This window comes from Clostridium sp. CTA-6 (assembly GCF_054768115.1).
On record NZ_BAAAAU010000005.1, the window covers coordinates 115,343 to 173,013 of the forward strand.

Sequence of the window (57,671 nt, forward strand, 5' to 3'; positions counted from 1 at the left end):
CAAATATAATGAATTATTAACTAAACTTAATACAGAAGACAAAAAACAGTTTGAAGACAATTCTTCAAGCCAATATACTTATAAAAATTCAAATCCTACAATAGGAGAAAGTCATGTAAATAGTCTAGGCGATGTTTATTATAAGAATCATAATGAATATAATAATCTTCAAGGATATATTGTCCCTCAAAGTAATCAAAGATACTTAACAGAGGATGAATTAAAAAATTATGATAAATATACATTGGATCTAATTAGAAATGAAATATATGCAAGATACGGATATGCCTTTAAGGAAGAACCTTTTAAAAGCTATTTTAGTAATAAAAATTGGTATGTTAAAGATGAAAGCTTTAAAGGTGCAGATTCAGAATTAAATAATTATGAGTTGAAAAATATTAAACTTTTACTAGAGTTGTCTAGTAAAAAATAATATAAGTATTATAATCATTTAAATATAAAAGATTTAGTGAAATAATTAAAAGTATAGTCATTTTATTTATTAATTTGACTATACTTTTTTATTTTAGATAAAAATCACATATAATTTTTACCCATAAGGAAGATTATATCACTTTAAGATTTAATGTGTTGAAGAAAGATGAAGGAACTTGGTTAAGGAATGATTTAAATGATTATAAAGAGAGGTAATATTGGTATAAGAGCTTTAATTATTGTATAGAACTAGATTATTTAATTATTTACTAAAATGTACGTTTAAAGCATATACTATTTTTATATATGTATATGCTTTAAATTATGGTAAAATTATATTAATTGTATTAGTATAAAAAGAAAAGTAAGGGGTTGTTTTTTTATGTCAGAAGAAATAACAATGAAGGATATGATGGAAGAAATAAATTCTTCAATGAAAAGAATTCATAAAGGAGAACTATTAAAAGGAAAAGTAATTTCAGTTTCAGATAAAGAAGCCGTATTAAATATAGGATACATATCTGATGGAATATTGCCTAAAAAAGAAGTTGTAGATAATGAAGATGTAAATCTTAAAGACATAATAAGTAAAGATGATATAATTTCTATTTGTGTATTAGAAGTAAATGATGGTGAAGGAAATGTACTTTTATCTAAGAAAAAAGCAGAAATTATAGAAGCATGGTCAAATTTAGAAAAAGCCTTTAAAAAGGAAGAAATACTAGAAATCAAAATAGAAGAGATAATAAAAGGTGGAGCTATAGGACATATAGAAAGTATAAGAGTATTTGTACCGGCTTCTCAAATAGATAATAAATATGTTAAAGATTTAAACGTATTTAAAGATGAAACAGTAAAGGGAAGATTAATAGAATTAGATAAACAAAAGGGAAAAGTAGTTTTATCTAGTAGGATAGTAAAAGAAGAAGAAGATGCCAAAAGAAAAGAAGAATTATGGAATAGTTTAGAAAAGGGACAAAAGATAGATGGGGTTGTAAGAAGACTAGAAAAATTTGGAGCCTTTGTAGATATAGGTGGAATGGATGGATTAGTTCATAATTCTCAGCTATCCTGGGGAAGAGTAAACCATCCTTCAGAAGTAGTATCTATAGGAGACAAAGTAGAGGTTTATGTTTTAGATTTTGATAAGGATACTAAAAAAATAGCTCTATCTTTAAAAGATGTTAAAAATGATCCATGGAATACAGCAAAGGATAAATATGCTGTGGGTAGTGTAGTAGAAGGAACAGTAATTAAATTATTGAACTTTGGAGCCTTTGTAGAAGTGGAAAAGGGTATAGAAGGGTTAGTTCATATATCAGAAATAACTGACGAAAATATAGCTAAACCATCAGAAAATTTAAATATAGGTGATAGAGTTAAAGTAAAAGTATTAGAATTAAACTCAGATGAAAAGAGAATGTCACTAAGTATAAAAGAAGCAATAGACAAACCAAAGGAAGATTTTTCAAAGTATGATGATTCTAGAGAAGATGATGTAACTTTAGGAGATTTATTTGGAGATAAGTTTAAAGATTTATTTTAATATATAAATAAATTATCACTTCAACTTAAGAAATACGCATTACTAGAACATCTACATGATAGGTTTTAGTAATGCTATTTATATAATGAATTACTAAAGGAGAATAATATGTATATTAATAGAACAGAAACAACAGTTAGATATGTAGAAACAGATCAAATGCGGGTAGTACATCATTCTAATTATTATCCATGGTTTGAAATAGGAAGAACAGAATTTACAAAGGCTACAGGTATGAAATATACAGACATAGAAAACATAGGAGTTATGATGCCTTTAACAGAGAGTTATTGTAAATATATGAAACCAGCAAAATATGAGGATGAGATTATTATAGAAACTTCTATAGAAAAATTAACCCCAGTAAAGATCATATTTAGTTATAAAATTATAAAAAAAGAAAACAATGAATTATTAGCGAAGGGTAGCACTACTCAAGCTTTTGTAGATAAGAATAATTTTAGAGTAATAAATTTAAAACAATGTAATGAAGAATTATGGAATAAATTTATGGAACTATATAAATAAATTATCATTAAAAAATGATCTATGATAAATTTTATTTTGAAAATGTATTGATAATGGTATAATTTATGTACATAATATAGTTAAATTACAATTTTATATTCTTATAGAAATTATCTAAAAATTTACCTAATTAATATAATAAAAACTAAAATTTATATAAAAATCCTATAATAGGGGGTATTATTTTGAAAATACAAAGTGAAAAAGTAGCTAAGGCTTCAGTTAAAATGGCAATTTCTTCAAGAGAGGAAGAAAAGATATTAATAGAAAAATTTAAGGCAAAAGATATCTTAGCTACAGCAGTGGATGTAGGTGGTAATATAAATTCATCTATGACCAAAATAATAGAAAGAGCATTAGTAGCATCCAAGAGATGTGGACTTATAAAAGATTGTCATGTAGATGATGGAGCCGTAGTTGGAGCTACAAGAGAAGCTTTACTTCAAATTATGGAAAAGGCTAATGGATTAAATGTAGGTGGCAAAATAGGAATAGCAAGGTCAGAAGAACATATAAGTGTATGTATATTTATGAGCATAGGTCTTTTACATTTAAATGAGGTAGTTATAGGATTAGGGCATAGATCAATTCCTAACATTTAATATGACTTCAAATGTTTTTTAGATAATTTATGAATAAATATATAACTATAATAGTATAAAATAATTAAATAATTTTACAGTTTAATAAAAATAATTCATATCTATAGACTTATTTTAAAAATTTGGGATAGTATATTTTAAAATATAAATAAGTGCACTATTAGAGGTTTTTATCTATTGGAAAAATTGTTTGATTAAAAATACACTATTATGGTTTATATATAAATATTGACAAGTGTATATTATTTATGTTATTATTCTTAACTATAAGATTAAAGCACCATAAATCTTTAATCTATAATATTTAAATTGGTAAACAATAAAAATTAAAAAATATGATTATATTATTAAATATATTATATTTTAAAACTTAAAAGTATATAGACTAATATTATAAAGAGTTATAAGGTTAGTCATAGTTAAGTAGTATGGTAGAAGTAGGATTATTAAATATAAGATTTATTAAAATAAGCTTATATTTCTAGGAAGTATTAGTAGAGTAGTGTAGTATGTTAGATTAAAAATAATATATAGATTTTTAACTTAATAAGTAGATTATAGAAATAAATTAAGTGAATTTTAATATGACAATATAAAAATTAATATAGAAAATGGCATTTAATTAATAAAAAAATAATATATAAAGTAGTATGGAAGTAATAAAAAGTATTGTTATGTAACAATATAATTTAAAAACAGTAGTATGGTAGTTTACGGTAGGAGATATTGTAGTCTTTAAATTAAAGGCTTTATTTGAGTACTCTTCTGCTGGAAGGGTTTTTTTATTTATGCAAATAAAATCTTTGCTCCTTATTGTTTTTCATTATATTTTGCAAAATAAAAATATATAAATTAAAATTTTGGAGGATGGTAGTATGGTAGTAAAAAGAAAAATTTCAATTCTATTGGCACTGATTCTTTCAGTTGCTATCTTTGGAGGTTGCTCAAAAATCTCCAGTTCAAAAACACTAAAGGATAAAAAGGTTATAAACATAGGTATAGCTCAAATTATAGAGCATCCAGCTTTGGATTTAACTAAAAAAGGATTTGTAGATAGGTTAGCAGAAAAAGGATTTAAAGATGGAGAAAATATAAAAATAGATTTTCAAAATGCTCAGGGGGATATGGCTACAATTCAAACTATAACTCAAAATTTTGTAGCTCAAAAAAATGACATTATATATGCAATAGCAACTCCTTCAGTACAGGCAGCCTTTAATGCCACTAAAAAAATACCTATAGTTATGACAGCTATTACAGATCCTGTAGAATCAGGAGTTGTAAAATCCTTAGACAAATCAGGTACTAATGTGGCTGGAACTTCAGATAAAATATCCATAGAGGAAAATTTTAAGTTAATAAAAGATATATTACCTGGGAAAAAGACCATAGGAATATTATATAATACTAGCGAAAAAAATTCTGAAATACAGGTTAAAGAGGCAGAAGAAAAGGCTAAAAAATTTGGATTTAAAATTGTTAAAAAAGGTATAACCAATGTTAATGATATTCATCAATCCTTAGCTTCTATATTAAATGAAATTGATATTATGTTCATTCCTACAGATAATACAGTGGCTTCCTCTATGCCATTTATAAGTAATGAATGCGATAAGAAGAATATCCCAATAATAGGATCAGAAAAAGCCCATGTAGAAGGGGGTGCATTAGCTACATCAGGTATAGATTACTACAAATTAGGAAAAGAATCCGCAGATGTGGCTATAGAAATTATAAATGGAAAAAATCCTAAAGATATGAAAGTGAAATTTATGAAAGAAACTAAATTGTCAATAAACCCAGATGTGGCTAAAAAGTTAAATATAAAAATACCAAAGGATATAGAAGATAAAGCTGAGAAGGTCAAAGGAGGGAAAAAATAATGGATATTTTATTAGCAGTATTAGAGCAAGGATTTATATTTTCCATTGTTTGTTTTGGAGTATATATAACATATAAAATATTAGATTTCCCAGACCTTTCTGTAGACGGAACCTTTCCTTTAGGAGCAGCTGTTGCAGCAGCTTTTCTAGTAAAGGGATATAGTCCAGTTTTAAGTTCTTTAATAGCTTTAATAGCAGGGGCTATAGCAGGGGGAATAACAGGTATATTACATGTTAAGTTAAAAATAACTAATTTACTTTCAGGAATTTTAGTTATGGTTGGATTATATTCTGTTAATTTAAGAATAATGGGAAAATCAAATATACCTTTATTTAATCAAACACACTTATTTTCAGATACTATGAACCCTATAATTATAATTACAGTGTTTCTTTTAATATGTAAAATCGCTTTAGATTTATTTTTAAAAACAAAGACAGGATTTATATTAAAGGCTACAGGAGATAATGAACAGTTAGTACTTTCTCTTGGTGTAAATAAGGATTTAATAAAAATAATGGGGTTAATGATATCTAATGCATTAGTGGCATTAGGAGGAGCTTTAATGGCTCAATATCAAGGATTTTCAGATGTAGGAATGGGTACAGGTATAGTAGTTATGGGCCTTGCATCTGTAATAATAGGGGAATCTTTATTTGGAAGAATAAAAGCTTTAAATGCCACTACAAGAGTATTATTGGGGGCTTTAGTATATAAGTTAGCGGTGTCAATGGCATTAACTGTAGGGTTAGCTCCTACAGATTTAAAACTTGTAACAGCAGTAATTGTGGTAATAGCTTTAAGTTTAAACAAGAATCCTTTCAAAACAATAAAAAAACAAAAAACTAAAGAGGGAGGGATTTTAAATGCTTCAAATACAAAATCTGCACAAAGTGTTCAATAAAAACACTGTAAATGAAAATAATTTATTTAATGATCTAAATTTAGATGTAAAAGAAGGAGATTTTATAACTATAATAGGAAGTAATGGAGCAGGAAAATCTACTCTTTTAAATATGATATCAGGAAGTATAAAACCAGATCAGGGCAAAATAAACTTAGAAGATAAAGATATAACTTTTAGTAAGGAATATGAAGTTTCAAAATATATAGGTAGAGTATTTCAAGATCCATCTAAAGGAACGGCACCTTCTATGACCATATTAGAAAATATGTCTATGGCAGAAAACAAAGGAAAAAGATTTGGTCTTACCTTAGGGATAAATAAAAAGAAAACCTCTAATTTTATAGATATGTTAAAGGAACTAAATTTAGGATTAGAGGATAAATTAAATGTGACTGTAGGATCATTATCAGGAGGTCAAAGGCAGGCACTATCATTAATTATGACAGCTATGAATAAACCTAAAGTGTTGCTTTTAGATGAACATACAGCAGCACTAGATCCTAAAACTTCTAAAAGAATAATAGAAATAACAGAAAAAATAATAGAAGAAGAAAAAATTACAGCTTTAATGGTAACTCATGATTTAAATCAAGCTATAAATGTAGGAAATAGATTAATAATGATGCATAAAGGTAAGGTAGTTCTGGATATAAAAGGGGAAGAAAAAAAATCTTTAACTAAAGAAAAATTGCTAAAATGCTTTGAAAATCTTAATATAGAAGATGGATTAAGTGATAGGACTTTATTTTCATAGTTATAACTTTAATGTAATACTGAATAAAATAAAAATGAGAATTTAATACACCAATTTATTAATTTATAATATGCAGCTCTTAGGGGCTGCTTTATTATTACTAAATTTAAAAAGCTTTTATATAAGTTTTGCAACCCATGATTTTTACTTTTGAGATATAAAAGTACTATTAGTTTATGAAATAATCATATAAATCTTTTATATATGAATACCTAGTATATAATTTTAATAAAAGTGAAAAATCATTTTAAAGATTATACTTATGTTTCCAATTTGATGATATAATTAATGTAGCTAATAATCTAATTATCGTTAGGGAGGATTGGCATGCTTAGATTAATATACATAACTGTTTATGGGGGAATGTGCTTATTTATGCTATATTGTGCATATAGTTCTATAGTAAAAAAGAAAATAAAAATTTATGTTGGAGAACATAGGAAGATAACAGATAAAGAGAAGCTTTCTAAGGCTTTAGGAATAAATTATTTATTTCTTTCTATATGCTTTTTTATTTATGCTGTACTATTATTTTTAAATAAAACACCTAAATATCCTATATTCACCATGGCGTTTATAGTTCTTTTTATGACACCTTTTATATTAGTAAACAAATATACTAAAAATTAAAAATATAATTTATATTAAAAGTGCTGATTTATGTAAATAAACCAGCACTTTTAAGTTTTTACAAATTTACCACATTAATAAGACATTTCAATAATTTCTTTATTAAATAACATAATTAACCTATAAAGTTTGTTTTTCTATAACATTAAATTAATTTATTTTTATAATTTAATAATTAATAATAATTTACATGCTTTGACATAGAAATTTGCCATAATTATAATTATATGTAATGAAGTTATAATTTCTTTGTAGATATTTCATTGCAATAAATAATTTATATAACAGATAATTTATACAATAATCTTTATTACAATATATTACTAGTATATGTTTTTCATAAGAATAGTTTTTATAACATTGGATAACATAATTTAATAAAAGACTTTTATTGTAATTGGCAGTTGTATTTGTAGAGGGAGGAATTTTTTAATGGATAATCCTAATATTCAACGTATAGAATTAGAACATATTTATGGTAAAATTAGCCCTTTTGAGCTTAAAGATAGATTAATTAGTCTTGCTAAAGAAAGTCAGATAGAAAAAAGTGCCCATGCTCTTTTAGATGCAGGAAGAGGAAATCCAAATTGGACAGCAGCAGCTCCTAGAGAGGCATTTTTTGCTTTTGGTCAATTTGCAGTAGAAGAAACCCGTAGAGTATGGAGCGATGGTGCTTTAGCAGGCATGCCAAAAAAAGAAGGCATTTATAAAAGATTTAAAGAATACATAGAGAAACATAAAGGGGAGCCAGGAATAGAACTTTTAAATAATATAATTCATTATGGTATAGATTTTAAAGGATTTGATAAAGATTGTTTTGTATATGAACTAGCGGATGGAATTATTGGAGACAACTATCCAGTTCCAGATAGAATGTTAATTCATATTGAAAAATTAGTACAGGACTATCTTATGCAAGAAATGTGTTATAATAAACCCTTAAAAGGTAAATTTAATTTGTTTGCAGTAGAAGGAGCTACTGCGGCTATGTGTTATATATTCGATTCTTTAATTGCTAATGAGTTGTTACAAAGAGGAGATAGAATAGCTCTTATGACACCAATATTTACTCCTTATCTTGAAATACCACTAATACCTCGTTATAATTTTGAAGTAGTTAAAATTAGTGCAACAGAGACAAAGGAAGATGGAACCCATACTTGGCAATATCCTGATGAGGAATTAGAAAAATTAAGAGATTCAAGTATTAAGGCACTATTTGTAGTTAATCCTAGCAATCCACCTTCTGTAGCCATAGAATCAGATTCTATAAATAAAATAATTCAAATCGTTAATGAGAGCAATCCAAATTTAATGATAATTTCTGATGATGTATATGGAACTTTTGTAGACGAATTTCGTTCTTTAGTAGCGGATTTAGCTTTTAATACTATAGGCGTTTATTCTTTTTCAAAATATTTTGGAGTAACAGGATGGAGACTTGGAACCATTGCGCTTTATGAAGAAAATGTATTTGATAAATTAATAAGAGAATTACCAGAGGATAAAAAAGAAGCCTTGAGAAAGAGATATGGAGCTCTTTCTACTAACCCAGAAGAAATTCTTTTTATTGATAGGATAGTGGCAGACAGTCGTCAAGTAGCTCTTAATCATACAGCAGGATTATCTACTCCACAACAAGTTCAAATGGCCTTTTTTTCCGTGTTTGCAATATTAGATAAGGAAAGTAAATATAAACAATTGACACAGCAAATATGTAGACATCGTCAAAAATTATTATACGAGGGCTTAGGCATAAAATTTGAGAGAGAAGAAAATGATGCTTCTTATTACACAGAGTTTGATTTGCTTCAGTGGGCACACTGCAATTATGGAGAGGATTTTAGTGCTTATTTAGAAAAAAATTATAAACCTGTAGACATACTATTACGCTTAGCAGAAAAATCTTCTATAGTATTATTAGGTGGAGGAGGATTTCACGGACCAGAGTGGTCCATTAGAATATCCCTTGCCAATTTAAATGATGAGGCTTACTCTAAAATAGGTAAAGTTCTTCATAATGTATTAGATGAGTATGTTAAGGAATGGAAATGTTATAGAGATTTACAAAAATAAATTATTATTTTAAATATAAATCTTAGTATAAAAGATATCAAAATAGATTTAATTTTAAGAACCCAAATTACTGAACACTAGTGATTTGCCATATTAAAATTAAATCTATTTTATTTTAATAGGCCTTTTACTAATATATGATTTTGTTTTGTTAATTAGATTTTTGACATATATAAACTCCTGCAACTATTAAAGCTGTTGATAAAATTGTTATTATAGTTATTTTTTCACCTAATATTATAGCTGATAGAACTATAGAAGATATAGGGACTAAATTTACAAAAATAGAGGTTTTGGAAGGCCCTATTTGTTTTATGGATATTTGTTGAACTAAATAGCCTATAACAGAAGCAAAGATGCTCATGTATAAAATTGCTATATATGAATAATAGGGAACCTTATTTATTAAAGATAAAGGTTTCTCATATATGACAAAAGGAATTAAAAATAAAGTACAAAATAAAAAACTGTAAAAGGTTAAAGTCATTGGAGAATATTTTGGCATTACCTTTTTGCTAAAAACCCCATAAGAAGCCCAACATAATACAGCTATTATCATTAAAATGTCACCCTTATTAAAATTAATATTAAAAATATTAGCTATAGCACCATTAGTTATGGTTAAGAGAACTCCAGTAAAGGAAAGAATAATTCCTATAATTCCTTTTGAACTTAGTTTATCTTTAAGAAATATAACACTTAATATGCAGGTTATAATAGGGTTAGATGCAGCTATTAAAGATGAATTTGTAGCTGTAGTGTATGTAGAAGCCTTAAAAAAGAAAATATGATAGCCAACCATTCCTACTATTCCTGTAAATAAAAATACTGGAATATCTTTTTTCTTTAGTTTATATATGTTTTTTTCTTTAATAATAATTATGAAAAAGAGCACTAATGTAGCTATTAAAAATCTTAAAAAGGTCAATGTGAAAGGTGGAATAAAAGGTGCAGAAAGTTTTGCAGCAATAAAAGCTCCACCCCAAAATAAAGTAGATAAAATCATTAAAAAATATACTTTAGAATCCTTCATAAGTAATCCCCCTTATTATAAAATACTATGATAGTTTTTATTAAAAATTATTTTTTAATTATAAGGTAAATTTATAGTTATTTAGTATTAGTATAAATATTATAGTGTTGATATCCAATACTAATAAATATTATATAAATATGAATTTTTAAGCACATAGTTTAAATTATACTAAAAAATATGGTAATTATATAGTCTATAAATCTATTTTAAAGTTTAATATAGGTTTTTTAGTGGATTCTTAGAAATATTTATTTGGTATAAAAGTATTTAATAATAAAATATAAGTGAGAAAAAATAAATATTGAAAAGATAAAAAAGATATGATATCATTTACTTAAACAAATGCTTATCTTATAAGCTTTTGTTTAAGTAAACGGTTTTTGAGGGGATAAATATGACAAATAGAGAAAAAGAAATTTTAGAATTAATAAAGGAAAATCCAATGATATCCCAAAAGGACTTAGCAGAGAAACTAGGCATAACAAGATCTTCTACAGCAGTGCATATAACTAATCTTTTGAAAAAAGGATATCTTTTAGGGAAAGGTTATATAGTTTCAAAGGATGAAGAGTATGTTTCTATAATTGGTGGAGCAAATATGGATATACAAGGTTTCCCTAATGATAAATTAATATACAAAGATTCTAATCCAGGGAAGAGTAAAATATCCTTAGGGGGAGTAGGTAGAAACATAGGAGAGAATTTAACTAAATTAGGTATAAATACAAAACTTATAACTGCTTTAGGAGAAGATATATATGGAAACAAAATATTAGAAGAAGCAAAAACTATAGGTATGGATATGGAACATTCTATAATAATGCGGGAAAATACAACTTCTACCTATCTTTCAATTTTAGATGAAACAGGGGATATGATGGTTGCTATAGCTCACATGGATATATTTGATAAAATGCCTCTAGATTTTATTAAAAGTAAAAAAACTGTTATAGAAAACTCAGGTGTATGTATAATTGATACTAATATACCACAGGAGATTATAGAATATATAGTTAACGATCATCAAAATGTAAAATTCTTTTTAGATACAGTATCTACTACTAAGGCTAAAAAGATAAAAAATATTATAGGAAAGTTCCATACTATTAAATTAAATAGGATTGAGGCAGAGATATTGTCTGGAATTCCTATAAAAAAGGAAGATGATTTAGAAAAATCAGCTGAGTTTTTCTTAGAAAAGGGAGTTAAAAGAGTGTTTATAACTTTAGGTGAAGAAGGGGTTTATTACAATGATGGAAAAAACAAAGGTAAAATACCTACTCCTAAAGTTAGAGTTATAAATGCAACAGGAGCAGGGGATGCTTTTATGGCAGCTATGGTCTATTGTTATTTAAAAGATTTTTCTGTAGAAGAAACTATTAAGTTTTCAATGACAGCTTCCATACTAGCCTTATCCCATGAAGATACTATAAATCCAAATATGTCAGTTTGGAGTATAAATAATAAGATGAAGGAGATAGGAATATGTTAGAGAAATATTTAGAAATTAGTAAAGAAGTATCAGAAGCTTTAAAGGAAAATAAACCTGTAGTAGCTTTAGAATCTACTATAATATCTCATGGGATGCCATATCCTAAAAATGCAGAGACTGCATTAAATGTAGAAAAAATAATAAGAGATAAAGGGGCAATACCTGCTACTATAGCCATATTAAATGGTAAATTAAAAGTTGGTTTAACAAAGGATGAAATAGAATACTTAGGTAAAAAAGGAAAAGAAGTAGTTAAAACTAGTAGAAGGGACATACCATTTATATTGGCCAAAAAACTCGATGGAGCAACTACAGTAGCATCTACTATGATTGTAGCTAACTTGGCAGGAATAAAAGTCTTTGGAACTGGTGGAATAGGTGGAGTTCATAGAGGAGCACAAGAAAGCTTTGATATATCAGCAGACCTTCAAGAATTAGCTAATACTAATGTAGCAGTAGTTTGTGCTGGAGCTAAATCTATATTAGATATAGGCTTAACATTAGAATATTTAGAAACTCAAGGGGTACCAGTAGTAGGATTTGGTACAGAAGAGCTACCAGCATTTTATACAAGAAAAAGTGGATTTAAAGTAGATTATAGAGTAGATACAGCAAAAGAGTTAGCAGAAGCTCTAAAAGCTAAGTGGGATTTAGGATTAAAAGGTGGAATGGTAGTAGGAAATCCAATACCAGAAGAATACCAAATGGATTACGATACCATAACAAAGGCTATAAATGATGCAGTTAAAGAGGCAGAAGAAAAAGGCATAAAAGGAAAAGAAAGCACACCATTTTTATTAGCTAAGGTAAAGGATATAACTAAAGGTAAAAGTTTAGAAGCTAATATACAATTAGTTTATAATAATGTAGCTGTAGCTTCAGATTTAGCTATAGAACTAAGTAAGCTTAATAAATAAATTTAAATAGTTTTTGGATAGTATTTCAAAATAAGATAGATTTAATTTTAATACCTTAAATATAAAAATATACTTATAAACTAATTTATTTACTTAAGAAGTTTTAAACTTTCTTCATTAAAAATTTTTAATTTCGTAAGATTAAGAACTTCTAGAGTTTATTTATATGTTTATTACGTGTATTTTTACATTTGCTAATTAAAATTAAATCTATTTTAGGATACCTTCTAAAGTATATTTTTAAATAATCAAGTTATATTTTATATAAAGTAATTATAAATTTTAAAAAATTAGGCCTATGTTAGTAAGGGCCTAATTTTTTATGTTTTTATTACCATATAGTGATATAATTTATAAAAAGATTAAAATTTTAACCTAAGGTATAGTTTGTTTAGCATAATTATTTTTACTCATTTCAGTAATATTAATGGGAGAATGGTATAAGAGTATTACGAATGAGATAAAAAATTAATAAATTTGGGGGAGAGAATATGAAAATTGCTATAGTAGGTTCTGGAGCTATGGGATCCTTATATGGGGCTTATTTACATAAAAGTGGAGAGGAAGTTTATTTAATTAATAAATGGGAAGAACATATAAATACTATAAATAAAGAAGGATTAGTAATAGATACAGGAGATAAAAAATTAAAGTTTTATCCAAAGGCTGTTACAAATTCTAAGGATATAGGTATAGTAGATTTAGCAATAGTATTTGTAAAATCCACAAAAACAGAGGAAGCAATTTTAGAAAATAAAAATATAATAGGAGAAAACACTTATGTTTTAACTCTTCAAAATGGATATGGTAATGGAGAAAAAATAGAAAAATATATAAATAAGAATAGAATAATAGTAGGAACTACTGGTGAAGGATGTACTACTATAAAGGCAGGGTATATAAAACATGCAGGTTCAGGGGATACTTATATAGGTATGTTTTCTGGAAAAGAAGATAATATTTTAAAAACGTTAGAAAATATTTTGAATCATAGTGGTTTTAATGCATATATATGTAAAGATCCTAGAGAACTTATCTGGAATAAACTTATTATAAATGTTGGAATTAATGCTATAACAGCTATTTTAGGTATAAGAAATGGTGAAATTTTAAAAGAAAAAGCTACAAAAAAAATTATGAAAGATGCAGTTATAGAGGCAGTAAAGGTGGCTAATGCTAAGGGCTTTAATTTTAATGAGGAAGAAATGATAAAAAAAGTAGAAAATGTAGCCTTAAAAACAGCAGAGAATAGATCTTCTATGTTACAAGATGTTTTAAATAATAAAAAAACAGAAATAGAAACTATAAATGGCTCTATTGTAAAAGAAGGAAGTAAATTTAATATAGAGACACCTATAAATGAAACTCTGACAAACTTAATAATTTCCTTAGAAAAGAAATAAGATTCTAGCACCGCAAAGATAAAGAATACGCTCATAAACCAATTCATTTCCTTAATAAGTTTTAAATCTGACTTCATTAAAATTATATTAAAGTTAAATTTATTTTGAGCTAATTTTATATATAAATCTTAGAAAATGAAAAGTAGTTAAATATAAATTTTTCAATATTAATAAAACCTTAAATCCTATAATAATATAATATAAAAATAATGTATAATATATATTAGTATTATAAGAAGTGTAATTAATTTAATATAGCATTTAGTATTTGCTATAATAAGAATAAATTAATAAGGTAGGTGGATTTTTATGTTAGATAAAAGTTGTAAAGAATTTATAGATATTTTATCCTCTAAAGAACCTGTACCAGGTGGAGGCGGTGCTTGTGCTTATGTGGGTGCTTTGGGCATGGCCTTAGGTAATATGGTAGCAAATCTTACTATAGGAAAGAAAAAATATAAAGATGTAGAAGAGGATGTAAAGGAAATATTAAAAGAAGGGGAAGTCTTAATAGAAAAATTAGAAGCATTAGTAAATAAAGATGCTGAGGTATTTTATCCATTATCTAAAGCTTATGGATTACCTAAAAATACAGAAGAAGAAAAAGCTTATAAAGATAAAATTATGGAAGAGGCTTTATATAAAGCTAGTTTAGTACCATTAGAAATAGCTAAATGTGCAGCAGAGACCATAGATCTTCATTATAAATTAGCTAAAAAGGGAACTAGAATTGCTATAAGTGATGTAGGTGTAGGAGTTTTGTTTTGCAAAACAGCATTAGAAGCTTCTAAGCTAAATGTATATATAAATACTGGTATGATGAAAAATAATGATATAAAAAATTCTTTAGAAGAAGAAATAAACACATTAGTTTCTAAATATTCAACTAAAGCAGATAAAGTTTATAGTTATGTAGAAAATTTAATAAGGGGAAATGAATGATGACTAAAATATTATATGGAAATGAAGTAGCTTTAAAAATAAGGGAAGATTTAAAATTAAGAATAGATAAATTAAAAGAAAAAAATATAATACCTAAGTTAGCAATTTTACGTATGGGAAATAAACAGGATGATATAGCTTATGAAAGAAGTATAATAAAGAGTTGTGAGAAATTAAATATAGAAACTAAGGTAGAAGAATTGAAGGAAGATATATTAGAGGAAGATTTTTTAAAACTAATGGAAAGATTAAATAATGAAAAGGATATTCATGGTATATTAGTATTTAGACCTTATCCTAAACATTTAAATGAAAATGTAATAAACTCTTCTATAGCATTAAATAAAGATGTGGATTGTATGCATCCTTTAAATTTAGAAAGGATATTTGAAGGAGATTTAGATGGATTTATGCCTTGTACTCCAGAAGCTGTAATAGAAATATTAAAATATTATGATATAGATTTAAAAGGAAAGAATATAGTTATTATAAACAGAAGTATGGTAGTGGGTAAACCATTAAGTATGATGGCCTTATCTCATAATGCTACAGTTACTATATGTCATTCAAAAACTATAGATTTACCATCCATAACTAAAAAAGCAGATATAGTAGTGACAGCTATAGGAAAAGCTAAATTAATAGAAGAAGAATATTTTAATGAAAATTCCATAGTTATAGATGTAAGTATTAATGTAGATGAAAATGGAAAACTATGTGGAGATGTAGATTTTGAAAATGTAAAAGAAAAAGTAGGAGCTATAACCCCAGTTCCAAAAGGAGTGGGAAGTGTTACAACAACTCTGTTATTAAAACATATAGTAGAAGCAGCAGAAAAAAATAGCTAAATATAAACAGAGTTCTTGGCTTCAGAGGGAGTTTTTACTCCCTCTGAAGCTTAGAAATCGTTATCCAGGGACGTATCCGTTCTTTACTCCCACTTTGAAGAAGATGGGAGTATTAGAGCGGGTAGTCATCGGATAAAAATTAAGAAGTAAAGCCTGTATCCTATGTTAATTTATATAAGATACAGGTTTATTTTTCTTATAATAAATAATACATAAGATTTTATAGACTCTATTTTATTATTTTTACTTTTATTGAGGTTTCTTTATTTATATGTATTATTAGTTAGAGTTTCATACTTATTAATTTACAATATGAAAGTATATAAGCTTTAATTAAACAAATATTTTAGTTGTGATATAATAGGGAAGTAGAAAAAACATATTTTTAAAATATAGAAATCATATGGGATTTTCAAATATAAAATTACCATAAAACACAGGAGGAAAAAGATGATAAAATTTATAGCGACAGATTTAGATGGAACATTAGTAAATAGTGAAGGAAAAATATATAATAAGGTGTTTAATTTAATAAACGATTTACATAAAAATGGTGTAAGGTTTGCAGCAGCTAGTGGAAGGTTCTATTCTCAATTAAATGAAAATTTCAATAGTGTAAAGGAAGATATGATACTTATAGCTCATAATGGAGCTCTTATAAAATATAGTAAAAACGGACAAACTCTTTATGCTAATTATATAGACAAAGAGTATATAAAATCAGTAGAAAAATTAAAAAGAAATTTTGGAGAAGAATTAATTTTAGGAGGAGAAAATGAAGCTTTTGTTGTAAATCCTTCTGAAAGTATTAAAAAAGAGTTTAGTTTTTATAATGTACCTTATATAGAATATAAATCCTTTGATGAAGTAGACAAGCCTGTTCAAAAGATAAGTTATTATGTTAAAGATGGTATTAAGGCACCTATGCTAGATTATTTAAAAGAAAATTTAAATAAGAATCTTCAATTTGTTGCTTCAGGAGATAAATGGATAGATATGATGAATAAAGAAGTAAGTAAAGGACATGCTATAAAAATACTTCAGAAAAAATTTAATATAGAAAAAGATAATACTATGGTTTTTGGAGATTATTATAATGATATAACCATGTTTAAGCAAGCTTATTATAGTTATGCTATGGAAAATGCTCCAGAGGATGTAAAAGAAAAGGCTAATTTCATTGCTGGTAACAATAACGAAAATGCAGTTTATAAAACTATAAGTAAACATATGGGTTTTATTTAATATAAAAAACTGTTTTAAAATATATTTTTGTCATAGGAAAATTTACTGATAAAATTTAATAACTATGAAAAACACTATCAAAATTTATTAGAAATGATAGTGTTTTTTATTTTAATCTAATTTTTAATATTCTTTTTTAAGATTAAACTTTAGATATAGGTTAAAAATTATATGCTATCTTAAATGTGTTTGCAATATAATTATATAATTTTTTATATAAACTATAAACTTAATTTATATAACAATTCGTAATTTATTCCTTCATAAATTTCGGAATAAACATCTTCATAAAGTTTTTTGTTTATCCATATTTTTTCCCCTGTATATTTAAAGCCTAAAGATTCGTAAAGTTTTTTTGCTCTTATATTTTTTGGATGAAAATTAAGATAAATTTCATTACAATCTTTATTATTTTTTAATTCCTCTATAATTTTTTGTAATGCAGCCTTACCAAAACCTTTTCCTTGAAATTTATGATCTATTAAAATGGTCCAAATCTTATAGTGTTTTTCCATCTCGCAGTATCCATATAAAGTGAATCCTACCATATCCTCTTCTACGAATATAATTTTAGGTTTAAGCTTAGGTTCTACTTTTGATATGGCTATAGAAAATGCTACTGAATCAACAAACTCTTCAAATACATAATGACTGCCATTATCATTAGTACTTAGTAGTATACAGTCATAAAAATTATCAATAGTTATCTCTTTAAAAAACAAGTTCATTATATCCCTCAATTCTTTATATATTGTATAAATTATAACATTTAACCATATAAATAAATATATAAAATAAAGAATATTTAAAAAATTTTAAATATAATTGAAAAAATTGTAATAAAATCATTTTAAAATAATATAAAGTTATTTTGAGAATAATATATAGTGAATTTCAATAATATATAAGGATGTGATTTTGTGAGCAAGGATTTAGATATAAAGTCTAAAAATCAAAGTGCTATAACTAACAGTGAAAATAGCAGAAACTCTACTACAGGATATATGGATAGAGGAAATGCTAGCAAAATAGCGGCAAAACAGGGAACTAGAAATAAAAATTAAATGAAAAATAATTAACCTGCTGACTTGTTGTCAGTGGGTTTTATTTAGCATATATAATATTAAAGTCAAATTAAATGTTAAGAATATAAGTATTGTTAAAAAGTATGGAGGTGAAAAGGGTGAATACAAGGAATATTAAGAATAATATCACTAAAATATTAGTAGGTTTAAATTTAATAATTTATTTATTTATATTAAGTGTAGACTTTTTAAAAATTAAAAATCTATATAAATATTCTACAAATATAAAGTTTATTAGTATAGTTGTATGTTTTGCTATTATTTTATCTATAGGAGAAAATATATATGATAAAAAAGATTTATTTATTTTAAGGTTAGCTTTATTTTTTACGGTTTTAGCAGATTTTAATATGCTTGTTCTAGAAAAATTTAAATTAGGTATTTTATTTTTTATAATTGTTCAAAGTTTATATATAATACGACATGGCAGGTTTAAGGATGTAAATGGAAAAGTGAGATTTAAGTATAGAGATATCTATCTGTTTGTATTCTGTTTATTTCTATTTATAATTTTAAAAAGACTAAATTTATTTTCAAAGGAAAGCACTTTACTATCCATGGCTTTTATATATGCTTTATTGCTTATTCACAGCTTAATAAGAGCCTACGGAACATTTAATAATAATTTTTTTGAAAAGAAAACCTGTAAAATTATAAGCATAGGTATTACTTTATTCTTTTTATGTGACTTAAATGTGGCCTTTTCTAATATTAGTTTTTATTTATTGAGTATAAAGCATGTGGAAAATTTAGAAAATGTATTTTTACCTTTAATTTGGTTTTTTTATCTTCCAAGCCAGATATTACTTAGTTTGAGCGGAAAAAAACAATTATAAGAAAAGTAAAAGTAAATATTGATTATATTAATAGTACGTGATAAAATCAAAATAAGAAATTATCAAGTAATAATTATTATTGTTTATTTAGAACTAGAAAGAAGGGATAGTATGACTTGGTTTAAAGAATTGAATCCCATTATGCAGGCTCTTTTAGCTACCTTATTTACTTGGGCAGTTACAGCTTTAGGAGCAGCATTAGTGTTTTTCTTTAAAAATATAAATAAAAAAGTATTAAATGCTATGTTAGGTTTTGCAGCAGGAGTAATGATTGCAGCTAGCTATTGGTCACTTTTAGCACCGGCTATAGAAATGGCAGAATCCCAGGGCAAAATTGCATGGATACCGGCATCAGTAGGTTTTTTAGCAGGAGGAATATTTTTAAGAATAGTAGATAGAATTCTTCCACACCTTCATTTAGGTAAAGATAGAGATGAGGCGGAGGGCATTAAAACTAGTTGGCAAAAGAGCATATTATTAGTTTTAGCTATAACCCTTCATAACATACCAGAAGGATTAGCTGTAGGAGTGGCCTTTGGAGCAGTAGGGGCCAATATAGAGTCTGCATCTTTGGCAGGAGCTATAGCTTTAGCATTAGGTATAGGAATTCAAAACTTTCCTGAAGGAGCAGCAGTATCTATACCACTAAGAAGAGAAGGAAATAGTAGATTAAAAAGTTTTTGGTATGGGCAAGCTTCTGGTATAGTTGAACCTATAGCAGGTGTTATAGGGGCAGCCGCAGTATTATTTATAAGAAATTTATTACCCTATGCTTTATCCTTTGCAGCTGGAGCCATGATATTTGTTGTAGTAGAGGAATTAATTCCTGAAGCCCAGGAAGGAAAGGATACAGATATATCATCTATAGGAGTATTAATTGGATTTACTGTAATGATGATATTAGATGTAGCCTTAGGCTAAACAGATTTCTAAGCTTCAGAGGGAGTTTTTACTCCCTCTGAAGCTTATTAACAGACTTCTTAGGAGCTTTACTCCTTAGAAGTCGTTATCCATTAGGAGAAATCGTTATCCAGGGACGTAGCCGTTCTTTACTCCCACTTTGAAGAAAAGCAGAGAGTCCAAATCTTCGATTTGGTGCCAATCGCTTTCACAGAGTGCGATGGGAGTATTAGAGCGAGTAGTCATCGGATGAATATATTTCCTTAATAAGAAAATACTATGATACAATAGATAGTTTCATAGTATTTTTTTATTTAAAAAATTAATAATTGGATTTTATAAAAAAACATTAGATATATATGAAAGTTTAATAATGTTATAGAGTAGAAACAAATTACAACTTAAAAGAAAATATCTCTCTAATTTATAGTAAATAAATGAGTAAGGAGGGTTTCCTAGACTTAATATTAGTAGGAGGTTTAAATCTAGAAAAATATTTACTATAAATCAAAGAGATTTTCGTGTGGTTTCAATTAATTATATGTGCTTGTTTCTTATAATACTAAGTATACAGCAAATGAAAATCAATTTCAACATAAAAATGAAAAGTTTTTTAAAAAATATTGACATAAATTAATTAAAAGAATATAATCATAGTAAATAGATAGGAATACTATGAAAGAGGAGATTTTATGAAGATATCAACTAAAGGAAAATATGGCATAAAGGCTATAATAGACTTAGCTATAAATTCTACAGAAGAAGCAGTTACTTTAAAAAGTATTTCTGAAAGACAAAACATATCCGAGGGATATTTAGAACAAATATTTTCCTTATTAAGAAAGAACAATTTAATAAAAGGAATAAAAGGGGCCCAAGGGGGCTATATATTAGAAAAGGATTCAGCACATATAACTGCAGGTGAAATACTAAGAGCCTTGGAAGGAGATTTATCTGTAGTAGAACTTAATGATGATTATTTAAATAATAGAATGGAAAAATCTATTAAGACAAATTTATGGGATAGAATTAATGAAAGCATAGAAAGAGTAGTAGATTCTATAACTTTAGAAGATTTAGTAGAGGCATACAAAAAATCAGATAACCAAAACATAATGTACTACATATAATGTTGTAGTACAGTTTATTTAAAATGAATACCTAGTAAACCAATAAGAATAATTAGATATACCTTGATAATTAAAATATAGAGTAAAGTTAGTGCTATAGTAGATAAAGTAAATCTAATAGTTTATAAATAAAATTTTTATTTTACTTAAAGTAGCTATACTAATAGATATTTAGGTACTGAACGAAAAGGGGATGGTTTAATGTGTAGTCGATGTATATTTTACAAGATACCAGTAGAAATTAAAAATGAAATTTCAATTTAAAACCTAGTAAATAAATAGGCAAACTCGTACCATCTTAAGAATATTTAATGTTGAAAGGAGAAAATAATTATGAAAAAAATATATAAAAATATAACAGAATTAATAGGAAATACACCATTATTAGAGTTAGGAAAATTAAAAGAAAAAAATAAATTAAAAGCTAATATACTAGCTAAAGTAGAATATTTTAATCCAGCAAACAGTGTAAAAGATAGAATAGCCTTTGCCATGATAGAGGAAGCAGAAAAAGAAGGACTAATAAATAAAGATACAGTAATAATAGAGCCTACTAGTGGTAATACAGGTGTAGGACTTGCCTTTGTAGCAGCAGCTAAAGGTTATAAACTTATACTAACTATGCCAGAAACTATGAGTATGGAAAGAAGACTTATATTAAAAGCTTATGGTGCCGAGTTAGTTTTAACACCTGGAAAGGATGGAATGAAGGGGGCTATAGAAAGGGCAACAGAATTATCAAAGGAATATAAAAACTCTTTTGTTCCACAGCAATTTGAAAATAAATTTAATCCAGCTATGCATAAGAAGACCACAGCGGTAGAAATTTGGAATGATACAGAAGGAGAAGTAGATATATTTATAGCAGGAGTAGGGACAGGTGGAACAATTACAGGAGTAGGGGAATACCTAAAAGAAAAAAATAAGGATATAAAAATAATAGCAGTAGAACCAGAAGATTCACCAGTTTTATCAGGAGGCAACCCAGGCCCACATAAAATTCAAGGAATAGGAGCCGGATTTGTACCAAGTACTTTAAACACAGGGGTTTTAGATGAAATATTTAAAGTATCTAATGAAAAAGCTTTTGAAGTAACAAAGAGTATAGCAAAAACAGAAGGACTTTTAGTTGGAATATCTTCAGGAGCAGCAATTTATGCGGCTATGAAAATAGCTGAAAGACCAGAAAATCAAGGGAAAAATATGGTAGTATTACTTCCAGATACAGGACAAAGATATTTATCTACAGGAGTATTTGAGTAATAAAAAATAATTAATGAGGAAACCATAGATAGGAGGAAAAATTGTGGAAATTTTCGATGTAAAATATTTAGTACAATCATTAACAGTTCTTTTAAAGTATGCTCATATAACTTTGTCTATAGCTATTTTATCTATGATTATAGCTGTTCTATTGGGGGTTATATTAGCAGTAATAAGAATGTATAAAGTTAAAATTTTTCATAGAATAAGTGAAATTTATATATCTTTCTTTAGGGGAACACCTATTTTGATACAGCTTTTTCTGTTCTACTATGGTCTGCCTCAAATTATTCCGTCTTTTAAAGAGATCCCAGCATATATGGCAGTGGTCATTGCTTTGAGTATGAATTGTTCAGCTTATATGGCAGAAATAATAAGAGGTGCAATAATGTCTATAGATAAAGGACAGATGGAGGCTTCATTATCTTTAGGCATGACTGAATTCCAAGCTATGAAAAGAATAATTTTACCTCAGGCTGCTAGAGTTGCAATTCCTTCTTTAGGTAATAGTTTTATTGATCTTTTAAAAAGCTCATCTTTAGCATTTACTGTAGGGGTCGCAGAAATACTATCTAAGGCACAGATGAATGCAGCATCTAGTTATAGATTTTTTGAAAGTTATTTAGCAGTAGCTTTAATATATTGGGTAATGGTAGAGTTATTTAATTTTATGCAAAAATTATTAGAAAGAAAAATAGGAAAAGCTTATTAAAATTTAATATTAATAGTATTAGGAGGATATAGAATTGAATATAAAAAAGTTTAAAAAAATAATTTTAAGTATGTCATTAGTTGTAACTTTAGGAGTAGGATTAACAGCGTGTGCTCAAAAGAATAAAGAAATAAATGAAAATAAAAATACAATAAAAATAGGAACTTCAGGACAATACTACCCTTTTACTTTTATAGATAAAGATAGTAATAAAGTCCAGGGATTTGAAATAGATATTTGGGAAGAAATAGGTAAAAGAACAGGTTATAAACCAGAATTTAAGGTAGCAGATTGGACAGGCATTATGGGAATGCTAGATACAGGTAAAATAGATACTGTAGCTAATGAGATAACTGTAACAGATAAGAAAAAAGAAAAATATTATTTTTCAAAACCTTATGTTTATTCAGGAGTACAGTTAGCTACTAAAAAAGGAAATAATAATATAAAATCTTTAAAGGATTTAGAGGGCAAAACTGTAGCTACTCAGGTAGGAACTAATTATTCTAAATCCATAGAAGATTATAATAATAAGAATAAAGGGAAAGATATAAAAACAAAACAATATAATAGTTTTTCAGGCATGTTCCAAGATGTAGATTTGGGTAGAGTTGATGCTTTAATAGAGGATAAATTAGCCTGCCTTGTAAATATAAAAAAATCAGGATTAAATTTACAGTTAGCCGGTGAACCTATAGAAGAGATGGAAAATGCATATCCTTTTGTAAAGAAGGATGAAAATAGAGAAAAAATAGAAAAAATAAATAAAGCTTTAGATGATATGAAAAAGGATGGAACCCTGCAAAATATATCTAAAAAATGGTTTGGAGAAAATGTTACAGAAAAGAGTAAAAAATAATTTATTTATTTGATTAAATTTAAATATTTTTTATATAAAACTTTAAAGATATTAATATAAAATCTATAGTTATAAATAATAAAATAAAAAACAGTGGTGATTATATGAGAAATAAGATATACATGGATCATGCAGCTACTACTTATATAAAGGAAGAAGTAATAGATGCTATGATTCCTTACTTAACAGAATATTATGCGAACCCTTCTTCTGTATATAATATGGCTAATAATTTAAGAATTGCTATAGATGAAGCTAAAGAAGAAATTTCAGATTTTATAGGAGGAGAGTCAGAGGAAATATTTTTTACCTCTGGTGGTACAGAAGGGGATAATTGGGCTATAAAAGGGATAGCTTATGCAAATGCAAACAAAGGAAAACACATAATAACTTCTTCTATAGAACACCCAGCAATTTTAAATAGTTGTAAATATTTAAGAGAAAAAGGTTTTGAAATAACATTTTTACCTGTAGATAATTACGGGAAAATAGATTTAAAAAAATTAGAAGAAAATATAAGAAAAGATACCATATTAGTTTCTATTATGACTGCTAATAATGAGATAGGCACTATACAAGATATAAAATTTATAGGAGAAATTTGTAAGGCACATAAAGTTTTATTTCATACAGATGCAGTTCAAGCTTTAGGGCAAATACCTATAAATGTGAAAGAAATGAACATAGATCTAATGACTATAACTGCACATAAAATATATGGTCCTAAAGGGATTGGGGCATTATATATAAAGAAAGGCACAAAAATAGATAATCTTTTACATGGTGGTAGCCAAGAAAGAGGAAAAAGAGCAGGAACAGAAAATCCAGCTGCTATAGTTGGTTTTAAAAAGGCAGTTTCATTACTTAAAGAAAAGGGTCAAGAAGAAAACAAAAGAATAGAAAAACTTAGAGATAAATTTATAAATGGACTTTTGCAGATAGAAGGAACTAAAATAAATGGGACTTTGGGAAAAGAAAGATTAAAAGGGAATATAAATGTTAGTTTTAAAAATGTAGATGGGGAGTTATTACTTATGCTTTTAGATAGTGAAGGTATATGTGCTTCAGCAGGAAGTGCCTGTTCAGCAGGAGCAGTAGATGCATCCCATGTGCTTTTAGCCTTAGGATTAGATAAGGAATTTTTAAAAGGAACTATAAGATTTACTTTAGGTGCTAAAAATACAGAAGAAGAAATAGATTTTGTATTAGAAAAATTAAAGGAAATAGTAAAGTAATCTTTAAATTGATATGATTTGTATTATTATAAACAGAGTTCTTGGCTTCAGGGGGAGTTTTTACTCCCTCTAAAGCTTAGAAATCGTTATCCAGGGATGTACCCACTCTTTACTCCCACTTTAAAGAAGATGGGAGTATTAGAGCGGGTAGTCATCGGATAAATATATCTATATAGCTTAATTTTATATTAACTTACAAAAATGTATACAAATACTTGATTTTTATAGTAGATGGAAATATTAACAAGCATAATAATAGGACAAAAATATAAGATGGGGATGGTATAAAATGAATTATAAATATAATAATCTTATTAACTATTTAAAGGATTTAGGTAGTGTAGCAGTAGCTTTTTCTGGAGGTGTAGATAGTACCTTATTATTAAAAGCAGCAAAGGAAGCTTTAGGAGATAATGTTATTTCCATTACAGTAGTATCACCTTATATTCCAAAATGGGAAATAGAAGAAGCTAAAGAATTAGCAAATAACATAGGAATAAAATCATATTTTTTAGAAGTTCCAATGCTTGAAGAAATAAGATTTAATCCAGAAGACAGATGCTATATATGTAAAAAAGGCGTATTTAGTAAAATAAAAGAATTGGCAAAGGAAAAGGGCGTCAAATATATAGTAGATGGAACTAATTTGGATGATACAAAAGATTATAGACCAGGTATGAGAGCATTAAAAGAATTAGATGTAAAAAGTCCTCTCTTAGAAAACTCTATAAATAAAGAGGAAATAAGAACTTTATCTAAGGAGCTAGGGTTACAAACTTGGAATAAACCTGCCTATGCCTGTCTTTTGTCTAGAATTCCTTATAATCAAGAGATAAAAGAAGAAGATTTATCTAGAATAGAAAAGGCAGAAGTATATATGATGGAGTTAGGATTTAGAGCAGTAAGAGTAAGAAGTCATGGGGATTTGGCTAGAATAGAAGTGCCTAAAAAAGAAAGAGTGAAATTGTTCAATGAGGATATTCTAGATAAAGTATCAGAAAAATTTAAAAAATTAGGATTTAAATATGTTACTGTAGATACAGAAGGGTATAAGATGGGCAGTTTAAATACTGAAATAAATAAAAACTAGTTTAATATAGTTTAAAGAAAATAATTAGGAAAGTAAAATAAATTTAAAATTTTCCTAGTACATTAAAATTCACAATATATGGGTATCAGATAAAATTTAAAAAGTCTTAGGATGAAGTTCATTTATATTAAAAATAAATCTGTAAGGTGATAATATGAACATACTTAAAAGATTAATAAAAAAATTAGAAAAGGCTAATGAAAAAGAATTTGAAAATAAAAAATTAGATTGTTGTGACTTAAATAAAACTAATATGGTTAATAATAAGCCTAAAAGCAAGTAATTTTAAAATTGTAGTAAATAAGAATAATTGTGTAAAGCAAAAACTATTTATTATGTATTAAAAAAAACAATAAGTAAATAGATATTTTAATAATTTAGTAGGGAGGTGAATATTTTGAAAAAGAAAGTTTTAGTTGGTATGAGTGGAGGAGTAGATAGTTCAGTAGCAGCGTATCTTTTAAAGGAGCAGGGTTATGAGGTTATAGGAGTAACTATGCAAATTTGGCAAGATGATGAGGAATTTATAGAAAAAGAAGGTGGATGTTGCTCTTTAAGTGCAGTAGCGGATGCTCGGAGGGTAGCAAATAAAATAGGCATTCCTTTTTATGTTATGAATTTTAAAGATGCCTTTAAAAGAAATGTTATTGATTATTTTGTAGATGAATATATGGAAGGAAGAACACCAAATCCTTGCATAGCCTGCAATAAATTTATAAAGTTTTCTTCATTTCTGGATAAAGCCATGGCTATGGGTATAGATTATGTGGCTACAGGTCATTATGCTATCATAGAAAAGCATAATGATAGATATATAATAAAGAAATCAGAAGACGATAAAAAAGATCAAACCTACGCTCTTTATAATCTTACACAATTTCAATTGGAAAGAACCTTGATGCCCTGTGGACAGTATAAAAAAAGTAAAATTAGAGAAATAGCTAAAGAAATAGGTCTTAGGGTTCACAATAAAAAAGATAGTGAAGAAATATGCTTCATACCAGATAATGATCATGGAAGGTATATTAAAAATAGATTTCCTAATAAGGTTAGAGAAGGTAACTTTGTAGATAAGCAAGGGAATATATTAGGTACTCATAAAGGAATAGTATATTATACCATAGGACAAAGAAAAGGATTAGGTATAGCTTTTGGAAAGCCTATGTATGTAGTAGATATAAATCCATTTAGAAATGAAGTAGTTTTAGGAGATTTAGAAGATCTTTTAAATACAGAACTTATAGCTAAGGATACAAATTATATACCCTTTGATACTTTAAAAGAGCCTATGGAAGTTGAGGCTAAGATAAGATATTCTCAAATTCCTTCAAAGGCAATAATAACTACTGTAGAAGATGGTAGAGTAAGGGTAAATTTTCATGAAAAACAAAGGGCTATAACTAAAGGTCAATCTGTGGTTTTCTATAAAGATGATTTATTAATAGGTGGAGGAATAATTGAAAAGTAAAGAAATAAAAGAGATTCTCAAAATAAAATCTATTTTGAGAATCTTTTTTTATTTAAATATATTTTAATTATATGTGATTATTGGACAGTATTTCCAAAGAGTAAGAAGGCTCTATCCTCAAAATATAAAATTAATTCATGAGAAGTTTTAGCCTTGGATCTTGGTTTTATAACTAAATCACTAATAGTTACTGGATTAAATACTACTAATAATAATTTATTGGGATCAAATACATTGGATTCACTGTTTACAGGTAAACCATAGGTAATTATAAAAGATTTGGTTCCCATTATTTTGCTTTTTTAAAAGTCGAACAATAAATTATTATTAGCTCTTTTCTAACATTAAAAATAATGTTTATTAACGCATTAATAAACAAATTGTTTTTTATTTGTGAAATTTACATATCTAGATTAAAATTTAAATTTTTACTTTATATAAAAATTTGCTAAAATATAAATAAAGAAAACATTATCTTTCATGGGAAAAAATGTTGTTAGTATTTTTCATGTTTATATATGAATACCAAGAAGTTTTATATAAAGTAAGGAGAAGAAGTAATGTTAAGAGTAATAATTTGTGAAGATAATGAAGTACATAGAGATAAACTGAAGCAAATTGTAGAGAATACTATTTTAAGAGAAAAATTAGATTTAGATGTTGTACTAGCTACAGAAAGTCCTGAGGAAATAATAAGTTATATAAAAGAAAACAGGAACACTGGTATTTATCTTTTGGATGTAGATTTAAAAAATGATATAAATGGTATAAAGCTGGGGGAAAAAATTAGAGAATTAGATCCATTAGGATATATAATATTTACTACTACTCATTTAGAAATGAGTTATTTAGCATTTAAATATAAAGTAGAAGCTATGGATTATGTGATTAAGGATGATGATGATTTTAAAGAAAGAGTAAATAGTTGTATTATAAAGGCTTATAATAGATACCATAAACAAGAACACGAAGAGGAATACATTTCAATAGATACAGATACACGAATAATAAACATTAGATCTAGTGATATTCTATTCATTGAAACTACAGGAACTCCCCATAAAATAAGGATTCATGAAGAAACTAGACAGATTGAATTGTATGCAAACTTAAAGGATATGCAAAAAAAACTTCCTTCAAATTTTTATAGATGTCATAAATCATATATTGTGAACAAAGACAAAATTGAAGAGATAGACAAGAAGCATGGTAAGATAATAATGGAAAATGAGGAAGAGTGTTATGTTTCATTTAGATATATGAGAGGACTCTTGGTATGACTTTTACTAAGTTTATAAATATGATTTTATGCTATATGATAATACCATCTGTACTAATGAGTATTTTATGTTCCATTTCAATATATATTCTATTTAAAAATACAATAAATATAAGTAATATTAAAAAATGTTTTATTATTTCATTTGTAACAGGAATGGTGCTTACAACTGGTTCATATACCTTAATACTTCCTATACTTTCAATTATAACTATTGTTCAATTAAGAAATAATGAAAATGAAAGTAAAATAAAAACATTGATTAGTATTTATAGTGTGTATTTGGCAAATACAATATATGCTTTTATATATGCATTTTGGGGTGCGAGATTAGATAATGTATCACTAAATTATATATTAATTCAATTTATAATAATGTTACCTATTATAGTGTTCGCATCTTTAATAATAAAAAGAACTGAATCAAAGAAAAGGAGAAATAAAGAAATTTCATCATCCCAAATAAGATCTAGAATGATTTTAATGATAAGCACATTATTAACTGTAATGATAGCATCAATTTATATATTTACATGCACCTCTATAATAAATAATCAAAAGATAGATTTTATTATGGGCAATTTTGTTCCAGAAGCTTTGCCACTAATATCAATTATACTTACAAGTATTATAGTTTATTATTATGATAAAAGTGTTGAATATAGGGTTGAATTAAGAAGAGAAATTGAAGAAAAAAATGAAATAGAAGAATATGCTCATATTATAGAAGAGATGTATAGTGAAACAAGAAGATTCAAACATGATTATATAAATATGCTTTCACCTCTTAAGGAATATATAGATAATGAAGATATAGAAGGACTTAGTGAGTTTTTTTATAATAACGTTATTGATATGGACAAAAATATAAAATGGAGCAATAGTAATATAGATAAACTTAAATATATTAAAGTTTCAGGACTAAAGGCAATATTATCAACAAAACTTATAAAAGCTTCATCAATGAATATAGACATAAATGTTCATATTGTAGAAGATATTGATTATATACATATGAATATAATGGATTTGTGTAGAATAATAGGAATACTTATGGATAATTCTATTGAAGCGGCAGGAGAATGTGAAGCACCTAAGATATGTATTGCTGTTGCAAATAAAAATGATTATGTGGTTATAGCAGTACATAATAATTTTTTTGGAGACAAGCCGTTGATTCATAAAATATATAAAGAAGGATTTTCTACAAAAGGAAAGGAAAGAGGATTAGGCTTATATACTGTAAAAAACATTATAGATACAAAATATGAAAATGTATTTTTAAATACATCTATTGAAGAGAATATGTTTATTCAGGAAATATGGATAAAATATATAGAAAAGACATCTTAATTGAATTGCATCTCCAAGTGTTAGATTTTTTGACTAACATTTGGGGGCAGTTTAAAAGAAGGTGTCTTTTTTCTTAACCGTAAAGTTTTATTTCATAACCGTAAAAATAAAGCTTTTTATGAATAGCTAAAGTTCACTTAGGAAGAAATGAAAAAATAGAGTATAAAACTTTGTTAGTATATAATCATCAAGTGAAAACAAGTAATGTATGTTGATATGCAACAGATATTAAGAGGAGTTGATTATATATGAAAAAAAAATGTTTATTAAGTACTCATAATCTTACTAAAGAATATAAAAATAAAAAAGCAGTAAATAATCTTAATATTACTGTATATGAAGGAGATGTTTATGGGTTTTTAGGACCAAATGGAGCAGGAAAAAGTACAACCATAAAGAGCATTATGGGACTTATAAAACCCACTTCAGGTAAGGTTATTATTAATGGATATGATGTAGAAAAAGATAGTGAAAAGGCTATTGAGAAAATAGGAGCTATGGTAGAAGCACCAAGCTTTTATGGAGGAGTATCAGGATATAAAAATCTTATTCTTATGGCTAATCTATATGGTGTTCCTAAAAAAAGAGTAGATGAAGTACTCCAAATGGTGAGATTAACTGATGTAGCTCATAAAAATGTGTCTAAATATTCTCTAGGAATGAAACAAAGGCTTGGAATTGCGAGAGCTTTTTTAAATAATCCCAATATAGTTATATTAGATGAGCCAACTAATGGATTAGACCCTCAAGGAATAAAGGATATAAGGGGACTTATACAGGATTTATCAAAAAAATATCATGTAACATTTCTTATATCATCACACATATTAAGTGAAATTCAAGCAGTATGTAATAGAATAGGAATTATAGAAAAGGGGAGTCTTAAGGTTGAAGGTTATGTGGAGGATCTTTTAAATAAAGATGAGGAAGTAATAGAAATTTATACAAAAGAAAAGGAGAAAACCTCTCGTCTATTAAAAAATATGAATATTTCCTCAAAAATTGAATGTTTTGAAGGTGGTATAAGAATTAAGATAAAAAAGGGTAATTTTCAAAATATAAATAAGCTTTTAATTTCTAATGATGTTAATGTTGAAAATCTACATTGCAGTGAAACTTCATTAGAGGATTATTTTTTCAATGTAATGGAAGGAGATAAAAAATATGTTTAAGGTTTTAAAAAATGAAATTATAAAAATGTTTAGTGGTAAAAAGTTTTATGTATTGTCAGGGATTTTGATTATAAGTATAGTTATTATGTCTTTTTTGGGAAAATCTCATCCACAGGATGGAATGAATGCAAATAATTTTGTGATTGAAACTCTTTTTGGAATGCTAATGAAACCAATGGTTCCAATATTTATGGTGTTAGTAATAGCTGAAACATTAACAGAAGATTATATTCATGGAACTATGAAATTTTCATTAATGACTCCTATTAAGAAAAGTGATTTTATAATTGGAAAATTTTTATTTATAGCTTTATATGCGTTAATATTTTTAATTGTGGGTTTTGTTGGAAGTTATATTGTTGGGGCTATCGCTTTTGGTTTGGGGAATAATGGAGATAACTTAAATTTGTTTATTAATAATATAAAAGTTTATGCTAGTATAATATTACCTTTATTATCCTTTAGCGCAGTTGTAAGTTTTATTGCAATGATTATTAATAATAGTGGTGCAATGATAGGATTGGGAATTGGAATTGATGTTATTATGATGATGATAGATTCTCAGATGAAAAATATAATGTATTATACATTTTCTGGAGGAATGTATGCTTATAGGATTGTCCAAAATTTAAATGCCCATAATATTCTAATGCTTTCACTTACTGCATGTATATATATAACTGTTTTCTTAGTACTTAGTATAGTTGTGGTCGAAAGGAAGGATATAGTGTTATAAAGTTCAATAGGAAATATATTTTGGTTTAGGGCTATTGATTTTAATGAAATATGTTAACAAGAAAAAGTGCTAATCTTGTGAGGATGGAGCACTTTTTTCTTTACTTTTAATTTCTATATCAAGACCAAGGAATTTAGTATTAATTTCTAAGTGATGTATAAAATTTTTTGATTCTTAAGATAGTTATTTTAACATCGGGGGGGGGTAGACAAAATTTTTACGGTGTAGATGTAAAGATGTATAGTGCTTCTTAAGATAATCTTATATATATTATAAAGCCACAAGAAATATATATTATTTATAAAAAACATATTTAAAAACAATGAAATGGTTGTTATTATATAAGAAAAACATAATAATGTATGTTAATTTTAGCGGTATTTATTGTAGCTAAATTGAAAAAGAAAATGTAAAGGGGACAGATCAATGACAACGAGAATGGAGACAAAGCATAATAAACCCATATCCACATTAAAGATGATAAGAAAAAATTTCACCTATTTTAAAAAGAGTTTTTTTATAAATATTGGATTTGAATCGATATACAAAGTGTTGACAAGCTTTATATTTCTCCCATTTATTACAATGGTGCTAAATTATTTTATGCATCTAAGAGGGATGAAGATGATGGCAAATAACCAAATATTAAGTTTTATAGGAAGTATTCCAGGAATTTTGACAATTTTAATTTTGGGAATTCTTAGCTTCCTTTTTATTTTTATAGAATATGCAGGGCTTATTGTAATATCACAAGAAACATACTTTGATAAAAAGATTTCAGCAAAAGCATCTTTTTTTACAGCAATGAAAAGTATTAGAGGTATTATAAAAATAGGCTCTATTCCAATTGTAATATATGTTCTTTTTATTATTCCTTTTGTAGCTAGTTCAATGGGGTTGTCTTCAAGTTTACTCCCGAAGATTGAAATACCAGCCTTTATTATGGATGTAGTATACAAAACACCAAAATGGATAAGTTTATATGCAATTGTATTTTTTATACTATTATATTTTTTAATTAGATGGATTTTTTCATTACACGTTGTAGTATTGGAAGGAAAGGATTTTTTTAGTGCATTAAAGAGGAGTTCACAGCTTGTAAAAGGATCTTTTCTTAAAATTTGGACTACTATGTTTTTCTGGAACTTAAGTATTTTTGCTATTGTAGCAGTAGTGGTGATTTTAGTGGGAATTGGTATGGTGCTTTTAAATGAAGTACTAAAAGGAAATGTGAAACTATTTGTAACTATTCTTTCCTTTGTTACAACAATGGGTGGAATATTAGTCATGATAGCCACTTTATTTATTTATCCACTTACTATTATGTTGATTACTCAATTGTACTATAGACAAGCCAAAATGAAAGATGGTGTAGAACCAACCCCTATGATTATTACAGTAACACCAAGCAAAATAAACTGGCAAAATTTATTTAATCGACATAAGAAAAAATTAATAGCAGTTAGTGTGCTAGGAATAATGATATTTACATGGCTTTCCTATATTTATTTTATTACTTATGAATTCGATGCTAATAACAATTTGGTTACTGTTACCGCTCACAGGGGAGATGCTGTTAATGCACCAGATAATACTATGAGTTCACTTTTAAGCGCTATTGACAACAAAGCAGATTATAGTGAGCTAGACGTACAGGAAACAAAGGATGGAGTGGTGGTTTTAACCCACGATACCAATTTAAAGAACAATACAGGGGTAAACAAAAATATTTGGGAATTGACCTTTGATGAAGTAGAAAAATTAGATGTGGGAAGTCATTTTTCACCTAAGTTTGCTGGCGAGAAAATTCCAACCTTGGACAGCATTATGAAATCAGCCAATAAAAATATAAAGCTGAATATAGAAATTAAACTGAATGGACATGATCAAAAGCTAGAAGAAAGGGTAGTAAAGCTTATAGAGGACAATAATTTTGTAGATCAATGTGTAGTTACGTCATTAGATTATAATGTCCTGCAAAAGGTAAAAAATTTAAATTCTAGAATCAAAGTGGGATATATTGTATTTGCAGGTATGGGAGATGTTACTGCATTGAATGTGGACTTCTTAAGTGTAGAAGAAACCGTTGCAACGCCAGAATTTATTGAGAAAGTGCATAAAAATAATAAGAGTATTCATGTTTGGACAATAAATGATCCAGAAAAAATGGAAAAGTTTATAGAGTTACAAGTAGATAGTATTATTACAGATAACTCTAAAGAAGTAATAAGGTTAATTCAGGAGAAAAAAGATAAGCAGCTTAGAAATGAAATAGATTATATTTACAAAATTGTAGCATTATTTAATGACTAGATAAAGTTTTAAAACTCTTGAACTATTTGTTATATAAGAAAAAAGGATATAAGTGTTAATGAAAAGTCACGCTGAACTTATTCAGTCCTTAGAAAGAAATTTAGTCATGTGGTTGAATTTCGGATGGAAGTATGAGTGCATACAAATTATAAAATAAGTAGTGAGGTAAATAAATAAATTGTTAATTTTTTAAAAAATTGGATATGGATTAGAAGATTTTGCATATAATTTGGTTTGGAATTCACAATGATATTATAAGACTTAAATTTTAAAATATATAATAGATTTAGATTAATGTAAATCTATTTAGGGAATACTAAAATAAACTAAAGATATAATTGAAGGGTGCGATAGTAGTGGATAAAAACAATAATAAGGAAAGTTTTATGGCAATGCCTATAGAAAAGCATGATACTGCCGCGTGGGCAAATATCGAAAGTATGAAACCTATTTGTAATGTATCTATCCCAAGTGAAGTTGAAGTGAGAAATGCCAAAGAATGGGTAGATACTAATCAAAAATAGAAGGGAAACTTATAGGTTCCCTTCTATTTTTCATTTATACTATTTATCTGCTAAATGCCTATAGTTGTCGTATCTTTCACGAGCATGTTGTTCAGCCATATCTGACATTTTTGCAGCAATATCAGGGAATATATTCATTAGAGAAGAGTATCGAACTTCTCCTTGAATAAATTCTTTAAAAGGTTTTGTTGGTTCTTTTGAATCTAAGATGAATGGATTCTTATCTTCTTCTTTTAACATTGGATTATATCTATAAAGATGCCAATAACCTGATTGGACTGCTTTTTTCTCTTCTGCTATACTTGTTCCCATGCCTGTTTTTATTCCATGACTAATACAAGGAGCATATGCAATTATTAATGAAGGTCCTTTATATGCTTCTGCTTCTGCAATTGTTTTAATAGTATGGTTCATATTTGCGCCCATAGCTATTTGAGCTACATATACATATCCGTAACTCATTGCCATAAGCCCCAGATCTTTTTTCTTGATTTTTTTACCAGCAGCAGCAAATTTAGCTATAGCACCAGTTTGAGTAGACTTGGAGCATTGACCACCAGTATTAGAATAGATCTCTGTATCCATTACAAATATATTAACATCATCCCCAGAAGCTAACACGTGATCTAAGCCCCCAAAACCTATATCATATGCCCAACCATCTCCACCTATCATCCAGTGAGATTTTTTTATAAGATAGTCTTTTTTCTCCATTATTTCATTTAAGATAGGATTATTTTGATAATTTTCATTTGATATAGTTTCTAGTATTTTCGCTGTAGCAATTTTTGAGCCTTCACCATCATCCATTGAATCCAACCATTGTTTAAAAGTCTCTTTAAGATTCTGGTTAATTTCCATATTTAATGCTTCTTGCATTAAATTAGCTAATCTTTCTCTAACCTGTTTTACAGCAAGGTACATTCCATAACCATATTCAGCATTATCTTCAAATAGAGAATTACCCCAAGAAGGGCCTTTGCCTTGTGAATTTGTAGTATATGGAACTGATGGAGCACTACCTCCCCAAATTGAGGAACATCCAGTAGCATTGGCAATCATCATTCTATCGCCAAAGAGCTGTGTTAGAAGTTTAATATATGGAGTTTCTCCACATCCAGGACAAGCTCCGTGAAACTCTAGTAATGGTCTTATAAACTGGCTGCCTTTTAATGTTTTTGGATCCATTAAGTTCTCTTTAGTAGTAATATTAAGACCAAATTCCCAGTTTTCAGATTGCATTTCAATTTGTTCTTCCGCATTTTTCATAATTAAGGCTTTACCTGGTGCTGGACAAACATCTGCACAATTACCACATCCTGTACAATCTAATGAACTTATTTGAATACGATATTCTAAATCTTCTAATCCTTTTCCAGCAGCTTTTTTTGTTTCAAATGTATCAGGTGCCTTTTCTTTTTCATCTTTATCTAATAAGTAAGCTCTTATTACTGAATGAGGACAAATATAGGAGCACTGATTACATTGAATGCATTTATCAATTTGCCATTCTGGAATCATAACAGCAATACCACGTTTTTCGTAAGAAGTGGTTCCTAATGGGAAAGTACCATCTGCCATTCCATTAAAAGCGCTAACAGGAAGTTCATCTCCTTCATGTCTAGATATAGGTCTTTGAATTTTTTTTATGAAGTCAGGTTCTTTTTTTATTGAAGCTAGTTCAGTTTCAACATTTTTCCATGAAGATGGAATATTAACCTTGTGTACCGCATCAATACCTGCATCAATAGCTGCTTTGTTCATTTCTACAATCTTTTCACCTTTTTTACCATAGGTTTTTTCAACTGAATTCTTTAAAAGCTCTACAGCTTCATTTACAGGTATAACATTAGCCAATTTAAAGAACGCAGATTGCATTACCATATTAATTCGACCGCCTAAACCTATGTTTTGTGCAATAGATATACCATCAATAATATAAAAATTTATATTATTTTCTGCTATATATTTTTTCATAGAAGCTGGTAGTTTTTCTTCTAGTTCTGATTCATCCCAAGGACAATTTAATACAAATGTGCCATTTTTCTTTAATCCCTTTAGGACATCAAAATTGTATATAAAGGATTTGTTATGGCAAGCAATATAATCTGCATTATAAATTAAATAAGGTGATTTTATTTTATCCTTTCCAAATCTTAAGTGGGAAATGGTGCTACCACCAGATTTTTTACTGTCATAAGAAAAGTATGCCTGAGCATATAAATCTGTATTATCTCCAATAATTTTTACAGCAGTTTTATTTGCACCTACTGTTCCATCAGAACCTAATCCCCAGAACTTACAACTTATAGTACCCTCAGGAGTTGTGTCAACTACATCCTTTTCAGGTAATGATGTATTGGTAACATCATCAGTAATTCCTATTGTGAATCCATCCTTAGGGTTATCTTGATTTAAATTATCAAATACTGAAATAATTTGAGAAGGTCTTGTATCTTTAGATCCTAAACCATATCTACCACCTACAATAATAGGCTTATCCTTTGTATTATAAAATACTTTACATATATCAAGATATATAGGCTCTCCTATTGAACCAGGCTCTTTTGTACGATCAAGAACAGCAATTTTTTTTACAGTTTTAGGTAGAGATTTCATAAAATATGTTGGACAGAATGGGCGATATAAGTGAATTTTTATAACGCCTACTTTTTCTCCTTTATTTATTAAATAATCTACTGTTTCTTCTATAGTATCACATACGGAACCCATAGCAACTATAATATTTTCTGCATTAGGATCTCCATAATAATCAAAAGGATGATAGGATCTTCCTGTAATTTTTTCTATTTCCCGCATGTAGTTTTCAACAATATTAGGTATTTCTTTATAGAACTTATTTGATGCTTCTCTTCCCTGAAAATAAATATCTGGATTTTGAGCAGTTCCTTTAAGAGTAGGATGTTCTGGATTTAATGCCCTAGATTTAAATTCTTTTAGAGCAGTATAATCTACTAATTTAGCTACATCATTATAATCAATAGTTTCAATTTTTTGGTATTCGTGAGAAGTTCTAAAGCCATCAAAAAAGTGTAAGAATGGAACTTTAGATTTAATAGCGGATAGATGTGCTATGTTTGCTAAGTCCATTACTTCTTGAACATTTGAAGCTGCTAAAAGTGCTACACCAGTCTGTCTTGTAGCCATTACATCTTGATGATCACCAAAAATTGATAAAGCATGAGTGGCTAAGGCTCTAGCAGACACATGAAATACACCAGGTAATAGTTCACCAGCTATTTTATATAGATTGGGAATCATTAACAACAAACCTTGAGAAGCAGTGTATGTAGTTGTGAGTGCACCAGCAACTAAGGAGCCATGAACAGTTCCAGAAGCCCCAGCTTCAGATTGCATTTCAACAACTTTTACAGACTGACCAAATATATTTTTTTTCCCATGAGCGGACCACTCGTCTACACCTTCTGCCATAGGGGTGGAAGGTGTAATTGGATAGATAGCTGCAACTTCAGTAAAAGCATAGGATGCCTCAGCAGCTGCTTGGTTTCCATCCATTGTTTTCATAATTTTTGCCATAAAATATTTCTCCCTCCTAAGATTTTAATTTAATAAGACATGTTTATTATTTACTAGTAAAGTATTATAAATACATGTAACATAAATATGGATAGAGGACTAAAAGAAAAGTCATTAAATTTCCTTTAACTTTACTGCTTAATAGCTTAAAAAGATTTTTTATACTTACCATCTTTTTTTATGATACGGTAAAGAGTATCTGTGGGGAGGACAAATAAATGGAATATGATGAAATATAAGGAAACAAGCCAATAATGTTAAAAATGTCATTGATTTATGTTATAATCTGATTGCAAAGGATGAGTTAGTAATAAGTAATATAATTTTAAATAATATATAGTCTATTTATAAAGAAATGTATCATTTTTACATAGGAGGATTAAAACTTATATGAAAACTTATACTTTTGAAGCAGAGATAAAAAAAATTGAAGGAAAAGATGCTACATATATAGAGATACCTTTCGATGTTGAAAAAGAGTTTTCAGCCAAAAGAGTTAAGGTATTAGTAAAATTCGAAAATGAACAATATAGAGGTTCAATTGTAAATATGGGATTAGCTTGTTATATAATTGGAATCACTAAGGAGATAAGAAATAAGATTGATAAAACTTATGGAGATATTATAAAAGTTGAACTACAAAAGGATGAGGAAGAACGGATAGTTATTGTACCAGAAGAATTTAAAGTTAAACTTTCTAATAATAAGGTAGCAAATGATTTTTATGAATCTTTATCATACTCTTATAAACGTAAATATATTCAATGGCTAACATCAGCTAAAAAAGAAGAGACTAAAGTAAAAAGAATGGAAGAAGCTATAGTTAAATTAGAGAATAAAATTAAAATATAATTTTCATTTATAACCCAATGTAAGTAATAACATTATTACTTACATTGGGTTATTTTAAATTTTACATGAATTTTATATTAAATATTTAATTAATATTATTATATATTGGCATTATAGAGAGATAAAATATAAATTCATAGATTAAGTTATTAAATAGTTAGGAGATAAAGAGAAATGTAGCGGGAATAATAAATTTTTAGAAGTATAAACTAAAAAGAGTTTAGTTATCATAGAAGTTTATATCTGAAAAGTAATAGAAACTACGATTTTGTTTCATGTAAAGAATTTATATAAAAAATAAGAGAAGAAAAGGAGATACAATGAAAGAAAGAAAAGTAATAATAAAAACAGGCTTGAATTTAGAAAATAGCTATGCTAGCCTTCCAGAAATATTTTTTACTAGACAAAGCCCGAGCCATGTACCTTCACCAAAATTAGCTGTATTGAATTATCCGTTAATAACATCCTTGGGACTAAATGCCAAAGTATTACAAAGTGCTGATGGAGTAGATATACTTGCAGGAAACAAGACTCCAGAAGAGGCTATACCTATTGCTCAAGCATATGCAGGACATCAATTTGGTCATTTTACTATGTTGGGTGATGGAAGAGCTCTGCTAATAGGGGAACACATCACTCCACTAGGTGATAGATTTGATATTCAGCTTAAGGGTTCAGGTAAAACTCCATATTCACGAGGAGGCGATGGAAAAGCAGCGCTAGGTCCAATGTTAAGAGAATACATTATAAGTGAGGCAATGAATGCATTAGGAATTCCAACCACCCGTAGTTTAGCTGTGGTTACAACAGGTGAGTCAATAACGCGGGAAACTGAGCTACCCGGTGCAATATTAACTCGTGTAGCTGCCAGTCATATACGTGTTGGCACATTTGAATACGTTTCAAGATGGGGTACAGTTGAAGCGCTTAGAGCTCTAGCTGATTATACTTTGAAAAGACATTTTAAAGAAGGGAATGATAAAGAGAATCCTTATCTGTTCTTACTTCAAGAGATAATCAAGAAGCAGGCTGAGCTCATTGCAAAATGGCAACTGGTTGGTTTTATTCATGGGGTAATGAATACCGATAATATGGCAATTAGTGGAGAAACAATTGATTATGGTCCTTGTGCATTCATGGATGCATATGACCCTGAAACTGTATTTAGTTCCATTGATATTTATGGTAGATATGCCTATGGTAATCAACCTAATATTGCTGCATGGAATCTTGCAAGGCTTGCTGAAACTCTGTTACCATTGTTGCATATTAATCCAAATGAGGCCATAAAGATAGCAGAAAATGCGGTTTCAGATTTTACTAAGTTGTATAAGAATAATTGGCTTTCTGGAATGAGGGCAAAACTTGGGATATTTAACGAAGAGCTTCAGGATGAATACCTAATTGAAGATCTTCTAAGTATAATGCATAAGTATGGTGCAGATTATACCAATACATTCCACGCATTGACTTTTGATAATATAGAGGATACGGCACTGTTTGGTAAAGTGGAATTTGATAAGTGGTATAAGCTATGGCAGGAGAGGCTAACAAGACAAGAAGAATCAAAGCTTTCTTCAAAACAGCTTATGAAAAGTGGTAATCCATCAGTAATCCCACGTAATCACAGGGTAGAAGAAGCACTAGAGGCTGCGGTGAAAGAAGGAGACTATAGTGTGATGGAGAAACTTTTAGATGCTCTTTCAAAACCATATGATCACTCTAAAGAACAAGATTACTACTCTAAATTGCCTGGACCATCAACTTGTCCGTATCAAACCTATTGTGGAACCTAATACAAAAGGAGCTAGTAAAATATATTAAGTTTTACTAGCTCTTTTTGTATAAAAATATAATAGAACTCTGAACTTGAAAATATATTAATTATATTGTATATAGGAAAGTCCAAACTTTTGATGAACTGTATTTGTGGACAACCGAAATAAATAAAAATAATAACATATTAACTAATATTAGTTAGATTAGATTTTAAAAGAACAGCTGAACTTGTGCCGGTTGTTTTTATTTACAGCAAATTCCATATTTTTTAATTGGTGTAAGATTATTCTTATGATTATTGTAAAAATTAAATATTACAATAATTACATTGATAATGTGATGACATAAAAAAATGCTATTTAGAATACTATTAGATAATGAATACTAAGTTATTGATGTTAAGACTAACTTAAGGGGTTGAACTATTTGGAGATAAATGAGTTTATACAGCCTAATAATCCAACTTATGAGGAAAGAGATAATATGCTAAAGTCAGCATTAGAAGAAGTGGGGAGAATAGAAGACTACAATAATATAAAAGAATTACTTGGGCCTCAAGCAGATATTACAAAAATTATTTCCCCAGGTAAAGGTAAGGGAATTAATGTTGGGATAATAGGTGGAGGTGCTGCAGGATTATCCTCTGCCTTTGAACTTAGAAAACTGGGTTTTAATATAACTATTTTTGAAGAACAAAAAGAACGTGTTGGAGGAAGGATATATACGTATTATTTTGATAAAGATAAAAAAATGTATGGTGAACTTGGAGCTATGCGTATACCTGTAAGTCATGGAACAACTTGGCATTATATAGATACTTTTGGGTTAGAAACTAGACCTTTTGTTCAAGAAAATGAAAATGGAATTATATATATCAGAAATAAACGTGCAAGGAATGATCCAGAAGGTAAAAGTGTAATGAAGAACATATATCCAGAATTTAATTTGTCTACCTTTGAAAAAAATATATCATGGCAAGAAATTTTGAGTTATGCATTAGAAAGTGAATTGGATAAGTTAGATACTAGTACAAAAAAAGAATTATTACAGATAAAAAAAGAGTACTCTCCAAAGATAAAGGAATTAGGAGCTATAAGTACAAGAAAGGTTATGGCAGGTGAAGGTTTAAGTGAGGGGGCTATAGAATTATTATCCTATCTTTCTCCAATTGTAGGTTATTTTTACTATGGTAGTTATATTGAAAATTTACAAGATCAATATATTGCAAATGATTATTATAGATATTATATAAAAGGAGGGTTATCTAAATTACCTATATCTTTTTATAATTCGTTAACATCTAAAAATCCTAAAGAGTATATAAGCATATCAAATTCTAATTTAGGAAAAGTAAAATGGATGAATGGACGAACAGTAACTGGGATTTATAAGATGGATGAAAAAAATAAGGTTAGAATTAAATATAGAGAAGGAAAATCTTTAGAAACATATTGTGAAGATTTTGATTATATAATTTGTGCAATACCATTTTCAAGCCTTCGAAGTGTAGAAATATATCCTATGTTTACTCCAGAAAAAATGCAAGCAATTAAAGAATTAAGCTATGAAGCAGCTCAAAAAACATTATTTCTATGTAATAATAGTTTTTGGGAAGAAGGAAATAAAAATGAGAGAATAATAGGTGGCAGTTCTAGGACAGATTTAATAATCTCAAGTATATGGTATCCAAATAATCACCTTATCAAAAATATAGAGATTAGTAAAAATAAAAAGAAGCATAAAAAACATAAAAATTATAAATCATGGAGTAATCCGGGAGTGCTTTTAGCATCCTACAATCTAAACCTTGATGCTGTACGGTTAGGTAATATAGATGAAAAGATAAGAGTAGAATTAATAAAGAGACAGGTTGAGAAGGTACATGGTTTACCTAAAGGATATCTTAATTCAATAGTGGAATCCTATAAAACAATAGAATGGGATCACGAACAAGGTTTTTATGGAGGAATTAGTCATTATAGGGAAGAACAACAGAATCTTTTTGCATATGCATCAGAACAGCCAGAGTATGATGAAAGAGTATATTTTGCGGGTGAGCATATATCACAAACACATGCATGGATTCAAGGGGCTTTAAGTACTGGTATGAAGGCAGCTAATAGAATAGCAGAACACTATAAATATAAAGCTTAGGAATAAAGAAGTATATTTTATTTAATATGCTTCTTTATTTATGCTTATATTTAGTGATAATATGTATTTATATTAAAAATATCTTTTAGATATGAAAATGAATAAGTTACCATTTTCTTTCTTGCACATTGTCAAGAAGGTATCTAATGTAGGAGAAATCCATTCATTTATGATATAGATTTTATCATAAGTTGATTATAAAATTAAAGTACAGTAAAGATAACGGCTTTGTATAATCTACTATTAGATGAAGAAACTATTGATATAATAAAAAATAATGAAAATATGGGGGATTAATTATGAAAACAAATTTTCCAGAAAATTTTTTGTGGGGTGGTGCAGTTGCGGCTAACCAATGTGAAGGAGCTTATAATATTGATGGTAAAGGATTAAGCGTGCAAGATGTAGCGCCAAAGGGAATAAAAGCTGGTCCTACATTAGAGCCTACACAAGATAATATGAAACTTATAGGTATAGATTTTTATCATAGATATAAAGAAGATATTAAGCTTTTGGGAGAAATGGGATTTAAAGTTTTTAGGTTATCAATTGCGTGGTCAAGAATATTTCCAATGGGGGATGAAAAAGAAGCAAATGAGAAGGGACTACAATTTTATGATGATGTTTTTGATGAGTGCTTAAAGTATGGAATACAGCCAATAGTAACATTATCCCATTATGAAACACCATTGCATTTATCTAAAGTTTACGATGGATGGAAATGTCGTGAGATGATTGGATTTTTTAATAAGTATGTTTGTACAGTTTTTAATCGATATAAAAATAAAGTAAAATACTGGTTAACCTTTAATGAAATTAATTCAATTACTCATGCGCCATTTTTAAGTGGTGGAATTTATACACCACTAGAAGAATTAAGCAAACAAGAAATATATCAAGCTATTCATCATGAATTAGTAGCTAGTGCAACAGCAGTAAAAGCATGTCATGAAATTATTCCTGATGCTAAAATAGGATGCATGATTTTAGGTATGCCTGTATATCCAATGACACCATCATCAGAAGATATGTGGGAGACTCTTAATAAAGAAAGAGAAAATTTTTTCTTTTCAGATGTTCAAGTACGTGGTTATTATCCATCGTATTCAAAAAGATTTTTTAAAGAAAATAATGTTAAGTTAGATATTACACATGAAGATATAGAAATATTAAAAAATACTGTAGATTTTATTTCATTTAGTTATTATATGAGCATTTGTGAGTCTAGTGATAAATCTATAAAACCAGGTGAAGGAAATATTATTGGAGGAATACCTAACCCTTATTTAGAAGCAAGCGAATGGGGATGGCAAATTGATCCTAAAGGATTAAGATACTATCTTAATATATTATATGATCGTTATCAAAAACCATTATTTATAGTTGAAAATGGATTAGGAGCTGTAGATGAATTAGTTGAGCTAGAAGATGGGACAAAAATAGTATTAGATGATTATAGAATTTCATATTTAAGAGATCATTTAATTCAGGTAGCAGAAGCAATTGAAGATGGAGTAGACTTAATGGGATATACTTCTTGGGGGTGCATTGATTTAGTTAGTTTTACTACTTCTGAGTTAAAGAAACGTTATGGATTTATTTATGTAGATCGTAATGATGATGGAACAGGGACATTAAAACGTTATAAGAAAAAAAGCTTTTACTGGTATAAAGAAGTAATTTCAAGTAATGGAGATATTGAAGCACTATGTTCAAATATTAGTATTGAAAAAGATAAAATATAATTTGAGATAGTATAAATAATTTTTAGTTTTTATTATTACTTTAGTGTTTCATTAAATTTATATGACCTACATAAAATATCCTGCCTAATAATTAGGCAGGATAAAAATTTGTTATTGTAGCTTTTAATGTTCCATTTCCACTATTGATATATACATGTTGATTAGATGCAGAAAAACTTATTGAATCATCAGGAGTTAGTTTATAAGTTTCATTGTTTACTTCTAATGTTAATTCACCTTCTAACACCATAATATATTCTTGGCATTTTTTAGAATGACCTATAGACTTATATGAACAACCTTCATCAATTTCAATTTGAAAAAGTTCAAAATTACGATAGGGTGTACTAGTATAGTAACAATATACTCGATAATGCCCTTCTTCAGTAAATTGAGCTTCAATATCCCTTTTCTTTATAACATAGGTATCATGTTCTTTTTGCTCAAGTAATGATGTATAAGGCACTTTCAATCCTTTAGCTATTTTCCATAAAGTATTTATAGTAGGATTAGTGTCACCTTTTTCAATTTGAGATAGCATGACTTTACTAATACCAGATAATTCAGCAAGTTGACCTAGACTTAAATTTCTTTCAGTACGAAGTGTTTTCAGGTTTTCAGCAATAATAGAATTTATATTCATTAGGGTATAACCTCCTATAATGTTATTGACAATTATAACTAACAAAAGTAAAATAAAACTAACGCTAAATATATTTAACGTTCGTAAACTATTATATAATAATTACTTAAATGAAACAAGAGAAATGAGAATAAATAGAAAAGTTTTGTTTTTGCATCTAAGGATAGGGAACTTAAGTATTTTAGTGAAGATTCATTTTTATTCATATTTTGTAATTTTTAAAGGAGGATATTATTATGATAACAAGGGAAGAAGCGTGGAATTTACTTAATGAATACAATAAAGAGGCATTCCATATTCAACATGCTTTAACAGTTGAAGGAACTATGAAATATTTTGCAGAAAAATTGGGATATGAAGATGAAGCAGAATTTTGGTCTATGGTTGGGTTGCTTCATGATTTAGATTTTGAAATCTATCCAGAACAGCATTGCATCAAAACTCAAGAAATTATGAGACAGCAAGGTCTTGATGAAAAATTAATAAGGGCAGCAGCTAGTCATGGATATGGACTTTGCTTAGGAGAACTTCCTAAACCAGAGCATCAGATGGAAAAAGTATTATTTGCAGTAGATGAACTTACAGGACTTATTGGTGCAGCTGCAAGAATGCGTCCATCTAAGAGTGTCATGGATATGGAACTTTCAAGCCTTAAGAAAAAATTTAAGGATAAGAAATTTGCAGCGGGATGTTCACGGGATGTAATTAAGCAAGGTGCAGAGATGCTTGGATGGGAGTTAAATAAATTGTTTGAAGAAACAATTTTAGCTATGCGTTCTTGTGAAGCATATGTTAATAATGAAATGGAAGTATATAATAATTAGTGTATATATTCATACTAAAGAAGTTTAGCTAAAAAATACAGTCTAAATTAAATTTTAAATATATATTTATATAAAGCTAAAAAGAGGTTATATATAGATTTGCTTAAATTAAAATCTATATATAACCTTATATTTTGGAGTATGGAGTTTGTGTATGGCAACTGTATTTTATTTAGGATAACACATTTGTTCCCAAATTAACTGAATTACTATTTTCTATTGTATTATATGCATCAATAGCATTTTTAAAATATTTCTGTCTCTTTTTTTCAGTAATGGATTTCGTAGAGTCAGAAGTATTAGGGTCATCAGGATTTTTTGAAATATTTTTTATCCTCTCCTCATTTATAACTCCAGTTTGAGTAGTGAAGTTTTTTAATAGTTTAAGAGAAGATTTATTTTTTCCATTATTAGAAGTAGGGTTAATCTTATCTTCAGTATCTTCTAGAGTAAAATTTGATTTAACATTATCAGAGTCGTTTGAAACTTCCTGTATATTTTCATTTTGTTTTTTTGTTCTTTCTATTTGCTTTTGCTGAATTTGAGCATCTAAAATCTGAATTTGATCTTTTAGGGGTCTGATCAATTCCTCCTTAGGTTTGGGTGGTGCAAAGTCATTTTTTATATTATCAATTTCTTTGTTTAAAGCAGCCTTCTTTTGCTGAAGACTTTGGATTTCTTTATCAATTTCTTTTTGCTCTGCTTCCATGTTTTTTGTGCAATCTTTACCGGTATTTTTCATAACTTGTTTTAACATTGGAGCAGAAGAAGTTGAATTAATTTTCATTTAAAACATCTCCTTTTTACAGTCGGTATATAAGGAATTATTAAGTTTCTTTTACTTTAAGCATAAGATTTAAAACGAATTTATTTTTTCCTTCTATAATATCTAAAATTCCATTATATTTTTCTACTATCATTTCTATATTAGAAATTCCTATACCATGGTTGATCTTATCATTTTTTTTAGTCACAATTTTATTCTTATTATACTGAATTTTATCTGTAGCACTGTTTGAAACCTCAATAATTAGGTATAGATCTCTAATATAAGAATTAACAGAAATTTCTTTGTGAATATTTCCATTTTTAATCCTCATACAAGCTTCCAGTGCATTATCTAAAGCATTGCCCAAAATGATACATAAATCTACAGAACTTAGTGTCAGACCCTCAGGTATTAGAAAATCACAGCTGAATTCAATACCTTCCAGTTTAGCAATATTATATTTTTCGTTTATAACTGCATCGGAAGCAGCATTGCCTGTTTTTATCTTACAATCCAGCTTATTTATTGTTTGACCAAGAGTATCTAGATAGTTATTTATCTCTTCAATGTTTTTACTTTTAGCTAGATTTTTTAAGCAAATAAGATGGTTGTTCATATCATGCATTATTCTGCGAATACCACTATAAACACCCTCAAGATTTTTACTGTGATCAATTTGCAATTTAAATTGTTGTTCCATTAATAAGTTTTTTTGCTGAATTTCTTCTCCTTCAAGCATTTTCTTAAAGGTGTAGGCGGTGATAAGTATAGAAACTAATAAAGAAATACTTACCAGAGGCACAGCAGAATAAATTCCAGGAAAAATGGAAAATAAATAGTAGTCTTTATTGTCAACATGAATAGCTTGAACAAAATAGAAAATCAATATTAAACTATAAGTTGCCAAGCATGGAATAAGTAAATATAAGCTTTGATAGGTATTTACAGTTCTATCTTTGAAATTTAAAAATTTGCAAATATTTTTCAAAACCATAAAAAATAGAGCTAAATTTATAAGTTCACGACCAAGGTTTATTAGGCAAAGAAGAAAAAGGTCTCTTCCAGAGCCTATATTTAAACTATTTATGTAGGAAGAAATATGAAAATCAAAGCTTAAAAAAGTAATATAAATAAGCAATAAAATTGCGTCTGGAACAATAGCAGCATAAAGTTTTATAAGAATATTTCCATAACACAAATAACATAAAAGTATAAACCAAAGCAGATCATTTACTATAATTCTAAAAGGATATTGTATTTTCAAAGTTAAAAAATTAAAAATAATAAGAAGAACTACGAAAAAAACAAACTTATAAATTTTTCCTTTAAAGCCTAAAAATTTATTTAAGAAATGGTATTGAATCCAATAGTGAAAAGGTAGAGCAAGGGTTGCAGATAAGAAACCTATTTTATCAATTAGTTCAATATTACCCATATTATAATCCCTCGCTTTTTAAATAGTACATAAAGGTCTTTGAAAAATCAGAGAACTTGTGTTTAGAAATATATATTTTTTCACCATTTTTTAAAGTTATAAATACAGCATCATAGCTTCGTACATACTTTAAATTTACAATATAGCTTTTATGACATCTGAAAAAGCTACAGTCTTTTAATTCATTTTCAACATCAGATAATTTTTGATAATATTCAATGACGTCATAAGTGGTATGAACCTTTATTTTTCTCAGTTGAGATTCTATATACAGTATATCTTTAATAAAAATTTTAGTGGATTTACTAATAGTTTTTGCAAGAATAAATTTATCTGTTCCTTGAAATTGTAATAAAGCAGAATATAGAACTTCTCTTAATTTTTTTTCTTTTACAGGTTTTAAAATGTAATGAAAAGCTCTTACATCAAAAGCTTCAAATACATATTCCTTAAGAACAGTTATAAATATAATGATTGCTTTTCCATTTGTTTCCCTAATTTTCTTTGCTGTTTCTATACCACTAAGTTTATCCATATATATATCTAAAAAGTACAAATCCATTTCTAACTTTGACTGTAGTAATTCTTCACCACTTTCATATTGATATATGAAGTAGTTTATATTTTTAAGTTTTAAGGCTTTTTCTATCATATTTATAAGTGGAATTCTTTGATGAACTTCATCATCGCAAATTGCTATTTTTAGCATAAGATCACCTCGGAAATAATTATAGCATATACTACCTCCTCTCCAGAAAATATAACAGGTTACCTAAGTTCTAATCAGTAAATTTACTATTTGGAGCAGTGTGTTTTTTATACAGTCATTATATCGAAAGCTATTTTTCTAAGTTCATGTAGATTGTAATAATATAACTTGAAAATGTAATAAGTGGATTTAATACTATTTATAATTTGTACGATAGATTCTAGGATTATTTACGTTTATATATATGAAGGTACCTTTAGAAGGGATGGAGAAGATGATAAATAAAGACAATTTTATTCAAGGCCTAAGATATAAAGATTTAAAAGCTTTAGATTATTTAGTAGAAAACTATTCAGACTTAGGGTTAAAGGTAAGTTATAGCGTCTTAAATAATAGACAACTTAGTGAGGAATGTACTAATGATGTTTTACTTAAAATTTGGAATAATATAGATGCATTTAAGGGGAATAGTGAAAATTTTGCAAAATGGTTTGTAGTAATAGCTAAAAGACACGCAATAGATGTACTGAGAAGAGAAAAAAGACACAGTTGTAACTTAGAGTTAAAGGAAGATTTGGTTTATACCATTGATGATAATACTTTTGAACAAGTAAATAAGAAGTTAGAGGGAGAAGCATTGAAGTCTAGTTTAGAAATGTTAGATAAAAATAGCAAAGAAATTATTGTTAGTCGTTATTTTAAGGATGAAAGTCTAGAGGAAATAAGTTCTAACCTAAAAATAAGTAAAAGTGCTGTAAGTAATAGGCTTTCAAGAGTTAAGAAGAAGCTAATGAATATATTTATAGGGGGGGATTTATAATGAGGCATTATTTTAAAAATATTGATTTTCAGGATGTGGATTTAGAAGAATACAATTATATAGATATAAAATTTTCTAAGAAAGAAAAGGAAGATATAAAAAAGAAGTTAAGAAAAAAGATTATAAAAAGAAAAAATAAGAGAAAGGGATTAGTGGCTTCTATAGCTTTAGTATTGACATCAGTATTATTATTTTCTAATGCAAATGGTGTAGTAGCTAATGTAGTACCTACATTTAATAAACTATATGAAAGCCTTGGTTTTAAATCAAAGGATTTACCACAGTCAGTTTATATTGGTAAAAGTTATGAAGAAAATGGCATAAAAGTTACTTTAGAAAATTTAGTAGGAACAAAGCATGTGATAAAGGTGGCTTTAAAGGTGCAGTATAGTGATAAGTGGAAAAAATCAAATAGACCTTTAGTTCACTTTGCTTATGGCTTTGAAGGAAAATTAGACACTGGTTCAACTGGATGTTTAAAAGACATTGATGAAAACACACAACTTAGAGTTATTGATTTTTGTTCAGATGAAGAGCTTCCAAGCAAGGGGAATTTTAAAATTGAAGCTATGAGCGATGGCTTTAAGAAACCATTAGTTTGGGACATGAAGGTGGATTTTACAAAGAATTTCAAGAATACTATTATTGAAAAGCAGGTAACTATGTCTAAGGATATAGGAGGTAGTATTAACCATATTGAAGCTAATACATTAGGTACTATTATAAGTGGTAACAAGATGTTGTCATTTTCACAAAATGAGGATAGCTATTATTTGAAAGTAGATAATAAAATTTATCCTATGTTTGGATCTTCTTGGGGAAATGAAGATAAAGGCTATTTCCACTCTTTCTTAGAAAATGTTAGTTATAATTGCATTAAAAATTCTAAGAATATTTTACTTGTAAAGCATAGTATTGAGAAATCTGAAAAAGCAAATATTAAAAATATGACAAAGGAAGAGAGTATAGAATACTGTGAGAAAATAGAAAAGCAACTGGATAACCTTCCTAAAGAAGAGGATAGTGGAGTGGTTTATACAAAGAAAATTGCTTTTAAGGATGGGAATAAGGCAGAAATTTATAAGGTAGAGAGAAAGGATGGAAAGCTTCTTATCTATGTTAAGGGTAATAATAAGAAGCAAGTATTTAATATGCTTTCAAAGTTATATACGAGTACAGGCATTTTAGTTCAAAGTATAGAGGATACTGGTGTTGGATATATTGCAGAATTTGATGATATATCAAAGAATAGGGTGACTATTAAGATGACTGTTGCCATATTAGACTGTATTGGAAATTATAACGAAGATGAGTCAAAGATTACATTAAAATAAATAGTGTGTTTCTTAAGAGGGTTATCCCATAATTTATAAAAATTAATAGGATAATTCTCTTTTAATTTTTTATAATTATGTAATAAATTTTAACGCAAGGGGAGTTACGAAATAGGAATAAAAAGAAGAAATATGGAAATGTTACAAAATTAAATTTACAAATATATTTACAGAAAGGTAAAAATATTATATTCTATGACTGAAAAAATGAAATAGTCATAGAGAGAAGAGGAAGTTATGGGTACAGCTTTTACAGATAATGAAAAAAATATAATAAAAACTAAATTAAAGGCTTGTGCAAGTAGTTGTATGAGTAAGTATGGTATAAAAAAAACTACTGTTGATGAATTAGTTAAAGAGGTTGGTATTTCTAAAGGAGCTTTCTATAAATTTTATGATTCTAAAGAATTGCTTTTCTTTGAGGTATTTGAGGATTATCATAGTGAAATATATGGAGCTGCACTTAATATTTTAATTACACGTACAGATTTAAGTGAAAGAGAGCGTATAGAAGAGGCTCTTCTTAAAGCTTGCAAACTTATGAAAGAATCTTCCATTATGTATATTGTGGAAAATGAACTGCAATATTTATTGAGAAAGATACCACCTGAAGTATTAGAAGATCACTTTCATAGCGATGATGTACACATACAAGAACTCGTTAGAAAATCAGGAATTACTATAAATAAAAGTCCTGAATTTGTTTGTGCAGTTACCAAGGCTATTATGTTAACACTTTCTCATCAAAAAAATATTGGGGAAGAATATTATGATGATGTACTAAAGTTACTAGTTAAAGGGGCTTGTCAGCAGCTATTAGAAGGATAAAGCAGTGAAAGATGAGGGGCAATTTTAAAAAAGAAAAATAAATTGCTCCTAATCATTGTAATAGGGAAAATAAAAAATTTAGGTTAAATAGTATAATTGATTGTATAGAATTAGTTTAAAAACTTATATGGAAGTATGCATTTATTAATAATGAGGGATAATTCTAATGTTGTGTTGATAATGAAAATCATTTTAATGCATAAAATATTTATAATATATTCATTTATAAATATTTAATTTAGTTTAAGTACATAAATATATTTGTTCAAAGGAGGTATAATAATGTTTTTAGATGTAAGAGATATTAAGAAAAGTTATGGTGGAGTAGAAAATTCAACTCAGATATTTAAATGGAATTAGTCTAGGGGTAGAGAGGGGACAAATGTGCGTTATTTTAGGTCCTAGCGGTTCAGGAAAATCAACGTTACTTAATACAATCGGAGGCTTAGACGGAGTAGATGAGGGGCAAATTGTTGTAGATGGGTTAGATATTAGTAAGTTAAAAAGTAAAGAATTATCACTTTACAGAAGAAATTACTTAGGGTTTATTTTTCAGTTTTATAATCTTGTACCTAATTTAACACTAAGGGAAAATATACAGGTGTGTGAATATTTGCCAAAGGAATCACTAGATTTAGATGAATTATTAGAAGTATTAGGTATAAAAGAACATAAAAATAAGTTTCCATCCCAATTATCCGGTGGACAACAACAACGTTGTGCTATAGCAAGAGCTTTAATAAAAAACCCCAAGTTATTATTATGTGATGAACCTACAGGTGCTCTAGATTATAAAACCTCTAAAGAAATTTTAATATTACTAGAGGAGATTAATAAAAAATACGGTACCACAATACTTATTGTTACACATAATACAGTTATTAAAGATATGGTTCATAAAGTTATAAAGATTAAAGATGGACAAATTAGTAATGAATATGTAAATGAAAATCTAATACCAGCAATAGAATTACAGTGGTAGAGGAGTTAAAAATATGATTTTAAATAAAAGAATAAAGAGGGAATTAAAAAATAATATTTTTAGATATGGGGCTTTGTTTTTTATGCTCATATTAGGAATATCTATGGTTATTGGTACGTCAGCGGCTACAGACTCAGTAATTAATACTATAAAAGAATGTAACAAAAATAATAATATTGAAAATGGGGAATTTTCAGTATTTGTACCATTATCAGGAAAAGATAAGGAATATCTTAAGAGAAAAGGAGTTCAAATAGAAGAAAATTTTTATATGGATTTTGATTTAGATAATAGTTCTACTCTTAGAGTATTTAAAAATAGAAAGGGAATAAATTTAGTTCAGTTAAATGAGGGTAAACTAGCAGTAAAGGATAATGAAATAGTTTTAGAAAAACATTATGCAAAAAAGTATAATTATAGTGTGAATGATATTATTAGAATAGCAGATAAAAAATATATTGTAACAGGTATTGGCACAGCTCCAGATTATAATTTAGTTATGGCCAATCCTTCAGATATATCTTCCAATATAGAGAAGTTTAGTATTTCTTTTGTAAGTGAAAAAGCATATAATACTTTAAAATCTAGTGGTAGGTTTAAATCCAGCGAAGAATATTGTTATAGTTATATTTTAAAAGGTGAAATGACAGATAAAGAATTAAAAGATGGAGCCAATAAATTAGAAGGTGGAGCTATAAAGCTAAGGGATGGATTAGAAAATCTCAGTGATGGAACGGGCGCCTTATCTGGAGCTATGGGAGAGTTAAGATCAGGAATCGATGATATAAAATCAGGTACAGCATCCCTAAAAAGGGGAAGTGAATCTTTAGAAGGAGGAATATATTATCCATAATAAAAAGCACTTTTTATTATGTCAAAGAATATTATTGATATTAAATAGGAAAAGAATATGATAAATATATTGTATTCTATAATTTAGAATATTTTTAAATGCATCTTGCAAACTATTAAATTTTAATATATTATTAACTTAAAGATTTAAATGTTATATATATCCATATTTGTTGTTATATTTAAATATAACAACAAAATGTGAATTTATTATTATATAAGTAATTTTCTGAATTTTTAGAATTTGTATTAAGAAGAATCAAAATAATTTAAATAAGTTATAAATATTATAATATTTATAACTTATCTTAATTAAGAAAGGAGAATATAGGGGGATTTTAAATACTGTTAAAGAAAGTTTTTTTGCCTTTCTATGCAAACGATTTCACTATAGGCATTAGTCATTATATTTTTTTATTAATAGGGATACAATTATATAATTTAGACCTCACAATATAATGAACTTTCTTCTAACAAATAATGCTTAAACCATTTATATAAAAATTAAAGGAGGAATTTTTATGGATCATGGCAATAAAACTTTAGAAAAATATGGAAGTTTTATTTTATCTTTAGTATTAGCTTCTACTTTAAGTCTGTGTTTTACATTTAAAGCTTTTGCAGCAAATATGAGACCTGATTATAAATGTTATGTAATGGGTCCATTAGAGAAAGTGGATAATTGGAATGATTTTAAGAAGCAACTAATAACTCTTAAAGATAATGGGGTTTATGCTATTACTACAGATGTGTGGTGGGGATATGTTGAAAGTGCAGGTGATAATAAGTTTGACTGGAGTTACTATAAAAATTATGGAGATACTGTTCGTGCTGCAGGATTAAAGTGGATACCTATTATATCAACTCATGAATGTGGTAGTAATGTAGGTGATTCTGTAAATATACCTTTGCCTTCATGGTTATGGGCAAAAGATACTGCTGATAACATGCAATTTAAGGATGAAAATGGAGTTTATAACAAAGAGACTCTTAGTCCATGGTGGGCCGATACAGCTAAACAGTATGATGAGCTTTATGAATCATTTGCCTCAAATTTTAGTTCATATAAAGATATTATAGCAAAAATATATCTTTCATCTGGACCAGCAGGTGAATTAAGATTTCCATCTTATAATCCATCAACAGGGTGGTCTCGTGGATTTTTACAATGTTATACTAAAGCAGCTAAATTAGATTTCCAAAATGCTATGAAAAATAAATATAATACTATATCTAGACTTAATAGTAAATGGGGAACAAGCTTAAAGAATTTCGAAGAAATCAATCCTCCAACAGACGGAGACAATTTTTTTATAAATGGTTATAAAACAACATATGGCAATGATTTCTTAACTTGGTATCAAGGTGTGCTTATAAAACATTTATCAAATATAGCAACTAAAGCGCATAATCGGCTTGATTCAGTTTTTGGTGTTACAATAGGAGCAAAAGTATCAGGTGTTCACTGGTTAATGAACAGTCCAAATATGCCACATGCCGCAGAGTATTGTGCAGGCTATTATAATTATAATACTTTGCTTGATCAGTTTAAGAAATCAAATTTAGATTTAACATTTACATGTCTTGAAAAGGAGGATTCAAATTCATATAATTATCCTTATTCAGCACCAAAAAGTCTTGTTATAAATATTACAAACTTGGCTAGGGAAAAAGGTATAAAATATTTTGGAGAGAACGCATCAGATATTTATAATAATAAAAAAGCATATGAAAATTGTGCCGAAATGTTATTTAATTATGATTTTTCAGGGTTTACACTTTTAAGACTTAAAAATATAGTTAATTATAATGGAACACCTACCGCCGAAATGGCTCCTTTTGCGGATATTTTAGCCATTAAGCCAGTTCCTGTAACATTTACAGTAAATAATGTTAATTTAGAAAGCGATGAGAATTTATATTTAGCTGGAAGTAGATGGGAGATGGCTAATTGGAGTACGGAATTTTATCCTTTACAATTTAAAAATAATAATGGAAGTTATACAATTACCACATATCTTGCTGAAGGTCATAACTACGAATTTAAAGCGATAAAGAAAAATAATAATGGAAATGTAATATGGCAAGGTGGTTACAATCAGTTTTATAATGTTTCAAAAGGTGGAGATTCCCATACTTGGAGTTGGTAAAATATAAATGTATTATTTAATTGAAATATGTACAAAATAGATAAAACAATTTAATTATTGTAAAATAATTTCAATTCTAGTGTTGACAGTAAATTTAAATCATGATATAATTCACTCAAAATATTAAATTAAAAGCTGTGATGAGAAGAAGTAAAAATATAAATTCTTTTAAAGAGAGCTTCTGGTTGGTGAAAAGAAGAAAAGAAAGATATTTTGAATACATCTCTGAGCGGAGCACCGAATCCTTATTTAAGGTAGTAGATTGTTTTCGGAATCCCTGCACCCGTTATAGTGCTAGAGTATAGAAACTATGTTTAGTTTAGTACTTGAAAAGGTTAGATATGGTGACATATCTAATAAAACGAGGTGGTACCACGTGAGTATAACTCCCGTCCTCTAGTTAAGCTAGAGACGGGATTTTTTGCATTTAAAATAAAATTTAATTAGTTGAAAATAATAACACTAATTGAATTTTCATGTATTTTTAAAATATTAATTTTAATAAATAAAAAGTTAAAAAATAATTTATATAAATAAGCGCTTAGAAAATTATGATTTAAATCTAAAAATAATAAAATAATTACCATATGCATATGGCCTTACAAAAAAATATTATAATTTTAGGGAGGCTATAAAAATGAAAAGTATAGAAGAACAAATAAAAATAATATCTAAAGGTGTAGACGAAATTATAAATGTAGAGGATCTAAAAAATAAACTAGAAAAATCACAAAAAACAGGCAAACCTCTAACAGTTAAATTAGGATTAGATCCTACGGCACCTGACATTCATATAGGTCATTCAGTAGTTTTAAGAAAAATAAGACAGCTACAAGACTTAGGACATAGAGCAGTTATAATAATAGGAGACTTTACAGGAAGAATTGGAGATCCAACAGGAAAGTCTAAGACTAGAAAGCCATTGACACAAGAAGAGGTTATGTTTAATGCCAAAACTTATGAAGAACAAATATTTAAAATAATAGATAAAGATAAGACAGACTTAAAATTTAATAGCGAATGGTTAGGTAAACTAT

General features: G+C 27.8%; 51 protein-coding genes, 1 pseudogene and 1 other annotated feature (2 of these 53 running past the window's edge). Of the genes and pseudogenes, 44 read left to right on the plus strand and 8 right to left on the minus strand.

What is annotated here, in order from left to right:
- The 9 genes from ACYUDJ_RS09225 to aspD all read left to right on the plus strand — a co-directional run.
- Positions 1–433: the end of a YARHG domain-containing protein gene (locus ACYUDJ_RS09225; RefSeq protein WP_043031739.1), read on the plus strand. The gene continues 740 nt to the left of window position 1, outside the view; only the last 433 of its 1,173 coding nucleotides appear in the window; its start codon lies off the left edge, out of view; its stop codon occupies positions 431–433.
- A gap of 384 nt (positions 434–817) precedes the next feature.
- On the plus strand, positions 818–1,981 hold the full coding sequence (rpsA, locus tag ACYUDJ_RS09230; RefSeq protein ID WP_043031740.1) for a 30S ribosomal protein S1: 1,164 nt from the start codon (positions 818–820) through the stop codon (positions 1,979–1,981).
- A gap of 108 nt (positions 1,982–2,089) precedes the next feature.
- Positions 2,090–2,509, plus strand: a complete 420-nt coding sequence (locus ACYUDJ_RS09235; RefSeq protein ID WP_043031741.1) for an acyl-CoA thioesterase — start codon at positions 2,090–2,092, stop codon at positions 2,507–2,509.
- A gap of 185 nt (positions 2,510–2,694) precedes the next feature.
- Positions 2,695–3,111 carry a HutP family protein gene (locus tag ACYUDJ_RS09240; RefSeq protein WP_003487178.1) on the plus strand — a complete coding sequence of 139 codons (417 nt, stop codon included), beginning with the start codon at positions 2,695–2,697 and terminating at the stop codon, positions 3,109–3,111.
- 875 nt (positions 3,112–3,986) lie between these two features.
- Complete coding sequence (locus ACYUDJ_RS09245; protein WP_043031742.1) at positions 3,987–4,994, plus strand: ABC transporter substrate-binding protein; 1,008 nt, start codon at positions 3,987–3,989, stop codon at positions 4,992–4,994.
- A complete protein-coding gene (locus tag ACYUDJ_RS09250) occupies positions 4,994–5,899 on the plus strand; it encodes an ABC transporter permease (protein WP_003487176.1) in 906 nt (301 codons plus the stop codon). The genes ACYUDJ_RS09245 and ACYUDJ_RS09250 overlap by 1 nt, the downstream gene beginning before the upstream one ends.
- Positions 5,862–6,656: an ABC transporter ATP-binding protein gene (locus tag ACYUDJ_RS09255; protein WP_043031743.1), complete on the plus strand. Its 795-nt coding sequence runs from the start codon at positions 5,862–5,864 to the stop codon at positions 6,654–6,656. Before ACYUDJ_RS09250 ends, ACYUDJ_RS09255 begins: the two co-directional genes overlap by 38 nt.
- Before the next feature lie 327 nt (positions 6,657–6,983).
- Positions 6,984–7,286, plus strand: a complete 303-nt coding sequence (locus tag ACYUDJ_RS09260; protein WP_003487174.1) for a hypothetical protein — start codon at positions 6,984–6,986, stop codon at positions 7,284–7,286.
- 432 nt (positions 7,287–7,718) lie between these two features.
- Entirely contained in the window at positions 7,719–9,362 is a 1,644-nt protein-coding gene (gene aspD / locus ACYUDJ_RS09265) for an aspartate 4-decarboxylase (RefSeq protein WP_003487173.1), read from the plus strand.
- 151 nt (positions 9,363–9,513) lie between these two features.
- Here the strand turns inward: aspD and ACYUDJ_RS09270 are convergent, their stop codons facing one another.
- Entirely contained in the window at positions 9,514–10,395 is an 882-nt protein-coding gene (locus tag ACYUDJ_RS09270) for a DMT family transporter (RefSeq protein ID WP_003487172.1), read from the minus strand.
- A 397-nt stretch (positions 10,396–10,792) separates the two neighbouring features.
- Here ACYUDJ_RS09270 and ACYUDJ_RS09275 point away from each other — a divergent pair, with 397 nt between their 5' ends.
- The 6 genes from ACYUDJ_RS09275 (at position 10,793) to ACYUDJ_RS09300 (ending at position 17,245) form a co-directional block, all read left to right on the plus strand.
- On the plus strand, positions 10,793–11,890 hold the full coding sequence (locus tag ACYUDJ_RS09275) for a PfkB family carbohydrate kinase (protein ID WP_030034313.1): 1,098 nt from the start codon (positions 10,793–10,795) through the stop codon (positions 11,888–11,890).
- Positions 11,884–12,807, plus strand: a complete 924-nt coding sequence (locus tag ACYUDJ_RS09280) for a pseudouridine-5'-phosphate glycosidase (protein WP_003487170.1) — start codon at positions 11,884–11,886, stop codon at positions 12,805–12,807. Before ACYUDJ_RS09275 ends, ACYUDJ_RS09280 begins: the two co-directional genes overlap by 7 nt.
- Positions 12,808–13,298: 491 nt before the next feature.
- Complete coding sequence (locus tag ACYUDJ_RS09285; RefSeq protein WP_003487169.1) at positions 13,299–14,210, plus strand: ketopantoate reductase family protein; 912 nt, start codon at positions 13,299–13,301, stop codon at positions 14,208–14,210.
- Between the two features lie 309 nt (positions 14,211–14,519).
- Complete coding sequence (locus tag ACYUDJ_RS09290) at positions 14,520–15,152, plus strand: cyclodeaminase/cyclohydrolase family protein (RefSeq protein WP_003487168.1); 633 nt, start codon at positions 14,520–14,522, stop codon at positions 15,150–15,152.
- Positions 15,152–16,000: a bifunctional 5,10-methylenetetrahydrofolate dehydrogenase/5,10-methenyltetrahydrofolate cyclohydrolase gene (locus tag ACYUDJ_RS09295; protein ID WP_042385334.1), complete on the plus strand. Its 849-nt coding sequence runs from the start codon at positions 15,152–15,154 to the stop codon at positions 15,998–16,000. Before ACYUDJ_RS09290 ends, ACYUDJ_RS09295 begins: the two co-directional genes overlap by 1 nt.
- 450 nt (positions 16,001–16,450) lie before the next feature.
- Entirely contained in the window at positions 16,451–17,245 is a 795-nt protein-coding gene (locus ACYUDJ_RS09300) for a Cof-type HAD-IIB family hydrolase (RefSeq protein WP_043031744.1), read from the plus strand.
- Between the two features lie 221 nt (positions 17,246–17,466).
- Here ACYUDJ_RS09300 and ACYUDJ_RS09305 read toward each other — a convergent pair whose 3' ends face one another.
- Positions 17,467–17,973, minus strand: a complete 507-nt coding sequence (locus tag ACYUDJ_RS09305; RefSeq protein ID WP_003487162.1) for a GNAT family N-acetyltransferase — start codon at positions 17,971–17,973, stop codon at positions 17,467–17,469.
- 192 nt (positions 17,974–18,165) lie between these two features.
- Between ACYUDJ_RS09305 and ACYUDJ_RS09310 the strand changes: the two genes are divergently transcribed.
- The 11 genes from ACYUDJ_RS09310 (at position 18,166) to mnmA (ending at position 27,823) form a co-directional block, all read left to right on the plus strand.
- Positions 18,166–18,309 (plus strand): hypothetical protein, encoded by a 144-nt coding sequence (locus tag ACYUDJ_RS09310; RefSeq protein WP_003487160.1) that lies wholly within the window; start codon positions 18,166–18,168, stop codon positions 18,307–18,309.
- 104 nt (positions 18,310–18,413) lie between these two features.
- Positions 18,414–19,166 (plus strand): hypothetical protein, encoded by a 753-nt coding sequence (locus ACYUDJ_RS09315; protein WP_205610047.1) that lies wholly within the window; start codon positions 18,414–18,416, stop codon positions 19,164–19,166.
- 111 nt (positions 19,167–19,277) lie between these two features.
- Positions 19,278–20,087 carry a ZIP family metal transporter gene (locus ACYUDJ_RS09320; RefSeq protein ID WP_042385328.1) on the plus strand — a complete coding sequence of 270 codons (810 nt, stop codon included), beginning with the start codon at positions 19,278–19,280 and terminating at the stop codon, positions 20,085–20,087.
- Positions 20,088–20,758: 671 nt separating this feature from the next.
- Positions 20,759–21,196 (plus strand): RrF2 family transcriptional regulator, encoded by a 438-nt coding sequence (locus ACYUDJ_RS09325; RefSeq protein WP_003356138.1) that lies wholly within the window; start codon positions 20,759–20,761, stop codon positions 21,194–21,196.
- Positions 21,197–21,529: 333 nt separating this feature from the next.
- Positions 21,530–22,459: a cysteine synthase A gene (gene cysK / locus ACYUDJ_RS09330; protein WP_003487153.1), complete on the plus strand. Its 930-nt coding sequence runs from the start codon at positions 21,530–21,532 to the stop codon at positions 22,457–22,459.
- Positions 22,460–22,502: 43 nt separating this feature from the next.
- Positions 22,503–23,171, plus strand: coding sequence for an amino acid ABC transporter permease (locus ACYUDJ_RS09335; protein WP_043031746.1), 669 nt, complete (start codon positions 22,503–22,505; stop codon positions 23,169–23,171).
- A 34-nt stretch (positions 23,172–23,205) separates the two neighbouring features.
- Positions 23,206–24,030, plus strand: a complete 825-nt coding sequence (locus ACYUDJ_RS09340) for an amino acid ABC transporter substrate-binding protein (RefSeq protein ID WP_080333505.1) — start codon at positions 23,206–23,208, stop codon at positions 24,028–24,030.
- Positions 24,031–24,134: 104 nt separating this feature from the next.
- Positions 24,135–25,265 carry a cysteine desulfurase family protein gene (locus ACYUDJ_RS09345; protein ID WP_042385324.1) on the plus strand — a complete coding sequence of 377 codons (1,131 nt, stop codon included), beginning with the start codon at positions 24,135–24,137 and terminating at the stop codon, positions 25,263–25,265.
- 289 nt (positions 25,266–25,554) lie between these two features.
- Positions 25,555–26,355, plus strand: a complete 801-nt coding sequence (gene larE / locus ACYUDJ_RS09350) for an ATP-dependent sacrificial sulfur transferase LarE (RefSeq protein ID WP_043031747.1) — start codon at positions 25,555–25,557, stop codon at positions 26,353–26,355.
- Between the two features lie 154 nt (positions 26,356–26,509).
- Entirely contained in the window at positions 26,510–26,638 is a 129-nt protein-coding gene (locus tag ACYUDJ_RS09355) for an LDCC motif putative metal-binding protein (RefSeq protein WP_003356573.1), read from the plus strand.
- A 114-nt stretch (positions 26,639–26,752) separates the two neighbouring features.
- Entirely contained in the window at positions 26,753–27,823 is a 1,071-nt protein-coding gene (mnmA, locus tag ACYUDJ_RS09360) for a tRNA 2-thiouridine(34) synthase MnmA (RefSeq protein ID WP_042385322.1), read from the plus strand.
- Between the two features lie 77 nt (positions 27,824–27,900).
- On the opposite strand, the gene ACYUDJ_RS09365 is transcribed toward mnmA, so the two are convergent.
- A complete protein-coding gene (locus tag ACYUDJ_RS09365) occupies positions 27,901–28,113 on the minus strand; it encodes a hypothetical protein (RefSeq protein WP_003487139.1) in 213 nt (70 codons plus the stop codon).
- A 270-nt stretch (positions 28,114–28,383) separates the two neighbouring features.
- On the opposite strand from ACYUDJ_RS09365, the gene ACYUDJ_RS09370 reads away from it, so the two are divergent.
- The 6 genes from ACYUDJ_RS09370 (at position 28,384) to ACYUDJ_RS09395 (ending at position 35,200) form a co-directional block, all read left to right on the plus strand.
- Entirely contained in the window at positions 28,384–29,103 is a 720-nt protein-coding gene (locus ACYUDJ_RS09370; protein ID WP_003487138.1) for a LytR/AlgR family response regulator transcription factor, read from the plus strand.
- On the plus strand, positions 29,100–30,455 hold the full coding sequence (locus tag ACYUDJ_RS09375; RefSeq protein WP_043031748.1) for a sensor histidine kinase: 1,356 nt from the start codon (positions 29,100–29,102) through the stop codon (positions 30,453–30,455). The genes ACYUDJ_RS09370 and ACYUDJ_RS09375 overlap by 4 nt, the downstream gene beginning before the upstream one ends.
- A gap of 248 nt (positions 30,456–30,703) precedes the next feature.
- Positions 30,704–31,627: an ABC transporter ATP-binding protein gene (locus tag ACYUDJ_RS09380; protein WP_043031749.1), complete on the plus strand. Its 924-nt coding sequence runs from the start codon at positions 30,704–30,706 to the stop codon at positions 31,625–31,627.
- Positions 31,620–32,363 (plus strand): ABC transporter permease, encoded by a 744-nt coding sequence (locus tag ACYUDJ_RS09385; protein WP_003487134.1) that lies wholly within the window; start codon positions 31,620–31,622, stop codon positions 32,361–32,363. Before ACYUDJ_RS09380 ends, ACYUDJ_RS09385 begins: the two co-directional genes overlap by 8 nt.
- Before the next feature lie 426 nt (positions 32,364–32,789).
- On the plus strand, positions 32,790–34,676 hold the full coding sequence (locus ACYUDJ_RS09390) for a glycerophosphoryl diester phosphodiesterase membrane domain-containing protein (protein WP_043031750.1): 1,887 nt from the start codon (positions 32,790–32,792) through the stop codon (positions 34,674–34,676).
- A 356-nt stretch (positions 34,677–35,032) separates the two neighbouring features.
- Complete coding sequence (locus ACYUDJ_RS09395; protein ID WP_061329843.1) at positions 35,033–35,200, plus strand: CDIF630_02480 family spore surface protein; 168 nt, start codon at positions 35,033–35,035, stop codon at positions 35,198–35,200.
- A 39-nt stretch (positions 35,201–35,239) separates the two neighbouring features.
- Here the strand turns inward: ACYUDJ_RS09395 and nifJ are convergent, their stop codons facing one another.
- Positions 35,240–38,758: a pyruvate:ferredoxin (flavodoxin) oxidoreductase gene (gene nifJ, locus ACYUDJ_RS09400; protein WP_003487127.1), complete on the minus strand. Its 3,519-nt coding sequence runs from the start codon at positions 38,756–38,758 to the stop codon at positions 35,240–35,242.
- Between the two features lie 390 nt (positions 38,759–39,148).
- On the opposite strand from nifJ, the gene ACYUDJ_RS09405 reads away from it, so the two are divergent.
- The 4 genes from ACYUDJ_RS09405 (at position 39,149) to ACYUDJ_RS09420 (ending at position 45,288) form a co-directional block, all read left to right on the plus strand.
- A complete protein-coding gene (locus tag ACYUDJ_RS09405; RefSeq protein ID WP_003487126.1) occupies positions 39,149–39,610 on the plus strand; it encodes a YdeI/OmpD-associated family protein in 462 nt (153 codons plus the stop codon).
- Between the two features lie 320 nt (positions 39,611–39,930).
- Positions 39,931–41,406, plus strand: coding sequence for a protein adenylyltransferase SelO (locus tag ACYUDJ_RS09410; protein ID WP_003487124.1), 1,476 nt, complete (start codon positions 39,931–39,933; stop codon positions 41,404–41,406).
- 409 nt (positions 41,407–41,815) lie between these two features.
- Complete coding sequence (locus ACYUDJ_RS09415) at positions 41,816–43,543, plus strand: flavin monoamine oxidase family protein (RefSeq protein ID WP_003487122.1); 1,728 nt, start codon at positions 41,816–41,818, stop codon at positions 43,541–43,543.
- 299 nt (positions 43,544–43,842) lie between these two features.
- A complete protein-coding gene (locus ACYUDJ_RS09420) occupies positions 43,843–45,288 on the plus strand; it encodes a glycoside hydrolase family 1 protein (protein ID WP_003487120.1) in 1,446 nt (481 codons plus the stop codon).
- Between the two features lie 91 nt (positions 45,289–45,379).
- On the opposite strand, the gene ACYUDJ_RS09425 is transcribed toward ACYUDJ_RS09420, so the two are convergent.
- Positions 45,380–45,931: a helix-turn-helix domain-containing protein gene (locus ACYUDJ_RS09425; RefSeq protein WP_003487117.1), complete on the minus strand. Its 552-nt coding sequence runs from the start codon at positions 45,929–45,931 to the stop codon at positions 45,380–45,382.
- 236 nt (positions 45,932–46,167) lie between these two features.
- On the opposite strand from ACYUDJ_RS09425, the gene ACYUDJ_RS09430 reads away from it, so the two are divergent.
- On the plus strand, positions 46,168–46,755 hold the full coding sequence (locus ACYUDJ_RS09430; protein WP_003487114.1) for a hypothetical protein: 588 nt from the start codon (positions 46,168–46,170) through the stop codon (positions 46,753–46,755).
- 172 nt (positions 46,756–46,927) lie between these two features.
- On the opposite strand, the gene ACYUDJ_RS09435 is transcribed toward ACYUDJ_RS09430, so the two are convergent.
- From ACYUDJ_RS09435 to ACYUDJ_RS09445, 3 genes are read right to left on the minus strand one after another with little or no spacing between them, the layout of a single operon-like run.
- Positions 46,928–47,542: a FlxA-like family protein gene (locus tag ACYUDJ_RS09435; RefSeq protein WP_003487113.1), complete on the minus strand. Its 615-nt coding sequence runs from the start codon at positions 47,540–47,542 to the stop codon at positions 46,928–46,930.
- Between the two features lie 40 nt (positions 47,543–47,582).
- On the minus strand, positions 47,583–48,959 hold the full coding sequence (locus ACYUDJ_RS09440; RefSeq protein ID WP_003487110.1) for a sensor histidine kinase: 1,377 nt from the start codon (positions 48,957–48,959) through the stop codon (positions 47,583–47,585).
- 1 nt (position 48,960) lies between these two features.
- On the minus strand, positions 48,961–49,668 hold the full coding sequence (locus ACYUDJ_RS09445; RefSeq protein ID WP_043031752.1) for a LytR/AlgR family response regulator transcription factor: 708 nt from the start codon (positions 49,666–49,668) through the stop codon (positions 48,961–48,963).
- Between the two features lie 274 nt (positions 49,669–49,942).
- Here ACYUDJ_RS09445 and ACYUDJ_RS09450 point away from each other — a divergent pair, with 274 nt between their 5' ends.
- From ACYUDJ_RS09450 to tyrS, 7 genes and pseudogenes are all read left to right on the plus strand, one after another.
- Positions 49,943–50,488 carry a sigma-70 family RNA polymerase sigma factor gene (locus tag ACYUDJ_RS09450; RefSeq protein ID WP_042385316.1) on the plus strand — a complete coding sequence of 182 codons (546 nt, stop codon included), beginning with the start codon at positions 49,943–49,945 and terminating at the stop codon, positions 50,486–50,488.
- Positions 50,488–51,822 carry a DUF4179 domain-containing protein gene (locus tag ACYUDJ_RS09455; RefSeq protein ID WP_003487104.1) on the plus strand — a complete coding sequence of 445 codons (1,335 nt, stop codon included), beginning with the start codon at positions 50,488–50,490 and terminating at the stop codon, positions 51,820–51,822. The genes ACYUDJ_RS09450 and ACYUDJ_RS09455 overlap by 1 nt, the downstream gene beginning before the upstream one ends.
- A gap of 237 nt (positions 51,823–52,059) precedes the next feature.
- Positions 52,060–52,650: a TetR/AcrR family transcriptional regulator gene (locus tag ACYUDJ_RS09460; protein WP_003487102.1), complete on the plus strand. Its 591-nt coding sequence runs from the start codon at positions 52,060–52,062 to the stop codon at positions 52,648–52,650.
- A gap of 282 nt (positions 52,651–52,932) precedes the next feature.
- Positions 52,933–53,632 (plus strand): annotated as a pseudogene (locus ACYUDJ_RS09465) (ABC transporter ATP-binding protein).
- Between the two features lie 13 nt (positions 53,633–53,645).
- On the plus strand, positions 53,646–54,485 hold the full coding sequence (locus ACYUDJ_RS09470; protein WP_003487098.1) for a BAR domain-containing protein: 840 nt from the start codon (positions 53,646–53,648) through the stop codon (positions 54,483–54,485).
- Positions 54,486–55,005: 520 nt separating this feature from the next.
- Positions 55,006–56,634 (plus strand): family 14 glycosylhydrolase, encoded by a 1,629-nt coding sequence (locus ACYUDJ_RS09475; protein ID WP_043031753.1) that lies wholly within the window; start codon positions 55,006–55,008, stop codon positions 56,632–56,634.
- 128 nt (positions 56,635–56,762) lie between these two features.
- Positions 56,763–57,034: a binding site (T-box leader), on the plus strand.
- A 237-nt stretch (positions 57,035–57,271) separates the two neighbouring features.
- Positions 57,272–57,671, plus strand: the 5' end (the start) of a protein-coding gene (gene tyrS, locus ACYUDJ_RS09480) for a tyrosine--tRNA ligase (RefSeq protein ID WP_003487094.1). It continues 803 nt past the right edge of the window; only the first 400 of its 1,203 coding nucleotides appear in the window; it begins with the start codon at positions 57,272–57,274; the stop codon falls past the right edge of the window.

Excerpts from the sequence above, each read along its gene's own strand:
- rpsA (WP_043031740.1), top strand. The coding sequence starts at position 818 with ATGTCAGAAGAAATAACAATGAAGGATATGATGGAAGAAATAAATTCT.
- ACYUDJ_RS09235 (WP_043031741.1), top strand. The coding sequence starts at position 2,090 with ATGTATATTAATAGAACAGAAACAACAGTTAGATATGTAGAAACAGAT.
- ACYUDJ_RS09245 (WP_043031742.1), top strand. The coding sequence starts at position 3,987 with ATGGTAGTAAAAAGAAAAATTTCAATTCTATTGGCACTGATTCTTTCA.
- ACYUDJ_RS09250 (WP_003487176.1), top strand. The coding sequence starts at position 4,994 with ATGGATATTTTATTAGCAGTATTAGAGCAAGGATTTATATTTTCCATT.
- ACYUDJ_RS09255 (WP_043031743.1), top strand. The coding sequence starts at position 5,862 with ATGCTTCAAATACAAAATCTGCACAAAGTGTTCAATAAAAACACTGTA.
- ACYUDJ_RS09260 (WP_003487174.1), top strand. The coding sequence starts at position 6,984 with ATGCTTAGATTAATATACATAACTGTTTATGGGGGAATGTGCTTATTT.
- aspD (WP_003487173.1), top strand. The coding sequence starts at position 7,719 with ATGGATAATCCTAATATTCAACGTATAGAATTAGAACATATTTATGGT.
- ACYUDJ_RS09270 (WP_003487172.1), bottom strand. The coding sequence starts at position 10,395 with ATGAAGGATTCTAAAGTATATTTTTTAATGATTTTATCTACTTTATTT.
- ACYUDJ_RS09275 (WP_030034313.1), top strand. The coding sequence starts at position 10,793 with ATGACAAATAGAGAAAAAGAAATTTTAGAATTAATAAAGGAAAATCCA.
- ACYUDJ_RS09280 (WP_003487170.1), top strand. The coding sequence starts at position 11,884 with ATGTTAGAGAAATATTTAGAAATTAGTAAAGAAGTATCAGAAGCTTTA.
- ACYUDJ_RS09285 (WP_003487169.1), top strand. The coding sequence starts at position 13,299 with ATGAAAATTGCTATAGTAGGTTCTGGAGCTATGGGATCCTTATATGGG.
- ACYUDJ_RS09290 (WP_003487168.1), top strand. The coding sequence starts at position 14,520 with ATGTTAGATAAAAGTTGTAAAGAATTTATAGATATTTTATCCTCTAAA.
- ACYUDJ_RS09295 (WP_042385334.1), top strand. The coding sequence starts at position 15,152 with ATGACTAAAATATTATATGGAAATGAAGTAGCTTTAAAAATAAGGGAA.
- ACYUDJ_RS09300 (WP_043031744.1), top strand. The coding sequence starts at position 16,451 with ATGATAAAATTTATAGCGACAGATTTAGATGGAACATTAGTAAATAGT.
- ACYUDJ_RS09305 (WP_003487162.1), bottom strand. The coding sequence starts at position 17,973 with ATGAACTTGTTTTTTAAAGAGATAACTATTGATAATTTTTATGACTGT.
- ACYUDJ_RS09315 (WP_205610047.1), top strand. The coding sequence starts at position 18,414 with ATGGAGGTGAAAAGGGTGAATACAAGGAATATTAAGAATAATATCACT.
- ACYUDJ_RS09320 (WP_042385328.1), top strand. The coding sequence starts at position 19,278 with ATGACTTGGTTTAAAGAATTGAATCCCATTATGCAGGCTCTTTTAGCT.
- ACYUDJ_RS09325 (WP_003356138.1), top strand. The coding sequence starts at position 20,759 with ATGAAGATATCAACTAAAGGAAAATATGGCATAAAGGCTATAATAGAC.
- cysK (WP_003487153.1), top strand. The coding sequence starts at position 21,530 with ATGAAAAAAATATATAAAAATATAACAGAATTAATAGGAAATACACCA.
- ACYUDJ_RS09345 (WP_042385324.1), top strand. The coding sequence starts at position 24,135 with ATGAGAAATAAGATATACATGGATCATGCAGCTACTACTTATATAAAG.
- larE (WP_043031747.1), top strand. The coding sequence starts at position 25,555 with ATGAATTATAAATATAATAATCTTATTAACTATTTAAAGGATTTAGGT.
- ACYUDJ_RS09355 (WP_003356573.1), top strand. The coding sequence starts at position 26,510 with ATGAACATACTTAAAAGATTAATAAAAAAATTAGAAAAGGCTAATGAA.
- ACYUDJ_RS09365 (WP_003487139.1), bottom strand. The coding sequence starts at position 28,113 with ATGGGAACCAAATCTTTTATAATTACCTATGGTTTACCTGTAAACAGT.
- ACYUDJ_RS09370 (WP_003487138.1), top strand. The coding sequence starts at position 28,384 with ATGTTAAGAGTAATAATTTGTGAAGATAATGAAGTACATAGAGATAAA.
- ACYUDJ_RS09375 (WP_043031748.1), top strand. The coding sequence starts at position 29,100 with ATGACTTTTACTAAGTTTATAAATATGATTTTATGCTATATGATAATA.
- ACYUDJ_RS09380 (WP_043031749.1), top strand. The coding sequence starts at position 30,704 with ATGAAAAAAAAATGTTTATTAAGTACTCATAATCTTACTAAAGAATAT.
- ACYUDJ_RS09385 (WP_003487134.1), top strand. The coding sequence starts at position 31,620 with ATGTTTAAGGTTTTAAAAAATGAAATTATAAAAATGTTTAGTGGTAAA.
- ACYUDJ_RS09390 (WP_043031750.1), top strand. The coding sequence starts at position 32,790 with ATGACAACGAGAATGGAGACAAAGCATAATAAACCCATATCCACATTA.
- nifJ (WP_003487127.1), bottom strand. The coding sequence starts at position 38,758 with ATGGCAAAAATTATGAAAACAATGGATGGAAACCAAGCAGCTGCTGAG.
- ACYUDJ_RS09405 (WP_003487126.1), top strand. The coding sequence starts at position 39,149 with ATGAAAACTTATACTTTTGAAGCAGAGATAAAAAAAATTGAAGGAAAA.
- ACYUDJ_RS09410 (WP_003487124.1), top strand. The coding sequence starts at position 39,931 with ATGAAAGAAAGAAAAGTAATAATAAAAACAGGCTTGAATTTAGAAAAT.
- ACYUDJ_RS09420 (WP_003487120.1), top strand. The coding sequence starts at position 43,843 with ATGAAAACAAATTTTCCAGAAAATTTTTTGTGGGGTGGTGCAGTTGCG.
- ACYUDJ_RS09425 (WP_003487117.1), bottom strand. The coding sequence starts at position 45,931 with ATGAATATAAATTCTATTATTGCTGAAAACCTGAAAACACTTCGTACT.
- ACYUDJ_RS09430 (WP_003487114.1), top strand. The coding sequence starts at position 46,168 with ATGATAACAAGGGAAGAAGCGTGGAATTTACTTAATGAATACAATAAA.
- ACYUDJ_RS09435 (WP_003487113.1), bottom strand. The coding sequence starts at position 47,542 with ATGAAAATTAATTCAACTTCTTCTGCTCCAATGTTAAAACAAGTTATG.
- ACYUDJ_RS09440 (WP_003487110.1), bottom strand. The coding sequence starts at position 48,959 with ATGGGTAATATTGAACTAATTGATAAAATAGGTTTCTTATCTGCAACC.
- ACYUDJ_RS09445 (WP_043031752.1), bottom strand. The coding sequence starts at position 49,668 with ATGCTAAAAATAGCAATTTGCGATGATGAAGTTCATCAAAGAATTCCA.
- ACYUDJ_RS09450 (WP_042385316.1), top strand. The coding sequence starts at position 49,943 with ATGATAAATAAAGACAATTTTATTCAAGGCCTAAGATATAAAGATTTA.
- ACYUDJ_RS09455 (WP_003487104.1), top strand. The coding sequence starts at position 50,488 with ATGAGGCATTATTTTAAAAATATTGATTTTCAGGATGTGGATTTAGAA.
- ACYUDJ_RS09460 (WP_003487102.1), top strand. The coding sequence starts at position 52,060 with ATGGGTACAGCTTTTACAGATAATGAAAAAAATATAATAAAAACTAAA.
- ACYUDJ_RS09470 (WP_003487098.1), top strand. The coding sequence starts at position 53,646 with ATGATTTTAAATAAAAGAATAAAGAGGGAATTAAAAAATAATATTTTT.
- ACYUDJ_RS09475 (WP_043031753.1), top strand. The coding sequence starts at position 55,006 with ATGGATCATGGCAATAAAACTTTAGAAAAATATGGAAGTTTTATTTTA.